We start from the raw sequence: 57,671 nt of genomic DNA, 5'->3' as shown, positions 1-57,671 counted from the left end.
AAAATGCTCCCATGAATCATTTGCATAAGTGGTATTTGGTTGAAGCAGAAAAGCATCGAGTTTTGGGTAATAAAGCTGAGGCGATTGAACACTATGACCGGGCTATCTCCCTTGCTAAAAAAAATCAATTCCTCAACGAAGAAGCCCTCGCCAACGAACTAGCAGCGAAATTCTACTTGGATTGGGGCAAAGAAAAAGTAGCTCAAGCCTACATGGTTGAAGCGTATTATTGTTATGCCCGATGGGGAGCTAAAGCCAAAATAGACGATTTGGAAAAACGTTATCCTCGCCTACTCGGTATTATCCTTCAGCAACCTCAATCCTTTACTTCCTTTAAAGAAACGATCGCCCGGGGAACAATTACTTATAATACCAACTCTTCTAGCAGCAACTCTGAATTTCTCGATTTGCCTACTCTGATCCAAGCCTCTCAAGCCATTTCTGGGGAGATTGAACTAGATAAACTCCTGACTACTCTCCTAAAAATAGCGATCGCGAATGCTGGCGCCACTAAGTGTGTCTTATTGCTCAAACAAAAACAGTATTTACAGGTAGTGGCTCTTGTAGTAGAGGGACAGGAACCTCAGCTATTACCATCAATACCTCTAGAATCAAGTCAGGATGTAGCAATTAGTTTGGTTAACACTGTCAAGCGTAGTTTAAAACCTTTGGTAATAGTGGATGCTAGGGTAAGTTCCCAGGTTGCGAGCGATCGCTATATTGAACAGCACCAGCCGATCAGTATTCTTTGTATTCCAATTCTTAATCAAGGGCAGTTGATAGGAGTTTTCTACCTAGAAAATAACCTGACGGTTGGCGCATTTACTAGCGATCGCATTGAAGTGCTAAATTTGCTGGCTTCTCAAGCTGCTATTTCCTTAGAAAATGCTCGTTTGTATCAAGAATCTCAACAAGCATTTACCGCTCTTAAACAGGCACAAATAACGATTGTTCAAAGCGAAAAAATGTCAGCTTTGGGAAACTTAGTGGCTGGGGTTGCTCACGAAATTAATAATCCAGTTGGTTTTCTAGTTGGCAATATTCAACCTGCCTTAGATTATATCAAAGATTTGTTTGGATTGCTCGATTTGTATGAACAAAAATATCCGCAACTCGATCCAGAGATTCAAGAGGAAATCGAGAACATCGATCTTGACTACATCCGGGAAGATTTACCGAAACTAATAGATTCGATGCGGGAAGGCGTGAAGCGGATTCGGGATATTAGTACCAGTCTACGGACATTCTCCCGTGCCGATACTAACTATCCCGTAGCTTGCAATATCCATGATGGCATCGATAGCACCATAATGATCCTCAAACATCGCCTCAAGGCTAACGATACTCGTCCAGAAATCAAAGTGATTAGGGAATATGGGCATTTGCCACCAGTGGAGTGTTATGCCGGACAGTTGAATCAAGTATTTATGAATTTGTTAAGTAATGCGATCGATGCTTTGGAGGAATCAAATCAAGGACGAAGTTATGCAGAAATCGTCAATCAAATTACCATTAGAACTGAAATCAATCACGATAAAAAACAAGCGAGGATTCGCATCAAAGATAACGGTGTGGGCATGAGTGAAGCAGTGCAAGAGAAGATTTTTGATGAATTATTTACTACCAAGGAAGTAGGGAAAGGAACGGGGTTGGGATTGGCGATAGCAAGGCAGATTGTAGTTGAGAAACACCGCGGTTCACTGAACGTCAATTCTACTCCGGGTCAAGGAACAGAATTTATTATCACCTTACCAATTAAGCCAGAACAAACAAGTTAACTTTTCCCTAACATTCAGCCTCATTTAGCCAACCACTCACTCAGCTATTTTCCAACAACCCACAATGGCTATAAATCATTCCGCTCAAAACCACAACCTTCCTACAAACGTTCTAATTCTCAACTATCAAATTATCGAAACAGTTTACTCAGGAAGTCGCACCTTAGTTTATCGGGCTATTCGTACCAGTGACCAATTACCTGTGGTCATCAAACTGTTGAAAAACGACTATCCCACCTTTAGCGAACTCGTGCAGTTTCGCAATCAATATACCATTGCTAAAAATCTTAACTCACCTCTGATTGTCCAAACTTATAGCCTGGAACCCTATCAGAATGGTTATGCGCTGGTAATGGAAGACTTTGGGGGAATTTCTCTTAAGGACTGGGCGCAGAAAGGGAACTATACACTCTCATTGAGAGAATTTTTGGAAATCGCGCTCTCACTGTGCAATACCTTAGATATATTGTATCGTCATCGCATTATTCATAAAGACATTAAACCCAGCAATATCTTAATTAATCCCGACACCAAACAAGTCAAATTAATCGACTTTAGTATTGCATCTTTGCTACCACGAGAAACCCAAACACTAATCAATCCCAATGTCTTAGAAGGAACACTAGCTTACATTTCCCCAGAACAAACTGGCCGAATGAATCGGGGGATTGACTATAGGACTGACTTTTATTCTCTAGGTGTTACCTTCTACGAATTACTGACAGGAGAGTTACCTTTTAAATCCAAAGATCCGATGGAGTTGGTGCATTGTCATATTGCTAAAGTAGCACCCTTAGTACATGAAATTAACCAACAAGTCCCGTCTGTACTATCAGAAATAGTTAGTAAGTTGATGGTAAAAAATCTCGATAATCGCTATCAGAGTGCATTAGGAGTAAAGTGGGATTTAGAGAAATGTTTAACTCAAATTCAAGAAAGGGGGCAAATTGAATACTTGGAAATTGCTCAAAAAGATGTAAGCGATCGCTTCATCATTCCCGATAAACTTTATGGAAGAGAAACCGAGGTATCAACTCTACTACAAGCATTCGAGCGAATCGCTAACCCCTCTGAATTTCCCCTTGCTAAGGAAGGAAATAGGGGGGTAGAAATGATGCTAGTAGCTGGGTTTTCGGGAATTGGAAAAACAGCAGTCATCAAGGAAGTTCATAAACCGATTGTGCGGCAACGCGGTTATTTTATTAAAGGTAAATTCGATCAATTTCAACGCAATATTCCCTTGACTGCATTTGTGCAAGCATTCCAAGATTTAATTGGGCAATTGTTAACCGAAAGTGATGCACAGATTCAGGACTGGAAAAACCAAATATTATCAGCAGTTGGAGAAAATGGGCAGATAATTATTGAAGTCATCCCCGAACTAGAAATAATTATCGGTCAACAACCACCTGTGATAGAATTATCAGGAACTGCGGCACAAAATAGATTTAATTTATTATTTCAAAAATTCACCCAAATTTTTACCACCTTAGAACATCCATTAGTGATATTTTTAGATGATTTACAGTGGGCAGATTCGGCATCGCTGAAATTAATGCAGCTTTTAATGGCTGATACAGGTCATCTGTTATTAATAGGTGCATACCGCGATAACGAAGTCAATGCAGCACATCCATTAATGTTGACCTTGAGTGAACTCCAAAAAAGCCAAGCAACGATTAATACGATTAATTTAGCACCACTAAGCCCAAAAAAAGTAAATCAGTTAGTAGCTGACACCCTGAAATCGACCGAAAGTTTGACATGGCCTCTTTCTCAACTGATATTTCAGAAAACCAAAGGAAATCCATTTTTTGCTACGCAATTTCTCAAAGCCTTACATCAAGAGCGACTAATTCAATTTAACTACCCCTCTCTATCCCCCACCCCCCTTTCATCCTCCCTTACCAAGGGGGGACAGAGGGAGGTACAAGGGGGCTGGGAATGTGACATTGCACAACTAAATCAGCTTGCGGTTACAGATGATGTCGTTGTCTTTATGGCATTACAATTAGGAAAGCTACCGCTCTCAACTCAACAGATTTTGCAGTTAGCTGCTTGTATTGGCAATCAGTTTGATTTAGCAACATTGGCAATTGTTTCGCAACAATCTCAAATTGAGACGGCTGCTGCTTTGTGGAAAGCATTACAAGAAGGGTTGATTTTACCAGTTGGTGAGGTTTATAAGTTTTATGTAGGGCAAGAAAATCCAGCATTTCCTCAACAAAATTCTCAGAAGGTTATCTACAATTTTTTACATGACAGAGTACAGCAAGCTGCTTATTCGCTGATTCCCGACGATCAAAAACAACTGACGCACTTAAAAATTGGGCAATTGCTTTTAAGTGTAATGAGCAAGACAGAAAAAGAGGAAAAAATCTTTGATATTATCAATCAATTAAACAAAGGAGCCGATTTAATTGTCTCAGAAACAGAACGTGCGGAATTAGCAAAGCTAAATTTAGCTGCTGCACAAAAAGCCAAATCTGCAACCGCTTACATCGCAGCAATTGAATACGCCACTAAAGGCATACAACTTCTCACAGTAAATTGTTGGCAACAATACTATGATATAACCTTGGCTCTACATGATTTAGCAGCAGAAGTAGCTTGTCTAAGCGGTGAGTTTAGACGAATGGAACAGATAGTCGAGCTGGTAGTACAAAATGCTCGTCAATTACTAGACAAAGTTAAGGTCTATGAAGTGACAATTTTAGCTGACGTAGCCCAGAGCCAACAGCCCAAAGCTATTAAAACCGCTCTTTATATTTTGAAATTATTTGGAATATCGTTTCCAGAGCAGCCCACTGACACAGAGATTAATCAAAGTTTGCAACAGGCTCAAGATGTATTAAAAGGAAAAGATTTAGAAGATTTGTTGGCACTACCTGAGATGATAGACCTTCAAGCTCGGGCAGTGATGCGAATTTTAGGAACCGTGACAGCAGCAGTCTATCAAGCGATTCCAAAACTACTGCCGTTAATCGTCTGCAAGCAAGTTAGGTTATCAGTTGAATATGGTAATGCTGCTGTCTCAGCGCAGGCTTATGCTTGGTATGGAGTAATTTTGTGCGATTTGGGGCAAATAGATTTAGGTAATCGCGTTGGTCAACTGGCAATGGAACTACTATCACGTTTCCAGAATAGAGAATTTAAAGCCAGCACCATTAACATGGTTTATCCGTTTGTAAAGCCTTGGAAATATCATATTCAAGATTCACTTGCTCCTTTACTGGACGGATACCACAGTGGTCTAGAGATGGGTACTTTAGAATATGCTGCTTACTGTGCATACAATTACTGCTCGCTGTCCTTTTTTCTAGGAAAAGATTTGTCAATCCTAGAACCAGAGATGAAGGTTTACAATCAGGCATTAACTCAACTCAAACAGGAAGTCGCTCATAATTATCTTAGAGTCTTTTATCAATCCGTCTTAAATTTGCTCGATCAGAGCAAGTGTCCTTGGGAAATTCAAGGTGTAATCTATGACGAAAACATCATGTTTCCCTTGCATCAGAATGCTAACGATCTTTACGCAATGGGAACACTATCAATCAATAAATTAATTCTTTGTTACTTGTTTAATGAGTGGGAGCAAGCAATTAAAGTGGCAGTTGATGCCAAACAATATTTGAGCGGAATATCCGGCAGTTTTATGGTTCCGGTGTTTCACTTTTACGATTCTTTGGCTTATCTTGCTATATTACCCAACGCTCAAAGTAGAGAATGCGATGCCTTCGGCGGCCTTCGCCAATCCCTTCCCCAGGAAGTTATTAGCAACCAGAAAAAACTCAAACAATGGGCAGATCATGCACCCACAAACCATTTACACAAATTTTATTTGGTGGAAGCAGAACAGTATCGGGTGTTGGGGCAGATGTATGAAGCAATGGATTACTACGATCGCGCTATAGCCTCTGCCAAAGAAAACACATATATCCAAGAAGAAGCACTAGCGAATGAACTTGCCGCCAAATTTTACCTCAATGGGGGGAAAGAAAAACTTGCCCAAGCATATATGCAAGAAGCATATTACTGCTACGCGCGTTGGGGTGCGAAAGCCAAAGTTGCTGACCTCGAAAAACGCTATCCCCAACTTCTCGCCCCCATCCTCCAGCAAACCCGTTCTCCCCTGTCAGCTAAAGAAACTATCTTCACATTGGGGAGTGTCACTTCTACCAATTACCCCACTTGCCACAGTAGCAGTGCCTCTGGAACTCTAGATTTAGCTGCCATTCTTGAAGCTTCTCAAACTATCTCAGGCGAAATTGAACTGTCCAAACTGCTTTCATCATTGCTTTCTATTGTTATTGAAAATGCGGGGGCTGATAAATGCGTGTTAATGCTTTTGCGAGACAATCGCCTGCTGATTAAAGGGTCAATTTCTACAGGGACGCAGCCAGTTGTGTTGCAAAGCCTTCCTGTTGATGATAGCCAGGATATTCCGCTGAAGCTGATTTACAAAGTCTTGCACAACAGGCAGACTGTTGTGCTGTTTGATGCCACGATCGATCCGATTTTGGCCAATGACCCTTATATTATTCGTCAGCAGCCTCAGAGTATCTTGTGCAGCCCGATTTTGCATCAAGGGAAATTGCTGGGCATTTTATATCTAGAAAATAATTTAGCGCAGGGGGCATTTACAAGCGATCGCGTCGAGATCCTCAATCTACTTTGCGCTCAAGCTGCTATCTCCCTAGAAAATGCCAGACTTTATGAACGGTCACAAACCTATTCCCAACAACTAGAACAAGCCTTACATGACTTGCAGCAAACCCAATTGCAAATGATTCAAAGCGAAAAGATGTCGGCCTTGGGAAACTTAGTTGCTGGCGTTGCTCATGAAATTAATAACCCTATCGGCTTTATTGCGGGCAATTTGAATGAAGCTAAGTCCACAGTTAAAGACTTAGTGGAGCATCTCAACCTCTATCGCGATCGCGCCCTAGAAACAGAGATTGCCGACCATGCCGAAGATATCGATTTAGACTATATTATCGAAGACCTGCCCAAAATCATCGACTCGATGCAACTGGGATGCGATCGCATTAAAAGTATCAGCACTAGCCTCCGCACGTTTTCTAGAGCTGACAAAGACTACAAAGCGCCCTTCAACATCCACGACGGCATAGACAGCACGATCTTAATTCTCAAATATCGATTGAAAGCCAACGATCGGCGACCCGCAATCGTTGTAGTGAAAGACTACGGCAATATTCCCGATATCGAATGTTTCCCCGGACAGCTTAACCAGGTGTTTATGAACATTCTAGCCAATGCAATCGATGCGTTGGATGAGTCCAACATTGGGCAAGATTTTGCGGGAATAAAGGCTAACCCTAATCGAATTAAAATTATCACTTCTGCGGAAAATCAACAGGTAAAAATTACCATTACTGATAATGGTAAGGGAATTAATGAAGAAGTTAAACCACAAATATTTGACCATTTATTTACTACCAAGGAAGTAGGGAAAGGAACGGGGTTGGGATTGGCGATCGCACGGCAGATAGTGGTTGAGAAACATGGAGGGGCGATCGAGGTAAATTCTCTATTGGGAGAAGGGACGGAGTTTACAATTTTATTGCCGATGAAAGGATAAGACTATCTGGATAGCTCGCCATATTTCTCTTCAAAAGTGAAAAGAAATAAAAGCGTTAGAGTCTTTCGCTTGGGGATTTCGCAGTTCTATTTTCCTCAGACTAAACCAATAAAAGTGTATAATTAGTTACAATAGTCAATGTCTGAGATGGGGTAATCCAGATGAGTGCAGCAGTGGATTTGACGAAGCGAGTTTCAGGATATCATCTGGTTGAGCAATTATACTGCGGTTCCAGAACCCTAGTTTATCGAGCTATCCGAGAAACAGACCAGATTCCGGTTGTCATTAAACTATTAAATCGAGACTATCCCAGCTTCAGCGAACTGCTGCAATTCCGCAACCAGTATACCATCGCCAAAAATCTATGCCTGCCTGGAGTCGTAGAACCCTACAATTTAGAGTCCTATCGCCACAGCTATGCCCTAGTGATGGAGGATTTTGGCGGTATTTCTCTACGAGACTACGCCCAAAAGCAAGCGCTGACTCTGGCAGAAATCTTGGAAATTGCCATTCAAATAACTGACATTCTCCATGGACTCTATCGGCATCGAGTCATTCACAAAGATATTAAGCCAGCTAACGTCCTGATTCATCCCGACACTAAACAAGTAAAACTGATTGACTTTAGCATCGCCTCGCTACTGCCGAGAGAAACTCAAGAGATTCAAAATCCCAACGTTTTAGAAGGAACCCTCGCTTATATTTCTCCCGAACAAACCGGACGAATGAACCGAGGCATCGACTACCGCACCGACTTTTATTCTCTGGGAGCCACCTTTTACGAACTGCTGACAGGAAAACTGCCATTTGAATGTGACGACCCCATGGAGTTGGTTCACTGCCATATTGCGAAAAAACCTCCTGCAATAAACAGCCAAGAAATCCCGCAGGTGGTTTCGGATATGGTGATGAAGCTGATGGCAAAGAATGCCGAAAAACGCTATCAAAGTGCCTTGGGATTGAAGTATGACTTAGAACGGTGTTTGCAGCAGTACCAAGAAACTGGAAAGATTGAAACATTTGAGTTAGGAACGCGGGATATATGCGATCGCTTCCTGATTCCCGAAAAACTCTACGGTCGAGAACGAGAAATACAGCAACTTTTAGAAGCTTTTGAACGAGTAGCACAAGGAAACAGCGAAATGATGCTCGTTGCAGGCTTTTCCGGCATAGGAAAAACCGTTGTCGTCAATGAAGTTCACAAACCCATTGTCCGACAGCATGGCTATTTCAGTAAAGGTAAATTTGACCAGTTCAATCGCAATATTCCCTTTTCGGCATTTGTGCAAGCATTCCGCGATTTAATGACACAATTGCTCAGTGAAAGCGAGCTCCAGATCCAAGCATGGAAAACCAAAATTTTAGCAGCCATTGGTGACAACGGACAAGTCATTATTGAAGTCATTCCCGAACTAGAACGGATTATCGGACAACAACCCGCAGCCCCTGAATTGTCGGGGATTGCCGCTCAAAATCTGTTCAATTTGCTATTCCAAAAATTTATTTCTGTCTTCACCACCAAAGAGCATCCCTTAGTGATGTTTCTGGATGACTTACAATGGGCGGATTCGGCATCTTTAAAGTTGATGCAGTTGCTCATAGGTGAATCCCAGTCCAGTCACCTGCTACTAATTGGAGCCTATCGAGACAATGAAGTTACCGCTGCCCATCCCTTGATGTTGACTTTAGATGAAGTCACTAAAACAGGGGCAACTGTCAATACCATCACACTTGCACCTCTGGCTCGAACCAGTTTGAATCAATTAGTAGCAGATACGCTGACTTGTTCTCCTAACTTAGCAGAACCGCTGACGGAGTTGGTGTATCAGAAGACCAAAGGAAACCCATTTTTTGCGACGCAGTTTCTCAAGGCATTGCATCAAGATGAATTGATTATTTTTGATATTAAAGCCGGATATTGGCAGTGCGATATTAGCAAAATTACCGAAGCAGCACTGACGGATGATGTAGTTGAATTCATGGCGCAGCAGTTACAGAAATTGCCAGTGGAAACTCAGGAAGTTTTAAAATTAGCAGCTTGCATTGGCAATCAGTTCGATCTGACAACATTAGCAATTGTTTCGGAAATCTCGGAGACGGGAACGGCAACGGCTTTGTGGAAAACTTTACAGGAAGGTTTTGTTTTACCTCAGAGTGAGATTTATAAATTTTATGTATGGGAAGAAGAAAAGATCGATCGAGCTACTTCTCAAACGGTTGCCTATCGCTTCTTGCACGATCGCGTCCAGCAAGCCGCTTATTCTTTGATTCCGGAAAAAGAACGCGCGATCGCCCATTATCAAATCGGGCAACTGCTGCTGCAACAGATTTCACCAGAAGCTAGAGAAGAACGCATTTTTGAATTAGTCAATCAATTAAATTACGGCACGACGCTGGTTGTCGAAAAAACAGAACGATACGATTTAGCACAACTCAACCTCATTGCTTGCCGCAAAGCGAGATCGGCAACTGCCTATCAAGCAGCCCGCGAATATGCCACAGTGGGGCTGCAACTGCTGGGAACAGACGCTTGGGAACGGCATTACGAAATGACCCTATCCCTGCACGACTTAGCTGCCGAGGTGGCTTTTTTGGCCGGCGATTTTGAGCAGATGCACCAGTGGATTGAAGCGGTGATTCATCATGCGAAAACACCTTTAGAACAGGTGCAAGTTTACCAAGTCAAAATCCAAGCATTGGTCGCCCACAATAAATTTGTCGAGGCGATCGCGATCGGTCAATCGGTCTTCCAAATGTTAGGCGTAAACCTACCAAATGAACCAACCCTAGACGATATTCGGCAGGTGAAGCAAGAAATTGATGCCCTAATTGAAGGTCGCTCCATTGAATCATTCTTTCATCTGCCAAAAATGACCGACCCTCAGCAATTAGCCATTATGCAAAATGCGGCTCGGCTGACACCCGTCTGTTATATGTCAGGAACAAAGCTTTATTTCCTGGTTGTAGCGCTCCAGGCTAAGTTGTCCATCCAATTTGGCAATAGTCCGGTTTCCGCTTTTTGCTATGTGGGTTACGCCTTCCAACTGAGGATGCTGTGGGGCGATATGACAATGGTGCCTCAGTTTGGGCAATTAGGATACCAACTCGCCTTAGAACCCGATGCCAAAAACATTCGAGCCGCAACCGCCATGTTAATGGGGGCATATGTGGGTTCTTGGACGATCCACCTGCAAGAAACGCTGCCGATTCTTCTCGATGGCTATCAAGCTGGATTAGAAACAGGCAATCTAGAATTTATGGGCTACGACGCCCAGTTGTACTGTTTCAATGCTTATTGGTACGGTCAACCCCTCCCTGAACTCGAACCGCAAATTCGCGCCTATTACCAACAGTTGTGCGACCTCCACCAAGTCACAGCAGCAAACTGTGTGTTGGCATACTTGCAGGCGGCTCAAATTCTCTTGGGTCAGTCAGAGGAAGAAATTCCCTTACGCCAGGATGCCTATGAAGAAGAAGTCCTGGCTCAGGCAAAAGTCGATTTTTACCGACTATCCTTCTTCTACTTGTATCGATTCACATTAAATTACTGGTTGGAAGACTTTGCTAAAGCCGAACACGATGCCGCTCAAACGCGACACTATTTGGCTGGAGGGATGGGAAGTATTGTTGAACCGATCTTCTACTTCTATGATTCTCTGAACCTGCTGGCTACTGCGCCCGAATCGATGTCTCAGTCAGAGCCGCGATGGCAGCGAATCGAAGAAAATCAAGCCAAGCTCAAAGACTGGGCAGATTATGGCCCCATGAATTACTTGCACAAATATCATTTAGTTGAAGCCCAAAAAAATTGCGTTCTTGCTCGCAAAACAGAAGCTTTAGAATTTTACGATCTAGCAATTAAAGGAGCTAAGGAAAACGGTTATATCCAAGAGGAAGGATTAGCCAACGAACTCGCGGCCAAATTCTACTGGGAGTGGGGCAAAGAAAAAGTCGCCGCCAGCTATATGCAGGAGGCGTATTACTGTTATGCCCGTTGGGGTGCACTAGCTAAGGTTGAAGACTTAGAAAAAAGGTATCCCCAATTACTTCATCCCATCCTGAATCAGCCCAAACTCCGCTTTAATCCTCTAGAGACGCTGGCAACGATTAGCCACTCTTCGCAGACTTCCAGTAATAGCAGCACCAGTATTTCCGAGGCCCTAGATTTCGCATCTATTGTGCAAGCTGCTCAAGCTTTATCCAGTAAAATTCAGCTTGATGAATTGCTCGACACCCTCAACCAAATTATTTTAAAAACTTCGGGCGCAGAAACTTGTGCTTTGCTACTCCCCCATCAGGATGAATGGCAAATCCGGGCAATAACTCACATCAATCCAGATAACCAGACACCCACTACCCTGGTGCAAATTCAGCCTATACATGGCTCGGCGGTGATTCCGCTCAAGCTGGTTTATTATGTCAAACACACCCTGGAAACTGTGGTTATTGAAGGTGGCAAGACCGATATTCCGGGTTTAATGAATGACTGTACGCTCCAGTATCACTCTCAAAGTATGCTATGTACTCCGATTCTTGATCGCGGGAACTTAGTTGCGATACTTTATCTGGAACATAGCTCGACAAAAGGAGTGTTTACTCGCGATCGTCTCCTCGTCCTCAACTTCCTCTGCACTCAGGCTGCCATTTCCCTAGAAAATGCGCGATTGTATCAGCAAGCCCAGGACTACGCCCACCAGGTGGAACAATCTCAACTGCAATTAGTACAGAGCGAAAAAATGTCGGCGTTGGGGAATTTAGTGGCCGGGGTTGCCCATGAAATTAATAATCCAGTCGGATTTATTTCTGGTAATATTCATGAAGCGATCGCCGCCGTCAAAGATCTGACTACATACCTGCAAGTCTACCAAGAAAAATTTCCCCATCCTGGGGATGACATCGAGGATATAGCAGAAGAACTTGACATCGAATATCTCTTAGAAGATTTACCAAAAATGTTGAATTCGATGCAAATGGGGTGCGATCGCATCCAAGGCATCAGCACCAGTCTTCGTACCTTCTCCCGAGCCGACAAAGATTACAAAGTGCCTTTCAATATTCATGACGGAATTAACAGTACGATTTTGATTCTCAAACACAGATTGAAAGCGAACGAACAGCGTCCAGCTATTGAAGTTGTGAAAGAGTACGGGAACTTGCCCTCAGTGGATTGCTTCCCCGGACAATTAAATCAGGTGTTTATGAATATATTGGCAAATGCCATTGATGCACTGGAAGAATCAAATCGGGAACCGAGTTTAGAGAAGACTAAAGCCCCAGCCAATTGCATCACAATTCGGACAGAAATGAAGTCTAAGGAGTGGGTGACGATTCGCATTTATGACAACGGGCCAGGGATATCAGATGAGATAAAAGCTCAGATTTTTGACCACTTATTTACAACTAAAGGTGTGGGTAAAGGCACGGGATTGGGTTTGGCGATCGCACGGCAGATTGTGGTTGAGAAACACGGCGGTACAATCGAGGTAAATTCTGTATTAGGAGAAGGGACGGAGTTTACTGTATCATTGCCGATGAAATGATAAGACTAGGTAGGCTCTCATATTGGTAAAAACACTTCTTCTGGCTCCTTCCTTCTTCTTCTTTCCTCCTCTCTCCTGCCTCAAAATTTCAATTTAGGGCTGGGTTGCTTTCATTGAGATGCTCCCTAAGACTATCTTGATAGAGCGCCATCTTTCTGTTTAAAAGTGAAAAATCATAAAAGCGGTAGAGTCTGTCTGTTGGGGCTCTCGTAGTTCTATTTTCCTCAGACTCGACCAATAAAAGTGTATACTTACAATAGTTCGGACAGTTTTTATATAGCCCAATGGCTTATGCTCGCTTGACTTTGAGCCACGGTGGATAATTAAATCAATGTCAGCTCCACCCCTGAGGCGACATTTAATTCGACTTTTTTATGCTCCTTGCCCCGCGTAAGCTTGTAGAATCGTTCCCAAAACTGTGCGGAGTATTGATACTTAGTTACAAGAGTCAATGTCTGAGATGGAGTAATCCAGAGGAGTACCGCAGTGGATTTGACGAAGCGAATTTCTGGATATCATCTGGTTGAACAATTATACTGCGGTTCGAGAACCCTAGTTTATCGAGCTATCCGAGAAACAGACGAGATTCCGGTTGTCATTAAACTATTAAATCGAGACTATCCCAGCTTCAGCGAACTGCTGCAATTCCGCAACCAGTACACCATCGCCAAAAACCTACGTCTGCCGGGAGTCGTTGAACCCTACAATTTGGAATCCTATCGCCACAGCTATGCCCTAGTAATGGAGGATTGTGGCGGTATTTCTCTGCGAGACTATGCCCAAGAACGCAAGCTGACTCTAGCAGAAATATTGGAAATTGCCATTCAAATAACTGACATCCTTGACGGACTTTACCGAAACCGAGTCATCCACAAAGATATTAAGCCAGCTAACGTCCTCATACATCCCGAAACCAAACAAATTAAACTCATAGACTTTAGCATCGCCTCGCTACTGCCGAGAGAAACTCAAGAGATTCAAAATCCCAACGTTTTAGAAGGAACCCTCGCTTATATTTCTCCCGAACAAACTGGACGAATGAACCGAGGCATCGACTACCGCACTGACTTTTATTCTCTGGGAGCCACATTTTACGAACTGCTGACAGGAAAACTGCCATTTGAATGTGACGACCCGATGGAGTTGGTTCACTGCCATATTGCGAAAAAACCTCCTGCAATAAACAGCCAAGAAATCCCGCAGGTGGTTTCGGATATGGTGATGAAGCTGATGGCAAAAAATGCCGAAAAACGCTATCAAAGTGCCTTGGGATTGAAACATGACTTAGAAAAGTGTTGGCAGCAGTGCCAAAAAACTGGAAAAATTGAAAGCTTTGAATTAGGAAAGCGGGATATATGCGATCGCTTCCTGATTCCCGACAAACTCTATGGTCGAGAAAAAGAAGTTAATCACCTATTAGCTGCCTTTGAGCGAATCAGCACAGGTAGCACCGAAATGATGCTAGTAGCAGGTTTTTCGGGAATTGGGAAAACCGCCGTTGTCAATGAAGTTCATAAACCCATTGTCCGTCAGCGCGGTTATTTTATCAAAGGCAAATACGATCAATTTCAACGCAACATTCCCTTCAGTGCCTTTGTGCAAGCATTCCGCGACTTAATGGGTCAATTGCTATCAGAATCGGATACCCAATTGCAAAGATGGAAAACCCAGGTTTTAGCAGCAGTGGGAGACAACGGACAAGTCTTAATTGATGTGATTCCTGAGTTAGAAGGCATAATTGGCGCTCAACCTCCTGCAACAGAATTGTCAGGAAGTGCCGCCCAAAATCGCTTTAATCTGCTCATGCAGAATTTTGTGCAAGTTTTTACAAGCAAAGAACATCCTTTAGTGATGTTTTTGGATGACTTGCAATGGGCGGATTCAGCCTCCCTAAATTTGCTACAACTATTGATGAGGGATACAGGATATTTATTAGTATTGGGGGCCTATCGAGATAATGAAGTTTCGCTTGTGCATCCATTTATCTTAACAGTGGATGAGATAGTTAAAACTGGGGCAACAGTGAATAGGATTACTTTGCCAGCGTTAAGCGAACCAGATATGAATTTGTTGGTGGCAGATACGCTAAATTGCAACTCATCCCTGGCCCAACCTTTGACAAAATTAGTGTATCAAAAAACTCAGGGAAATCCTTTCTTTGCTATTCAGTTTCTCAAGGCATTACATGACGATAAGCTAATTAGCTTTAATTGGGAGATTCGGCATTGGCAGTGTGATATTGCCCAAGTCAAAGCCTTAGTGTTCACTGATGATGTCGTTGAATTCATGGCATTGCAATTGCAGAAGTTGCCGCCAGAAACTCAGGAGGTTCTAACATTAGCTGCTTGTATTGGAGCGCAGTTTGATTTGAATACGTTAGTAATTGTCAGTGAGCAATCTGCGGGAATGACGGCTACTGCTTTATGGAAAGCATTGCAGGAAGGTTTGGTGATTCCCACGACAAAAATCTATAAGTTCTTTACCCAATCGGATAGTGATGAAGTTTTCAAGGCTTCAGCTAATCCCACTTATCGATTTTTACACGATCGAGTCCAACAAGCTGCCTATTCTCTGATTCCCGATGAGCTAAAAACCGCAACTCACCTCAAAATAGGACGGTTACTGCTCGAAAATTTATCGAAGATTGAGCTTGAGGAAAAACTGTTCGATCTTGTAGGGCATTTGAATTTAGGAATTGAGTTAATTGCTCAATCAAGGGAACGGCAAGAATTAGCTCAACTGAATTTGCAAGCTGGAGTGAAGGCGAGAAATTCGACAGCTTACGCCGCAGCAAGAGTTTATTTACAAACTGGAATTGAGTTACTGACAGCTAACTGCTGGCAACATCAGTATGAATTAACTTTGAATCTGTATGTGGCATCGGCTGAAGTGGCCTATTTGAATGGTGACTTTGAGGAAATGGAACAGCAAGCCGGAGTGGTGTTGCGATCCGCTCAAACCATACTAGACCGAGTGAAAATTTATGAGATCCAAATCAGCGCACTCACAGCGCAGAGTCAGATGTTGGAAGCAATATCTGTTGGCAAAAATGCGCTGGTAGAATTAGGGGTTGAGTTCTCATCTGAACCTGATGAAGCCTTGACAGGCAAAGCACTACAAACCCTTGGCGCTCGCCTTCAGGGTAAACAGATTTCAGAACTGATTAACCTCCCTGCGATGAGCGACTCAGAGACAATTGCAGCGATGCAACTATTAGCCATGTTGTTTTCAGCGATTTTTTCAGCCTCTCCTGCCTTGCTACCTCTGTATTGCTCCACAATGGTGAGTCTATCTCTCCAATTTGGAAATGCGCCCGCATCAACAATCGGATATGTAGGTTATGGCATGGTGTTATCTGCTTTTTTAGGAGAAGTAAAAACAGGTTATGATTTCGGGCGATTGGCACTGAACTTAGTCACTCAGTTGAATGTACGGGAATTTAAGTCCTCCGCTTTACTGTTTTTTGGCGCTTTCCTCCAGCATCGTCAAGAACCACTGAGGGCAGTAATACCAACTCTCAAAGATAGCTATTTAGCGGGGATGGAAACAGGTGATTTCCTCAATGCTGGCTACAGTATAGCTATTTGTTTTTACGATCATCTATTCGGTGGAGTGGCTCTGGACGATTGGGTACTAGAAATAAAAAATTACTGTGTTGTCTTAGCGACTCTGAAGCAAGATTCTCCTCTGGCTTACCTAAAGGCAACACAACAAACGGCGCAGAACTTGACGGAAATTGTCAAGCAACCGGATTTATTAATCGGTACTGCCTACGATGAAACTGTGATGTTTCCTAAGCAGTATCAAAATAACGAACTCACTGTCCTTGCTGTTGTTTATATCTATAAACTGATGCTTGCCTATATTTTTGGCAACTACACCAATGCCCTAGACTACCTTACACAAGCTAACCGCTATTTGATGGGAGCGACAGGAATGATTCAAATTCCTGTTTTTCATTTCTATGCTGGCTTAACCTACCTGGCACTATGCTATATGGAGTCAGAAAGTGAGCAAGCAAACACTCTTGGCAGGATGGAAATTCATCAAACGAATATTACTCAATGGGCGGATCATGCCCCCATGAATCACCAACATAAAGTTGACTTAATCAAGGCAGAAAAATGTCGAGTGTTAGGACACAAAGCAGAAGCAAGTGAGCTATACGACAAGGCAATTTCTGGAGCCAAAGCCAACGAATACATCCAAGAAGAAGCACTGGCCAATGAACTAGCCGCCAACTTTTACCTCGACTGGGGTAAACAGCGCATTGCCCAGGAATACATGACAAACGCCTACTATGGCTATGCTCGTTGGGGCGCTAAAGCCAAAGTCGCCGACTTAGAAAAACGCTATCCTCAACTACTGGCTCCCATCTTCCAGCAAACCCGTTCTCCCCTCTCCCCTCACGAAACTATCTTCACATTGGGAAGTGTCACTTCCACCAGTTCTCCCAGTTCCAGCAGTAGCAGCGTCTCTGTAGCTTTAGATTTAGCTGCGATTCTCAAAGCTTCCCAAACTCTTTCTGCCGAAATCGAATTGGAAAAACTGCTGGCATCGTTGCTGAGAATTGTCATCGAAAATGCGGGGGCTGATAAATGCGTGTTAATGCTCTTGCAAGACTCGCGCCTGCTAATCAAAGGGTCAATTAGCGTGGGGATGGAGCCAGTCGTGTTGCAGCGCCTTCTGGTTGAAGACAGTCAAGAAATTCCTCTGAAGCTAGTTTACAAAGTCAAGCACGATAGGCGAACTGTTGTACTGATTGATGCGACGACCGATCCTACTTTAGCCAATGACCCATACATCATGCGTCAGCAGCCTAGGAGTATCTTGTGCAGCCCGATTTTGCATCAAGGTAAATTGATAGGCATTTTATATCTGGAAAATAATTTAGCGGCGGGGGCGTTCACGAGCGATCGGGTTGAAGTGCTGAATCTAATTTGCTCTCAAGCTGCCATATCTTTGGAAAATGCCCGTCTTTATCAAGAATCCCAACAAGCCCTTACAGACCTCAAACAGGCACAACTAAAAATAGTCCAAAGTGAAAAAATGTCGGCATTGGGCAATTTAGTAGCTGGGGTCGCTCACGAAATCAACAACCCTGTAGGCTTCCTTGCTGGCAACATTACCCCTGCTTTAGATTACATTAATGATTTGTTTGGATTGCTCGATCTATTTGAGCAAGAATATCCTAATTACACTGCGGCAATTCAAGAGGAAATTGAAGCGATAGACCTCGATTATATCCGGGAAGACTTACCAAAGTTAGTGGGTTCCATGAGGGAAGGAGTGAAGCGAATCAAAGGCATCAGCACCAGTCTTCGCATCTTTTCCCGTGGCGATAGCGATCGCCCCGTTGCCTGCAATATCCACGACGGGATTGATAGCACAATTATGATCCTCAAACATCGCCTCAAGGCAAACGACACTCGCCCTGAGATTCGGGTAATTAAAGAGTATGGTGATTTACCGGAAGTAGAATGTTATGCAGGACTGATCAATCAGGTATTTATGAATTTGTTGGCTAATGCGATAGATGCTTTAGAAGAATCAAATGCGGGACGTAGTTATGCTGAAATCAAAATTAATCATAATCAAATTATTATCAACACTGAATTATCGGAAGCTCAGCAGAAAGCAATAATTCGTATCAAAGATAACGGTATTGGCATGAGTGAGACGGTGAGGCAGAAGGTTTTTGATGATTTATTTACTACCAAGGGAGTAGGGAAAGGCACGGGATTGGGATTGGCGATCGCACGGCAGATTGTGGTTGAGAAGCACGGCGGTACAATTGAGGTAAATTCTGTATTAGGAGAAGGGACGGAGTTTACGATATCATTGCCTACAAACGGATGAAGTTAATTATACGAGCGCCGCATTTAACCCTTACACATAGAGGCGCACATTAATTTTTAGCAGTCAATATTTGAGATGAGGATAGCCAAAATGAATGCAGGTATAGATTTAACCAGTCCAATTGCCGGATACCGTCTAATCGAGCAACTGTACAGTGGTTCTAAAACCCTGGTTTATCGAGCCATTAGAGAAATTGCTCAGCTTCCAGTTGTCATTAAACTATTAAATAAAGACTATCCCAGTTTCAGCGAACTGCTGCAATTCCGCAACCAGTATACCATCGCCAAAAACCTACGTCTGCCGGGAGTCGTTGAACCCTACAATTTGGAATCCTATCGTCACAGCTATGCCCTAGTAATGGAGGATTTTGGCGGTATTTCTCTGCGAGACTATGCCCAAGAACGCAAGCTGACTCTAGCAGAAATATTGGAAATTGCCATTCAAATAACTGACATCCTGGACGGACTTTACCGAAACCGAGTCATCCACAAAGATATTAAGCCAGCTAACGTCCTCATACATCCCGAAACCAAACAAGTCAAACTGATTGACTTTAGCATCGCCTCGCTACTGCCGAGAGAAACTCAAGAGATTCAAAATCCCAACGTTTTAGAAGGAACCCTCGCTTATATTTCTCCCGAACAAACTGGACGAATGAACCGAGGCATCGACTACCGCACCGACTTTTATTCTCTGGGAGCCACATTTTACGAATTGCTGACAGGAAAACTGCCATTTGAATGTGACGACCCGATGGAGTTGGTTCACTGCCATATTGCGAAAAAACCTCCTGCAATAAACAGCCAAAAAATCCCGCAGGTGGTTTCGGATATGGTGATGAAGCTGATGGCAAAAAATGCCGAAAAACGCTATCAAAGTGCCAAGGGATTGAAACATGACTTAGAAAAGTGTTTGCAGCAGTGCCAACAAACTGGAAAAATTGAAAGCTTTGAATTAGGAAAGCGGGATATATGCGATAGCTTCCTGATTCCCGACAAAATTTATGGACGAGAAACCGAAGTAAAAACGCTCATTCAAGCCTTTGAAAGAGTCAGCGAAGGTGCAACAGAAATCATGCTAGTTGCAGGTTTTTCAGGGATTGGAAAAACCGCAGTTATAAACGAAGTTCATAAGCCCATTGTCCGTCAGCGCGGTTATTTTATTAAAGGCAAATATGACCAATTTCATCGCAACATTCCCTTCAGCGCCTTTGTGCAAGCATTCCGCGATTTAATGGGGCAATTGCTATCCGAATCAGATTGGCAATTAGAAACATGGAAAAGCCAGATATTAACTGCATTGGGAGACAACGGACAAGTCTTAATTGACGTAATTCCTGAGTTGGAAAATATTATCGGTAAACAGCCAGCCGCCCTTGAATTATCGGGAACAGCCGCCCAAAATCGCTTTAATCTCTTATTGCCAAAATTTGTGCAAGTCTTTACCAGTAAAGAACATCCGTTAGTCATGTTTTTAGATGACTTGCAATGGGCAGATTCCGCATCACTTAACTTGCTGAAATTATTGATGCAAGATGCTGGGTATCTATTAATATTAGGTGCTTATCGAGATAATGAAGTCTCCCCCGTACATCCATTCATTTTAACAGTGGATGAAATTGTCAAAAGTGGGGCAACGGTGAATACAATTACTTTACCACCGTTAAGGGAACTTGATATGAATCAATTAGTGGCAGATACACTAAATTGTGAATCATCCCTAGCCAAGCCTTTAACAAAATTGGTCTATCAAAAAACTCAAGGTAATCCTTTTTTTGCGACCCAGTTTCTAAAAGCATTACATGATGACAAGTTAATTAGCTTTGATTGCGAAATTCAATATTGGCAATGCGATATTGCCCAAGTGAAGGCCTTAGCAATTACTGATGATGTCGTTGAATTCATGGCATTGCAATTACAGAAATTGCCCAGAGAAACTCAGGATAGTCTCAGACTAGCGGCTTGTATAGGGGCGCAGTTTGATTTGAATACCTTAGCAATTGTCAGTGAGAAATCACCAGACAGTAGCGCCACAGCTTTATGGAAAGCCTTGCAGGAATGTTTGGTAATTCCTACTACCGAAATCTATAAGTTCTTTACCCAATCTGATAGCGAGGAAGTTTTCAATGATTCCGCTAATCCGACTTATCGATTTTTACACGATCGCGTCCAACAAGCGGCTTATTCATTGATTCCTGACGAGCAAAAACAGCAGACCCATTACCATATTGGGCAACTACTCCAACAAAACTTATCAGAGATAGAAAAAGAGGAAAAGCTGTTTGATATTGTCGGGCATTTAAATTTAGGAATTGAGTTCATGACTCAAGCAGAGGAACGGGAAGCCTTAGCCAGATTGAACTTAGCAGCCGGACAGAAAGCCAGAAATTCTACAGCCTATGCAGGCGCCAGAAGTTTTGTGAAAACAGGGCGGGAGTTACTCACTGAAAATTGTTGGCAAACTCAGTATGAATTAACCCTGAATCTTTATGTAGCTGCGGCTGAAACGGCTTACTTAAATGCCGATTTTAATGGCATGGAAGAAATGGCAGCCCAGGTTTTGCGATCGGCGAAAACAATACTAGATAAAGTCAAGATATTTGAGATTCAAATCAACGCACTGACAACTCAGAGTCAGATGTTAGAAGCGATCGCTATCGGCACCAATGCCCTAGCACAATTGGGGATTGAACTCCCCTATGAAACTGACGAAGCATTGACACGCATTGCATTACAAAACCTTGCCAACCAACTGGAGGGCAAACAGATCGAGGAACTGGTTAACCTTCCCGTGATGAGCGATCCTCGGACAATCGCGGCGATGCAATTGTTAGGCATCTTGTTTCCGGCTATTTTTATGGGAAATCCTGCCTTGCAGCCTCTGCTTTGTGCCACAATGGTCAGTATATCACTTCAATTTGGCAATGCACCAGCATCAACAATCGGGTATGTGGGTTATGGCATTGTGCTGTCTGGTTTTTTCGGAGAAGTAGAAAAAGGTTATCGCTTTGGGCGAGTAGCACTGAGCTTACTCAATCAGTTGAATTGGCCAGAATTTAAATGTATCACTTTACTTTGGTTTGGCTGTTTTATTCAGCATCGTCAAGAACCACTGAGGGCAACCATCCCAACTGCGAAAGAAGGGTATTTAGTCGGAATGGAAACAGGTGATTTTCTCAATGCTGGCTACTGCGTCAGTAGTTATTTATATAATAACTTTTTTTCGGGGGTAGAGATTGATGATTGGCACGCAGAAATAGAAAATTATTGTGCTGTCTTAACGACTGTGAAGCAATATTCTCCTATGTTTTACGTGAAGATGACACAACAGACGGTGCAGAACTTGAGGGAAATTGTCAATCAACCGGATTTGTTAATCGGTCAGGCTTATGATGAAACCGTGATGTTTCCTCAGCATAATCAGAATAGAGAGCTTACTGCACTCGCTCTTGCCTATAACTACAAACTAATGCTTGCCTATCTCTTTGGCCACTACACCAACGCCCTAGACTACATTGCTCAAGCAAGCCTCTATTTGAGGGTGGCGGCCGCAATGATTCATACTCCGGTTTTCCATTTCTATGCCGGGTTAACCTACTTGGCAGTCTGCTCTACGCAGTCAGAAATTGAGCAAGCCAACAGTCTCGCTTTGGCAGAAACCCATCAAACCACTTTGGCTCAATGGGCACACCAGGCGCCGATGAATCACAAACATAAAATTGACTTGGTAGAAGCAGAAAAATGCCGGGTTTTAGGCAAGAATTATGAAGCTGGAGATTGGTACGATCGCGCAATTGCCGGAGCCAAGAAAAACGAATATATCCAAGAAGAAGCTTTAGCTAACGAACTAGCTGCGAAATTCTACTTAGATTGGGGGAAAGAAAAAGTTGCACAATCTTACATGATTGAGGCGTATTACTGTTATTCGCGTTGGGGTGCAAAGGCTAAAGTTGCTTATTTAGAACAACACTATCCACAACTACTGAAAGCTATTCTCCAACCTGCTAATTTTGTCGCCACATCTGGAACAACCCTCAACCCCACCTGGATGAGAAGCCTAACTAGCGTCAGTAGTAGCGAGAATTTATGGTTAGATTTTCCAGCCGTAATGATGGCAGCACAAGCCATTTCACAAGAAATTGAATTAGAGAAACTGTTAGCCACTTTGATGCAGATTACGCTGGCGAATGGGGGAGCACAAATCGGTTGTTTAGTGCTTCGCCAAGACCGACAATGGTTAGTCGTCGCTCAAACCGCACAAAAGCAGACAAAAATATTAGAAATTCCTCTGGAACAATATGAGGAAATTCCTCACAGTTTGATTTATGCCGTGGCACGAACTCAAGCGACTGCTGTTTTTGACAACTTAAGTACAGCCGACCAATTTGCAGGCGATCGCTATATTATCGCTCATCAACCTAAATCAGTTTTATGTACTCCAATTATTCGCCAAGGAAAACTCGTCGGTATTGTGTACTTAGAAAATAACTTAACACTGGGAGCATTTACTAATGAGCGAGTAGAAATTCTCCAGATACTCGCAGCTCAAGCGGCGATCTCTATTGATAATGCTCGTTTATATAAACAAATAGAGAAATATTCCCAAAGCTTAGAAGCAGAAGTAGCGCAAAAAACGGAAGATTTAAGCCAAAAAGCTTTTGATTTAGAGCAAGCATTTAAAAACTTACAACAAACCCAATCACAATTAATTCAGAGCGAAAAAATGTCATCTCTGGGTCAACTGGTAGCGGGGATTGCTCACGAAATCAACAATCCAGTAACATTTATTCGTAGTAATGTTGCACATATAGAGGATTATGTCAAAGATTTGCTTATTTTACTTGATATTTATCAACAAGAGTATCCTGAAGCGAGTGGAGTAATTCAAGCGAAAAGAGAAGAAATGGATTTAGAATTTATGTGGGAAGATTTAATTAAAATTCTGGTATCTATGAAAGCAGGGAGCGATCGCATTAGCCAAATTATCCTTAGTTTGCGTAACTTTTCCCGCTTAGATGAAGCAGAGATGAAAGCAGTAGATTTACATACCGGAATTGAAAGCACTTTGCTAATTTTACAAACTCGCTTAAGACTGAGCGATGGGAAATCAGAAATACAAGTTATTAAAGAGTATGGAAATCTGCCCAATGTCATTTGTTATGCTAGTGAGATAAATCAAGTATTTCTGAGTATTATCAGTAACGCTATTGATGCTCTTCAATCAATTAATAAAACAGAAAAAACTCCTGTAATCAAGATTCAGACTGAAGTCATAGAAACAGACAGGGTTAGAATTAAAATCACTGATAATGGTGCCGGTATCCCGGCGAATATTCAATCCCGAATATTCGATCCATTCTTTACAACTAAACCAGTGGGTAGCGGTACAGGTTTGGGTTTATCTGTTAGCTATGGTATTGTCAAAAAACATGGCGGTAAATTAACCTGTAATTCTAGAGTGGGAGATGGTACTGAGTTAGCGATCGAGATTCCTATCAGCTATATTAGAGCCTAAAGAAGTTTCTTACTGCTACGCCCGTTGAGAGGTAAAACAAAAGATATGCGCTCATTTATTTACAACTAAAGGTGTGGGTAAAGGCACTGGATTGGGTTTGGCGATCGCACGTCAAATCGTTTTTGAAAAACATAGCGGTTTTATTCACATCAACTCTCGACTGGGAGCCGGAACAGAATTTATCATCACCTTACCAACTAATGCCTAACAAAAAAGTTAATTTTTTTATCTTCTTCAGACCCATTTAACCGCTCGTTAACCCACCAATTATTAAATAACAACAACCATGAATAACTCTCACCAAAACCGCAACCCAAACACAAGCATTCAAATTCCTAACTATCAAATTCTCCAAACAGTTTATTCAGGAAGTCGCACCTTAGTTTATCGGGCAATCCGTATCAGTGACCGATTACCTGTCGTCATCAAACTGCTGAAAAACGAGTATCCCATTTTTAGCGAGCTGGTGCAATTTCGCAATCAATATACCATTTCTAAAAACCTTTGTCAACCCGGAATTATCCAAACGTATAGTCTCGAACCCTCTCGAAATGGCTATGCATTAGTCATGGAAGACTTTGGGGGAATTTCGCTTCAGGAATGGGCGATTAAAGGGAAAAACGCACTATCTTTGAGAGAGTTTTTGGAAATCGCGATCGCTCTTTGCAATACCTTAGATATTCTCTACCGAAAGCGCATCATTCACAAAGACATAAAGCCCAGCAATATCTTAATTAATCCCGAAACCAAACAAGTCAAATTAATTGACTTTAGTATTGCGTCTTTACTTCCAAGAGAAACACAAACTTTGATAAATCCCAATGTATTAGAAGGGACACTTGCTTATATTTCCCCAGAACAAACTGGTCGAATGAATCGGGGGATTGACTATCGAAGTGACTTTTATTCTTTGGGTGTGACTTTCTACGAATTACTCACAGGGAAATTACCATTTGAATCAAATGACCCAATGGAGTTGGTACATTGTCATATTGCCAAAGCAGCACTATTAGTACATGAAAATAACCCACAACTCCCCTCGGTAGTCTCAGAGATTGTCAGTAAATTGATGGCAAAAAACGCCGAAGATAGATATCAAAGTGCATTAGGACTGAAATATGATTTAAAAAAATGTTTACATCAACTACAAAAAACTGAGAAAATTCAGAGCTTTAAAATTGCACAACGGGATAGGAGCGATCGCTTCATCATCCCCGACAAACTCTACGGACGAGAAACCGACGCAGCAACCCTGCTCCAAGCCTTTAAAAGAGTCAGCTTAGGCGCAACAGAAATGATGCTAGTGGCAGGTTTTTCTGGAATTGGCAAAACCGTCGTCGTCAACGAAGTTCATAAACCCATTGTGCGGCAACGCGGCTACTTCATCAAAGGTAAATATGACCAGTTCAACCGCAACATCCCGTTGAGTGCCTTTGTGCAAACCTTCCAGAACTTGATGGGACAAATATTGAGTGAAAGTGATACTCAGGTGACGCAGTGGAAAGACAAAATCCTCTCAGCTTTGGGTGAGAACGGGCAAGTCCTAATTGAAGTCATTCCCGAACTCGAACAGATTATCGGCAAACAACCTGCTGCCCCTGAACTTTCAGGTAGTGCCGCCCAGAACCGCTTCAACTTGCTATTCCAGAAATTCATTGCCGTATTCGCTAAAGCAGAACATCCTTTAGTGATGTTCCTCGATGACTTGCAGTGGGCAGATTCAGCCTCATTGAGCTTGATGCAAGTGTTGCTGAGTCAAAGCGAGGTGGGCTATCTGCTAACGATCGGGGCATACCGAGATAATGAAGTCTTCCCCGCTCATCCACTAATGCTGACATTGGAAGAGATGAAGAAAGACTCAGCAACTATCAGCACCCTTACCCTCACCCCGTTAAGTCAATCTCACATCAATCGTTTGGTTGCCGACACCCTCAGTTGTTCCACAGTTCTAGCGCAACCGCTGACAGAGTTAATCTATCAAAAAACCAAAGGCAACCCTTTCTTTGCCACGCAGTTTCTCAAAACCCTGCATCAGGAGGGCTACATTGCCTACGATCTGCAAGTCGGACACTGGCAGTGCGATATGGTAGCAGTGCGATCGCTCTGGCTCACTTCGGATGTGGTGGAGTTCATGGCGCTGCAATTACAAAAGTTGCCAGAAGCCACTCAAGAGATACTGAAGCTAGCTGCTTGTGTGGGGGCACAGTTCGATCTGGAAACATTGGCGATCGTTTCACAACGATCGCCAACCGATGCCGCAACAGCATTGTGGAAAGCCTTGCAGGAAGGCTTGATTTTACCCACGAGTCAGATTTACAAGTTTTTTCAGGGTGCGGGACAGTCTGAGGCAGAGGATACTGTTAATCCGACCTATCGATTTTTGCATGATCGCGTCCAGCAAGCCGCCTATTCTTTAATTCCCGCTGACAACAAACAAGCAACCCACCTGCAAATTGGACAACTGCTCCAGCAAAAACTCTCAGAAATAGACCGAGAAGACAAGTTATTTGATATTGTCGGGCATTTGAATTTAGCCATTGAGTTAATCGCGCCACCGGAGGAACGGCAAGCTCTAGCACAACTGAACTTGAAAGCGGGAACTAAGGCCAGAAGTGCGACCGCTTATGCTGCGGCAAAGGTTTATTTGCAAAGCGGGTTGGAGTTACTTTCGCCAGACTGCTGGGAAACTCAGTACGAATTGACGCTCAATCTGTATGTAGCCGCCGCCGAAGCCAGTTACTTGAATAGTGACTTTGAGGGCATGGAGCAGCTTGCCACATTCGTCTTGCAGCAGGCACAGACGATTCTCCACACAGTGAAAATCTACGAAATTCAAATCGCAGCACACACGGCTCGCAACCAAACATTGCAGGCGATCGCAGTCGGTGCAAAGGCGTTGAAGCAATTGGGGGTAGAGTTTCCGACAGAAGCAGACTCAGCCAGGATTGGCAGTGCTTTACAGCAGCTTAAGGAGCAACTCCAGGGCAGAGAAATTGCCGAACTGGTTGATTTGCCCGCGATGAGCGACCCCAATGCTCAAGCCGCCATCCAACTGTTAGGAAGGTTATTTTCACCCGTGTACCAGGGGATGCCGGCATTGCTGCCTCTGTTGGGCGCGACGATGGTGCGGTTATCCCTAGAGTTTGGTAATGCCCCCGCTTCAACGATCGGCTATGTGGTTCACAGCATGGTACTGTGTGCCTTTTTCGGCGAAGTCGAAACTGGCTATAAGTTTGGTCGATTAGCACTCTCAATGCTGGAGCAGGTGACTACTCAAAGTATGAAGTGCATCACTTTGGGGATGTTTGGGTTTTTCATTCAACCTCACCAAGAAGCGTTGCGGGCAGCACTTGTGACGTTGAAAGAGAGTTACAAGGCAGGTATGGAAACAGGTAATCTGCTCAGTGCCGGCTACGACATAGGAAGCTACTCCCATCTGGCTTTTTTCGCAGGTGTAGAGCTAGACCTGTTGGAACCCGAATTAGCAGCTTACAGTGCTGCTATGGCTCAGATGAACAATGATTCGGCGGGTTTTCTTTTGGACATGACGTGGCAAACGGTAAAGAATTTGCGAGAAACGGTGAGCCAGCCCGATCGCCTAATGGGTACTGCCTATGATGAAACCGTGATGCTGCCCAAGCACCAGCAGGATAACGAACTCATGATGATTGTCGTTGTCTACATCTTCAAACTGCTGCTTGCCTACTCATGTGGCAATTATCCGGCTGCTCTCGATATCCTCACCAAACTCAAGCCCTGTTGGATGGTACTATCGGGAACGGTTTTTATTCCCATTTTCCATTTCTATGCGGCGCTGACGCATCTGGCACTCTTCCCCACCGGGTCAGAACCAGAGCAAACTGAACTTTTGACTGTGGTTGCTACCCATCAAGCGGCTCTGCACCAATCGGCGCACAATGCCCCGATGAATCACTTGCACAAATGGCATCTGGTGGAAGCAGAGCGATATCGGGTGTTGGGTGACAAAGCCGCTGCCATTGAGCATTACGATCGGGCGATCGCGCTGGCTCAAGAACACCAATTCATCCACGAAGCAGCTTTAGGCAATGAACTAAGTGCTAAGTTCTATCTGGAATGGAACAAAGAGCGCATCGCCCAGGAATACATGACCCAAGCCTACTACGGCTATGCTCGCTGGGGAGCCAAAGCCAAAGTTGCAGACCTAGAACGTCGCTACCCGCAACTGCTGGCTGCTATCCTTGGGCAAGCTCACTCTGCCCTCTCGGTCAACGAAACCGTCTTTGCAGTAGGAACCGTCACCTCCACCACTTCCTCCTTCAGTGTCTCCAATTCCCTCGACATCTGTGCCATCCTCAAAGCTTCTCATGCTATTTCCGGTGAAATCGAACTGGAAAAACTACTTTCATCGTTACTTTCGATCGTCATCGAAAATGCTGGAGCCGATAAATGCGTGTTAATGCTGTTGCGAGACGATCGCCTGCTGATCAAAGGGTCAATTACTGTAGGGAAAGAGCCAGTCGTGTTGCAGCGCCTTCTGGTTGAAGAGAGTCAAGAAATTCCCCTGAAGCTGATTTACAAAGTCAAGCGTGACAGGCAGACTGTTGTGCTACTTGATGCCAGTGCCGATCCTACTTTAGCCAATGACCCGTATATCATGCGTCAGCAGCCGAAGAGTATCTTGTGTAGCCCGATTTTGCATCAAGGTAAGTTGATGGGCATTTTATATCTAGAGAATAATTTAGCAACGGGGGCGTTCACGAGCGATCGCGTTGAACTACTTAACTTACTTTGCGCTCAAGCGGCGATTTCCTTAGAAAATGCTCGACTTTACGAGCGATCTCAGAACTATGCTCAACAGCTAGAACAGTCTCTGGAAGAGTTAAAGAATAGTGAAGCCCGCTTTCAGAAACTTGCCAATAACGTACCTGGCTTGATTTATCAGATTCGGATTCAAGCCGATGGTTCTGCTTCAGTGCCCTACGTCAGTTCTGGATGTCAAACACTCTATGAAGTGGCGGCAGAGGATGTGATGCTAGGAAAATACAGCCTACGCGATTTTGAACATCCCGACGATCGAGCAGAGGGGTTTCGGGCAGTTATCGAGTCCGCTCAAACGCTCACCCCATTTCAACATGAGTGGCGGATTATTACTCCCAGTGGGAAAGTGAAATGGGTGAAAGCCGCTGCTCAGCCAGAACGTAGAGAAGACGGAGAAACTGTTTGGGATGGAATGCTGATTGATATTACCGATCGCAAGCAAGCAGAAGCAGTGGTAATTCAAAAATCACAGGAACTCGAACAGACTCTGGCAGATTTGCAGAACACCCAACTGCAAATGGTGCAAAGCGAAAAAATGGCATCACTCGGAAATCTGGTAGCAGGTGTTGCTCATGAAATCAACAACCCCGTCGGCTTTATTTGGGGCAATTTGAATGAAACCCAGCAAACGGTGCAAGACTTAGTGGAGCATCTCAATCTCTATCGCGATCGCGCCTCAGAAACAGAGCTTGCAGACCATGCCGAAGATATCGATTTAGACTATATCATCGAAGACTGGCCTAAAATGGTTGACTCCATGAAACTGGGATGCGATCGCATTAAAAGTATCAGCACTTCGCTCCGCACCTTTTCTAGAGCTGACAAAGACTATAAAGCGCCCTTCAACATCCACGAGGGCATAGATAGTACGCTCTTAATTCTCAAATATCGATTGAAAGCGAACGATGAGCGACCCGCCATTGAAGTAGTGAAAGACTACGGCAATATTCCGGCGATCGAATGCTTCCCGGGACAGCTTAACCAGGTGTTTATGAACATTCTAGCCAATGCGATCGATGCGTTAGATGAATCAAATACTGGTCGAACTTTTGCGGAAATTCAGGCAAATCCCAACCGCATTACAATTACAACCTCACTAGAAGATAACCAGGTGAAAATTACCATTACTGATAATGGAAATGGTATGAGTGAATCAGTCAAAGAGAAAATCTTCGATCATTTGTTTACGACGAAAGCGGTAGGGAAAGGAACGGGATTAGGATTGGCGATCGCACGGTTGATTGTAGTTGAGCAACACTTTGGTATGCTCGAAGTCAACTCAACTTTAGGTCGCGGTACAGAATTTATAATTTCACTGCCATGTTGAGCATTAGCTGGGTAATTTATAGCCAATTTTGGGATTTTTATTAAAAATTGAAAGTTTTTTACACGCCACTTTACAATTTATAGTAAGCGATAACTTCTGCCAAATTTTTGATACTTCCGTCGCACTAATTCATAAAGGAATCTCGATCGCAAATTCCGTACCTTCTCCTACGGTGGAACGGCAGCTTAAGGCTCCGGCGTGTTTTTCCGCGACAATTCGGTAACTGATGGCTAACCCTAAACCAGTGCCTTTTCCCATCGGTTTTGTCGTGAAAAACGGGTCAAATAATCGGCTACGCACGTCTTCTGTCATCCCGATCGCATTATCGGCAATGCGGATGCAAATACTATTTTCGTTTAGGGCTTCTGTGCGAATGCTAATAGTTGGTTTCCAATCGTCGCCGACCGCCGCATATCGCCTTTTTTGGTTGCAAGCATCTTCCAATGCGTCAATACTGTTGCTAAGCAGATTCATAAATACCTGATTGAGCTGACCTGCATAACATTCTATTAAAGGAAGTTGACCGTAATCTTTGATTATTTTTATTTCTGGATAGTCGCCTCTGGCTCGGAGTTTGTTGTGCAATATTAAGAGGGTATTATCTATGCCTTCGTGAAGGTTAGTAGGCTTTTTTACCGAGTCGTCTAAACGCGAGAAATTTCGCAAGCTCAGAACTATTTCGCGAATGCGATCTGCTCCCATTTTCATCGAAGATAATATTTTTAGTAAATCTTCTCTCAGAAAGTCTAAATCGATCTTGTCAATACATTCTTGAACTTCTACCACGGGCTGAGGATAGTGTTTTTGGTAAAGTTCCACAAGCTGCAACAAGTCTCTGATATATTGGCTGGCGTAGGAAATATTGCCGTAGATAAAACTGACAGGGTTATTAATTTCGTGAGCTACTCCAGCTACCATTTGACCGAGACTTGACATTTTTTCGGTATGAATTAGGTGAGCTTGAGTTTCTCGAAGTTCTTTAAGAGCGATTTCTAGCTGCTGGGCTCTGTTGTTGGCGATCGCCTCGGAGAGCCGCAAAGCATCCTCCGCTGCTTTGCGTTCTGTTATGTCAAAAATGGCGCCGTTGAGGGATACAACTTCATCGGCTGCGTTGAAAAGGGCTTGACCTTTCTCTGCAACCCACCGCACATTTCCGTCGCAGTGCATCAGGCGATATTCGATGATGTAAGGTTGTTTTGTCTTAATAGCCCGATCGATAATTGTCTCGATCTGCTCAGCGTCATCGGGATGAACTATACTCGGAAAAGCCTGCACCGGTTTTTGCATAAAGTTAGCGGCTGGATAGCCGGAAATAGCTTCTATGCCGCTGCTGATAAAAGTTAGGCTCGATCGCCCAGCAGCACTGCACCGGTAAACCGCACCGGGAATGCTAGAAACTAATGACCTAAATTCTTCTTCTCTTTCTCGCAAAGCTGCCTCAATCCGCTTGCGTTCGCTAATGTCGCGAGCAAACGCGCACTGATATTCTTTGCCGTTAAATTCCAAATGGTTGATCGTAATTTCTACCGGAAAAATGCGACCGTACTTAGTGAGGTGGTGAACTTCAATATTAACCGAACCGCAGCGTTTTAAGACTTTCCAGTGCAAACTCCAAGCAGTTTGGGGAAAATCTGGATTGATGTCGTGCACGGTCATCGAGAGCAATTCTGCTGCAGAATATCCCAATGAAGTGCAAGCAGCGTCGTTGACGTACAAAAATTTACCGTCGGGCCCGATCCAGAATATCGCATCTGCCGATCGGTCGATCGCAAACTGAGTCAGTTGCAACTTTTCCTCAACTCGGTGGCGATCGGCAATTTCTTTTTCTAACTGTTCATTAAGCGAATTGAGAGCTAAAGCGCGATCGACAATAGTATCTGAAGCGTAAAAATTGAGCGCTTGTTTTGCGAATTCTCCTTTCTGGATATCATGGTGGTGCTGATGTTCCTCTACCTGTTTTAACGACTGTTTTTGAAGTTTTTCTTTTTGATTGAAACCAGACTCGGCAAGTGCTTTGGGCATGAGGGCAAGGGCGACTGCGACTAAAAACCACGCACTCAAAGCACTTGCAGCTTTGAGAGTTACTGACAGCCAATATATCGAGTGCCACAGCGTCCAAACTTCCGTCAATTTAGCCGCGCCCCAGGCAAAAAAAACCACGGCAAACACCCGGAAAATCTTGCGGTGAGAACCTTGGCGGGTAAAATAAACTAAAGATAGGGCGATCGAGCAATAAGCCAGTGCCGTCAGCGAGTCAAAAACAGCGTACAATCGCAACTCCGGCACCACGTTGCAGGCGAATGTAGAAGATACAGCAAGTGTGGAAAAAAAAATTGTTAATTGTTCTTGCATAAAGTTCAAGAAAAAATTTATCTGTACCAATGCAAATCAGATCAAATCTAATTATTTGATTTCGGCTAGGGAAATATTTACATAATTATATACTTTTTTCATTTTTTATGAAACAGCTATTTTTTCAGGAAATGTCAAAACTGTCGAGGTTGGGCCCTGGGAACGAAGCTTTTGCCAAGTATGAGCAATGGTGAGCGTCACGGCTAGCAACGCTTACGTTGCTCCCTGTAACGGAATAAATAGGTTCGCCTACCTCTTGATTCAGAAACATTTAAATTGTTAATGATCGCTATTAAATTTTCTTTTAGATTACTTAAGCAGTGAGCCAGGGGTTAAAAACCCCTGGCTCACAGATGGACTAACAGACTTTTAAGGCAGAGAAAATCTCAATTTTTGGGCTGGAAATCCACAATTAAGCGCCGCCCAGGGCCCACTGCACCAAAGTCCGAACTCCAAAACCGGTAGCCCCAGGGCCATTGTAACCATTTTCTTTGTCAGTCCAAACCGGGCCGGCAATATCTAAATGCGCCCATGCAGTATCCTTTACAAACTGCTTCAAAAATAGCGCCGCCGTAATCGAACCGCCGGGACGGGGGCCTGTGTTTTTCATGTCGGCGTGCAATGCTTTCAAGCCCTCAAAATACTTCTCTTCCATCGGCATTCGCCAAAATTTTTCGCCTGCCAATTCTGAGGCGGCGACTATTTCGGCAGCGACGCTATCTTGAGGACTCCACAAACCCGCGATATCGTCGCCTAAAGCAATTACGCAGGCCCCGGTTAGAGTTGCTAAATCGACAATCGCGTCAACTCCCAATTTATCAGCAAATACCAAAGCATCAGCCAGGGTTAAACGACCTTCAGCGTCGGTATTGTTGACTTCAATTGTTTTGCCGTTGGAAGCTGTAAGGATGTCTCCAGGGCGCATGGCACGGCCGCTGATCATGTTTTCAGTGACGGCGCTGATAAAGTGAACTTCCACATCGGGTTTGATGTGCCCGATCGCTTTTGCCGCTCCCAAAGTAGCCGCAGCGCCGCCCATATCTATTTTCATCATTTCAATGCCGCTGCCGGCACCTTTGATGTTCAAACCGCCGGAATCAAAGGTCAATCCTTTGCCGACAATTGCTATTTTGCGGCGCGGTGTGCCTTCGGGTTTGTAAGTTAAGTGGATGAATTTGGGTGGTAAATCCGATGCTAGTGCCACGCCTAGAAAGGCTCCCATGCCTAGTTTTTCGCAGTCTTCCCGCTCCAATATTTCTAATTCTAAACCGCATTCGGCAGCCAGACTTTGAGCGGTTTCGGCCATTGTAATCGGGGTGACAAAATTGGCCGGCGCTGCGACTAATTCCCGTGCTAAAATGACTCCGGCAGTGATTTGGCGGGCGCGGGCGATCGCACTTTCGGTACCGGCAAAACCGAGCAAATGAATTTGTTCGAGTTGCGGGCTTTTGTCTTCAGGTTCCGATTTGAAACGGTTGTCTTGATTCAAGGAGAGTTCTACACCTTCGGCGATCGCGCTTGCTGTAACATCCGGCGCGTTTTTCCACACCGGAAAGCTAATTCCGAGGGTTTTGCATTTCTCTTTTTTGGCTAGCTTGGCGCAAACGCCTGCTGCTTGCCGCACGGTGTCTAATTTTAAGTCCTCTGTTTTGCCCAAACCGACGATCGCAATTTTGCGAATGGGATTATTGCCGCCGACGCGGGTGATGGCGCTCGTACCCACTTTGCCCTTAAAATCTACTTCCAGTAGCAGCTCTTTCAAAGTGCCTGCAAGCTTTTCATCTAATTGTGCCAGATCGCCGGTGAGTTCCAGGGCGTCCTCAAATAGACCAATTGCCAAGGCGTCTCCGGTCCAAACAGAGCGGGGCGTATCGGTGACTAGAAATTCCATGTTTTGATTTACACTTTAGATTTTAGATTTTTGATTGTACTTTGTAGTGGGTGGTTTGGGGTTTTTCCTTTGTGCGGGTAAATAGATCGATCGCACAAATTTTCCGCTCCACATCAAAATAAATTCTGCTACTATATCAGCCAAGTCCGCCTGCGATCGGATCTTTCACCAATCTCAATCATCTGTTTGGGGGTCGGCTGTCCATTTTTGCCCCACTCTTAAAATTTATTTCTCGTTAAACAGGTCTCCTGCCTGTGATGGCGTGGAACACCCATCCTGCCTCTGATGGCTTTTGACAAACGATCGGTTATCTATTGTTATTCTCTTAAATTTTCCCATGCTAAAACGACGCCGGGCCCGATTTTCTGTTTTAATCAGCGTTTCAGTTTGCGTTATTGCGATCGGCTCTTTGGTTGCTGCGATGAAATGGATGGGTTTTGGCTCGGTCCAGAAGGCCGAGCAGCCGCTGAATGCAGCGAATTCCGAATCGGAAGTCAAGATGCTGGTGTCGCTGTCACCGAGCGAGCGATCTGCGAAATTAGTTGAACTCGCAGCCAGTGAGTCTGTAAATACGAACCCGCAGCAGCCAATCTCCCCTCAAAGCCGCGCCCGCTACCTGCTTGCCAGCGATTTAATCCAGCAAGGAAATGCGGCTAAAGCATTAAAATTATTGGACAAATTAGAGCAAGAATATCCGGTTTTAGCTGCTCACATTGCCCTAAAAAGGGCCCAAGCTTACCAATTGAGCGGCGACAAAGGCAAAACTCAAAAAGCTTGGGAGGAACTGCTCAAAAACTATTCGAGCGACCCGGTAGCAGCGGAAGCTTTATATGTTTTAGGCAAGTCAAAACCGGAATATTGGCAACAGGCAATTACTGAACTTCCTGGTCATCCCCGCAGCGTAGAAATTGCCCTCCGCAAGTTAAAAGAAAATCCGAATCAGCCGCAGTTGATGCTGCTCGTAGCAAAACACGGTCATTATGTCAAAGATTACGGGACAATTTTGGAACAACTGGTGCAGCGAAACGGCGCCGGTTTGAAACCGGAAGATTGGGAAGAAATTGCCTTTGGCTATTGGGAAAAACAAAATTACGGCAAAGGAGCTATTGCTTACGGGAAAGCTCCCCGCAATGCCAAAAATCTTTACCGCAAAGCTCGCGGTTTGTGGCTCGACGGAAAAATCCCGGAATCGAGAATTGCCTATCAAGAATTAGTACGCGAGTTTCCCGATGCCGAAGATAGTGGTTTGGGTTTAATTCGGCTGTCGCGGCTGAGCGAACCGAAAGAAGCGATCGTTTTACTCGATCGAGTTATTAACAAATTCCCCAATTATGCCCCCGAAGCTTTGTTAGATAAATCCCAACTTCTCGACAAAGCACGCAGTGGTCAATCCGCCTCAGATACCCGGAAGTTGCTATTGACAAAATACAATAATTCTGATAAAGCAGGCGAATTGCGGTGGACGATCGCCCAGCAGTTTGCCAAAGGCGGAGATTTAAAATCCGCTTGGCAGTGGGCGAGAGAATTAACCACCCACAATCCCGACAGCGAACAAGCTCCAGAAGCCGCATTTTGGGTCGGGAAATGGGCACAGCAACTCGGCAGGGAACAAGACGCCAAGACTGCCTTTGACTATACGATCTTACGCTATCCAGAATCATATTTTGCGTGGCGATCGGCTGTACTTCTTGGCTGGCCAGTCGGCGACTTTACCACAGTCCGAGATTTGTCTCCCAATGTAGTCCGGCCGCCTCAGCGCCCCGAACCAACTGCGGGTTCTCCTGCGTTGAAAGAACTCTATCAATTAGGTCAAGATAGAGATGCTTGGACGCTGTGGCAAATAGAATTTATCGACCGCGTAGAACCAAGTATTGCCGAACAGTTTACCGACGGTTTAATGCGAGTTGCAGTTGGAGACAATTTAGACGGTTTGTGGATGGTTGGGAGTTTGCGGCAGCGAGATAAACCAGATGATAGAACCCAATACCTGGATCTCAGACAGCAACCGATTTATTGGCAAGCACTTTATCCTTTTCCTTACTTAGAAACCATTGTCAAATGGTCGCAAGAGCGCAAAATAAATCCAGTATTAGTAACAGCATTAATCCGGCAAGAATCGCGGTTTATGCCCGCTATCAAATCATCAGTGGGCGCCACCGGTTTAATGCAAGTAATGCCAGAAACAGCAGCTTGGGTTGCTGGACAAATCAGCCTCAAAAAGTATTCATTGGAGAATGTGGACGACAACGTTAAACTTGGTACGTGGTATTTGGATCACACTCACGACGAGTACAAGAATAACTCGATGTTAGCTGTCGCGAGTTACAATGCCGGGCCAAATGCAGTATCAGATTGGTTGAAGAGGTTTAATTTTAGTGACCCAGATGCTTTTGCGGAAAAGATTCCGTTTCCTGAAACGAAAGGATACGTGAAATCGGTGTTTGAGAATTACTGGAATTATCTGCGGATTTACAATCCAGAAGTTAATCAGTTAATGAGTGAGCATTATGCGGCTGCTCAGAAAAAAGCAAAGCCTTAGTAAATTTGGTTTGTAGTAAGGACTTTAGTCCTAATCTCCAAGGTTTGTAGTAAGAACTAAAGTCCTCAGATTTGTAGTGAGCACTTTAGTCCTCACTACAAACATCTTGATTGCGGTAATTGACCGGACATAATATCAGCAAGCGCCAAGAGGGTTACGACATTCTCGATCGCTGAAACCTTGCTATTATTCCCTCTTCCTTTTTCCTTCTTCCTTCTTCCTTCTTCCTTCTGCTATATCAGCGGCATCCCAAGGAATCCCGAGTAGAAATCCCAGTTTGAGAATTAATCCCACTTGCCTTTGTGCACAATTCTTTAACTTGTGATCCGTCCATAATTGCGTCCGTAAAGTCAGCGCCGGTGATATCAACTCCGTCAAAAGTAGAACGCAGCAAAATTGTTTCTGCTAAAATTGCATCACTTAAATCGGCATTAGTAAATTTAACTTGATCTATCATTGCATTAGTTAAATTCGCTCCGTGCAAATTCGCCTGAGTCATCACCGAAGCGCTCATAATTGCTCCGCGCAAATCGGCATTAGAAAAATTAGTCAAGTCCATATTAGCGTTAGAAAACTCAGCCGCCCGCAGCATTTGACCAGAAAAATCGCGTCTTGTCAGTTCGGCGTTGCTAAAGGACAACGGCGGAGCGTAATATTTAGATTGAGCCTGGGCTGGCTGCTGCAGGATGAAGATAGTTAGTGCCAAGAGGAATGCTGCTAGTTGCCGGAGTTTCATAAGCCTGATATTCTTGCAAGGTGGGTATTTCGTAGTGTATCCCGAACTTTAGTCGATCGACTAAACAGGTACAATCTTAATTAATAGTGATGGAGATGAAAAAAAAGATATGCTAAGTTTTTTCTTAACTTGGATAGTAGCAGCGGTTTCGCTGATCATTACCGCTAACATTGTACCAGGTATTTCGGTGGTTAGCTTTCCGGCGGCGATGCTGGCTGCTGTTGTTATCGGATTGGTGAACGCGGTTGTCAGACCGATTCTGACATTGCTGACGCTGCCTTTGACCATTATTACTTTAGGTTTGTTTTTATTCGTTGTGAATGCAATTTCGCTTTCCCTGGCTTCGTGGTTGGCGGGTGCGTTCAATATCGGCTTTGTGGTTGGCGGTTTTTGGCCGGCTTTGGTGGGTTCCATTGTGTTGTCATTTGTTTCTGGGTTGATTGGTCGATTTGTGAATGCCAATACTTTGTCTCAGTAATACATTATCCCAGATACTCGATGGGGCAAACTGCAACCGCTACTGTTAGCGCAGAACCCGCCCTAACCCCTCCTTGTGAAAGGGGGGGATTTTTGGTGCGAAATATTTGTTTAGGAATTAAGAGGGGATTTGAACCGCAGATAAACGCAGATGGACGCTGATGATTGATGGATATCTGCATATATTCGCGTTCATCTGCGGTTAAATTTTCTTTTCTAACTGCACAAAGTGCCGCAGCTTCTGCTACGCTGGGCGTCCCGACTTGTTTGACTACAGTATTTGAAGGATTGGGGACTTCTACGGAACTTAAAATGTCAGCCGCAAAGGTTTGTAACGGCCAATTTCGCTCTTGACAAAGTTCTAACAAGCCGACTTCACCTGCTTTAGTGTCTATTGTAGCAATACCTGCGATCGCACTTTCCGCTAAATGATAAGCACGGCATACTTGTTTAATCGCAGTTTCGATTAATTCTCGCCCTGTTCCGCGTTGACAACCTATCCCTATCCACAACACTCTCGGATGCCACTGAACCTTTGGTAAAGCCGATTCCGGCGAAAATCTTCTCTGCGTAAAACTAATCCAAATTCGGGCTTTGATAGTTGATAGATTTTCCCCATCCCAATACAAAGAATGTTTTTCTGGCAGACTGTTTTGCCACAAAGTAGAACCAACTTCTTGAATTACTTCGACAGTTTCCCCTCCAGCAAGAGCTGCCGCTACCCCAGTCCAGTCCCCTTCGCCTCGACTCCAACCGCTGGGAATGTCTAGCATATCTAAAGTGAATTCATCGCTCATTATTCAGTTATCTATTCTGTAGTTTCAGTGCGACCGCAATCTTAAAAAAAAATTAAAATTCTGTTTAGTGAAAATTTTGGTATAATTGTAGCACAAACTACAAAAAATCAAACATTTAAGATGGTAGAACTAAATCAGTTAGTGTTAGAACTCGAAAGCAACCTCAAATCGGAAGGAGTGAAAAAAGAATGGAAAGAGCGTAGGCCAAGCTGGGTGAGCGATGTGGCAGCATCAGTTAACCTGACATATCTAGCAGAATTGCTAGTTGAATGGCAATCTAACTTGCAGGGTAAATCGGTGGATATTCAGTGGGAAGAACGTCGGAACCGTTGGGTAGAAGAATGTCTGGCAGCATCGATTGTTCAAGAAGTATCAAGTTTATTGCTGGAACTAGAAACCAATATAAATTCGGAAGCTATGGCTGATGAATGGCAGCAGAATCGCGATAATTGGGTACAGCAAATGCACAAGTTTAACGAGTAGTGTCGAGGAGTCAGAGCCTGTAGATATTGCGTTTTCAGGCTCTAAAATTTCCTAATGACTAATGACTAATTCTTCATCTTTCTGCCAAACCCATTCAGAAAAATATCAGCGAGTCCTTCAGCCATTTCCTGCATTTCCTGCCGAGAAGCATTCGGCTCCATAATCGTATTTTGACTGAAGCCCGCGACTGCAAACCTTCCCAAAAATACCTGAGCGACAATTTTCGGCTTCATCTTTGGATAAACTTGTTTTTTCTCGCCATCCCAAAAAAACCTCAGCAAAATTGCTCATTATAAAAAACCAACACTTTCAATCAATAAAATTTGTACAAAAATAGCACAAACTGCAAACAAGACAAAATTTAATATGGTAGAACTAAACCAATTACTGTTAGAGTTTCAAGCCCACCTAAACGGGGACGCAGTGACGGAAGAATGGAAAGAACGTCGCAACTGTTGGATGAGCGAGGTGTCAGCAGCAATTGACGAAAAACATTTAGCAAAATTGCTAGTTGAATTAGAATCAAATTTTCAGCGAGAAGCGGTACAAAGTCTCTGGAAAATGATCCGTGAAAGTTGGGTAGAAGAATGTCATATAGCATCGACGCTAGAAGAAGTATCAAGTCTATTGCTGGAACTGGAAAGCAATACAACTTGGGAAGTAGTGACGGATGAATGGCAGGATAATCGCGAGAAGTGGGTACAAAAAATGTACGATTTTATAGAGTAATAATTCACTTAATTAAAATCCACTTTCATGGTGAATGATGTCCCTCCTGTGCGGTTGATTGTCTCGCTTCCCTCAATTACTTTAAATCCCGATCGCTCGTACAAACTCAGGGCTCGATTCGAGCTTCTGACACTCAGGGATACCGATCGATAAGAGACTTTTGCTGCTGACAACAAACGATCCAGCAACTGCGTTCCTACACCCTGATTTGTATATTCTGGAAGAACGGCGATCGCCAATTCCGGGATAGTATCATCAACCCAGCCAAACCCCTTGTCATCCTCTGTAAACAAACGCAGCCAGGCGGCTCCTACTGGCTGGCTCCCGTTCAATTCGATTGCTGCGAAGCCCAAATCGTTTGCACGTCCCCAATTCTTGACATATTTCGCAATTAAAGGATGATTCACAACCTCTTGCACCCTTGATTCGCCTTCTTCTGCCATGTGCGCCGCTTCATACAGCATTTTCCAGAGAAAAGGCTCATCTTCCTGGGTTAGCGATCGAATAGAATAGTGCAAAATTTTGCCCATAACAACTTTTCCCTGTTGCCCTAATTATTCATCTTTCAGCAAAACCCCATTCAGAAAAATATCGGCTAATCCTTCAGCCATTTCCTGCATTTGCTGCGGCGAAGCATTCGGCTCCATAATCGTATTTTGGCTGAAACCCGCGACTGCAAACATTCCCAAAAATACCTGAGCGACAATCTTCGGATTCATCTTCCGATAAACTCCTTTTTCCATCGCTGTTTCAAAAAAAGCCTCAGCAACATCGCTCATTTTTCCGATGACTTCCAACTGAATTCTGTCGCGTAAATCCGGGTGAAATTGCGCCTCCAAAAAACACACCCGCATCATGTCGCTATTCTCGCGGATATTCAGCATCCGTCGCCGCATCACCTGAGCCACTGCTTTGTAACTGCCCATCTCGCTTAATTCAGTCAGCAAATCCGTCAGCAACTCCACCCATCCTTCCGTCGCCACCTCAATCAAAATCGCTTTTTTATTATCAAAATGCCGAAATAGCGTACCCTCGGCCACCCCCGCCGCCACTGCTAAATCGCGAGTTGTCGTGCCGTCGTATCCGCTGCGGGCAAACAACCGCTGAGCGGCTTGTAAAATCCGCTTCTTGGTTTCTGTTTCAGAAGGAGGAGACTGATTAAAAATTCGCATGGCTTTGCAATCGGTAATTTGCGACTTGGAACTACGGGTTCGGGACTGAAGCGCTAAATAATGTTAAGTTTTAAGTTGTGCGCGGCTTTTATCCCAAACTTAAAACTCCTCGCCGGGCCCCAGACCCTTTTTGAGATTTGCTGTATCAGCCTAACATCTGTGGCGCAACAGATCGCTTATGTCTCCAAAAATCTTTATCCTGAGAAAAGAATCTCTGGCCAGCGAGCACAAACATTTTTTTGTTTGACACTCCAAAATCTAAAATCTAAAATCTAAAATCGAATGACCCCGCAGTTCCAAAAACCCCGTGAAGCGAAGCTATCCCGTAGGGAATCGCCCGATCGCCAAACTCGATTCATCGCCTCCCTGCTGGCCGCTGTACTGCTGTGGTGGGGCATTTCTCCCGAAATCGCCCTCGCCCGCCCCAACCCCGCTAGCGGCTCCCAAACAGTCTCTGTTCAACCATCGCTCGATCGAGTAATCAGCCAAGTCAGCGAATTTAAGCTCGACAACGGCATGAAATTCATCGTACTCGAAAGGCCCAGAGCGCCCGTAGCATCGTTTCTGATTCACGCCGATGTGGGTGGCGCAAACGAACCCGACGGTCAAACAGGTGTCGCTCACTATCTCGAACATTTAGCCTTCAAAGGCACGCCAAAAATCGGCACTACCGACTACCAAGCCGAAAAGCCGCTGCTAGAAAAACAAGACCAACTCTTCGAGCAAATGCAAGCAGCCAAGGCCAGCGGCAAAACTGAAGAAGTCGCCCAATTAAAAGCAGAATTTGACAAAGTTGAAGCCGAAGCTTCGCAATTTGTCAAGCGCAATGAACTCGGCAAAATAGTGGAACAAGCAGGCGGAGTCGGACTAAATGCCGCTACTTCCACCGACGCCACAATGTATTTTTACAGCCTTCCAGCTAACAAGTTAGAAATGTGGATGTCGCTGGAATCCGAGCGATTTCTAGAACCAGTATTTCGGGAATTTTACAAAGAAAAACAGGTAATTTTAGAAGAGCGCAGGCTGCGAACCGAGAATTCTCCGATCGGGCAAATGGTTGAAGTTTTTGCCAACAAAGCTTTCTCTGCTCATCCCTACCGCCGCCCCGTAATTGGCTACACTGAAGACATTAAAAACCTCAGCCGCAGCGACGTGCAGAAGTTTTTCGAGACTCACTACGTCCCCAGCAAGCTGACTGTGGCGGTGGTAGGAGACGTGAAAGCTTCGGAGGTGAAGCGACTCGCTCAAATTTATTTCGGCCGTTACAAGGCGAAAACAGCGCCTCCAGAATTGCAGATTGTCGAACCTCCCCAAACTCAAACTCAGGAAGTCACGCTGAAATTAAAAACTCAACCTTGGTATTTGGAAGGATACCACAAACCGGCGATGAATCATCCCGACAATGCGATTTATGAAATGATTGGTTCTTTGCTCAGCGATGGTCGCACTTCTCGGCTTTACAGATCTTTGGTAGAACAACAGCAATTGGCGCTGGCGGCTCAAGGTTTCAGCGGTTATCCGGGTGAAAAGTATCCGAATTTGATGTTATTTTACGCTCAAACTGCTCCGGGCCGCACGGTTGATGAAGTAGCTGCAGCTTTGAGCAAGGAAATCGAGCGCCTGAAAACTGAGCCGGTTTCTGCTTTGGAATTGGATCGCGTGAAAACTCAGGCGAGAGCCGATTTGTTGCGATCGCTCGATTCTAATATGGGCATGGCATTTTCGCTGGTGGACTATCAAGTAAACACCGGTTCGTGGCGAAATTTGTTCAAGGAATTAGATGCGATCGCGGCTGTTACTCCCGCTGACATTCAACGTGTCGCTCAGGCAACTTTCCGCCCGGAAAATCGCACGATTGGTAAGCTTTTGCCACTGTAAGAAGAAGGAAGAAGGAAGAAGGAAGAAGGAAGAAGGAAGAAGGAAGAGGGAAGAAGGAAGAAGGAAGAAAAAAGAGGGAAAACTCGTTTCCCGACTCGGCCCATTCCTGACAACTTAAGACTAAAACCCATAATAAATGTCGCTTTTATTCGACTCTAGATCCCCCTAAATCCCCCTTAAGAAGGGGGACTTTGAGAAGAATCTTGTCCCCCCCTTAATAAGGGGGGTTAGGGGGGATCTCGCAGTTCGCGACAAAGAAGAGAGACGGTTGGTTTAACGTTAAGTTGTCACCCCTTGGGTAGAGCCTGGGAACGCAGATGCAGAGGCTATGCCTCGCTGTAGAATTGTCACACTAAAAAACTTAGGAGAAAGAATGAAAAGGACTAAATTGAGACTGAAAAAAGTAAAGTTATTTCTGCTATCGCTTTGCTTTTTTACTGTTTCACTTGGCACGTTTAATTTGTTACCTTCCTTTGCGGCGGCACCCAAACACTACGACGAATTAACATTTCCCCCGCTGGCTGAAATTAAACTGCCTAAATACACTCGCTTCGAGCTGAAAAATGGCATTCGGGTGTATCTGATGGAAGACCGGGAACTCCCGCTAATTGAGGGAACGGCGCTATTTCGCACGGGCGAGCGCTTTGAACCTGCCGATAAAATCGGATTGGGAGGATTGACGGGAGAAGTGATGCGAACTGGCGGCACGAGCCGGCATACGGCTGATGAATTAAATCAGTTGCTAGAACAGCGAGCAGCTTCGGTAGAAACGGGGATTGATGTTGCTTCTGGTACGGCTAATTTTAGTGCTTTAGCTGAAGATGTGGAACCCGTGTTTGACTTATTTGCGGAAGTGATTCGGGAGCCAATATTTGCTCAGGAAAAGTTAGATTTAGCGAAGAATCAAACTCAAGGTGCGATCGCCCGCCGCAATGACGATCCTGACGATATTACCGGCCGCGAGTTTCAAAAGTTAATTTATGGATCTCGCAGTCCTTACGCGCGCACGGTAGAATACAAAACCCTCGCCAATATTTCCCGCGACGATTTGGTGAGTTTCTACCAGAAATATTTCCATCCCAAGAATATGATTTTGGGTATTTCTGGCGACTTTGACACTTCTAAAATGCGATCGCTAGTCGAGCAAAAATTCGGCAACTGGCAACCGAGTCAAAGTGCAGAAGTGCCTGCACTACCAACCGTATCGCCAGCAAATGGGGGCGGCATATTTTTGGTAAATCAGCCACAATTAAGTCAAAGTTACGTGCAAATGGGACATTTGGGCGGAATGCTCAGCAGTCCAGATTACGGTGCTTTGGACGTGATGAATGGGGTTCTCAACGGTTTCGGCGGCCGTTTGTTTAATAATGTGCGATCGCGCCAAGGCTTAGCTTATTCAGTATACGCGGCTTGGAGTCCGAGATATGACTATCCGGGGGTGTTTTTCGCTGGAGGCCAAACGCGATCGGACGCAACAGTACCGTTTATCCAGGCAATTCGCGCCGAGATCGATCGTATCCGCACCGAACCAATTACCCCGGCAGAATTAGCTTTTGCTAAAGATTCCACCCTGAATTCTTTCATTTTCAAATTTGAAAATCCCAGTCAAACTTTGTCGCGATTAATGCGCTACGAATACTACGGTTATCCCGAAGATTTCATTTTTCGCTACCGCCGTAGCATCGAAGCAGCAACAATTGCCGACGTGCAGCGCGTAGCTAAGACTTACTTGAAACCGGAGAATTTGGTAACATTAGTAGTGGGAAATAGTGCGGCAATTGAACCGCCGTTATCGACTTTGGGAACTTCGGTAAAAGTGCAATCTGTTGATATCACAATTCCCCCAGCGACTTAATTTATTTGTGATTAGGAGTCGCAGATCCGAGTAAGGACACGGCAATGCCGTGTCCCTCCTCTTTGCCTCACAATTTTCAACTAAAAATCAATACTCAAAGGCGCTCTCGGAAACGGAATCACATCCCGAATATTCCCCATTCCCGTCATAAACTGCACTAACCGTTCAAATCCCAAACCAAACCCAGCGTGAGGCACAGTACCGTAGCGCCGCAAATCCAAATACCACCACAATTCCTCCTTATTCATACCCTGCGCTTCCATGCGCCTCTCCAACACATCCAGCCTTTCTTCCCGCTGCGAACCGCCGATAATTTCCCCAATATTAGGAGCCAAAACATCCATGGCTCGCACGGTTTTCTCGTCATCATTTAAACGCATATAAAATGCTTTAATCCCGACGGGATAATCGCTGACAATTGTCGGCTTTTTAAACAAGTCCTCAGCCAAATAACGCTCGTGTTCCGACTGCAAGTCTAAACCCCAACTTACCGGAAAATCAAACTTTTTGTCGGCTTTTTCCAAAAGTGCGATCGCCTCTGTATAAGTAATCCGCTCGAACTGATTATTAATGATATTTTCAGCAGTAGCCAAAACCGTTTTGTCAATTCGCTCGTTGAAAAACTCCATATCTTCGGGGCAATGATCCACAACGTATTTAAAAATGTACTTTAAAAACGCCTCAGCCAAATCCATATCTCCCTGCAAATCGCAGAAAGCCATTTCCGGTTCAATCATCCAAAACTCAGCTAAATGTCGCGAAGTATTAGAATTTTCAGCTCGAAAAGTCGGGCCAAAAGTGTAAACATTGCCGAAAGCCATCGCCATAACTTCCGCTTCCAACTGGCCGCTAACTGTTAAATAGGCGCGCTTTCCAAAAAAGTCTTTAGCATAATCAACATCTTGCGAATCAGTGCGCGGCACATTCTTTAAATCAAAGTTAGTAACAGCGAACATTTCCCCCGCACCTTCGCAGTCGCTAGCAGCAATAATCGGAGTATGAACCCACAAAAAGCCGCGTTCTTGAAAAAATTGGTGTACCGCCGCCGAACAAGCATTGCGGACTCGAAAGACAGCACCGTGGGTGTTTGTGCGCGGCCGCAAATGCGCGATTGTCCGCAAAAATTCAAAGGAATGCCGCTTTTTTTGCAACGGATAAGTTTGCGGGTCTGCATCGCCGTAAACTTGCACTTGTGAGGCTTTCAACTCAATTCGCTGTCCCTTCGCCGGAGATGCTACCAGCACCCCCGACACTTCTAGAGATGCACCTGTATTCAGTTGTTTCAGTACATTTTCAAAGTCGGGCAAATCGGAATTTATGACTACTTGCAAGTTAGCCATCGCTGAACCATCGTTGACTTCGACAAAGGCAAATTCTTTCAATTCGCGCTTAGTGCGAACCCAGCCTTGAACAGTTACAGTTTCGTCGGGTTCACCTGCTCGCAAAATTGCTGCTATACGTTGATTTGCCATAATATCCACTCCTGTTTATTTAATATTTATTTTGCACCATATTTCTCTCTTTTCTCTTCCTCTGCGCCCTCCGCGCCCTCTGCGGTAAATAAAAAAATCAAAAATCCCAACATTGTTCAACCTGCATAGGATTTCAAAATCCAACCGATCAAAATACCGAGTCCCCCAAAGCGAACTGCTTGCCAAAAAGGTTGTTTTATGCTTCCCCAAGAAAACAGGCTGCTTTCTAAATTCAACTCGATAGTTTCCAATTCTTGCTCAATTTCCTGCAATTCTTTTTTGAGTTGCGGCAATGGATTTCGGCGTCCCGACTGGCGGATTTCTTCGCGCCGATGGCCGAGTTCGACTTGGCGCTGTCGATCGACCTGAATTTGAGTGTACCGTTCTTTGACTGCCGCGAGCGATCGCTCAACTGCTGCGAGCGCTTGAACAAACTCACTTTCTTGCTCTTCCGGATTTAACTCTGACGGCTGTTGAGGCATTTCGATCTGCAAACCTGACAATAATAATAAAAAAAACCGATTTCCAATTAAGTTGTTATTATATGCAGTATATTTTTTAAATTCAGAAACGGCAGCCAAATCTCTATAATTGCCACCTATGCTTGAAACTACACAAACAACCCAAACTGTCAACCTCAACGAGCTCAGCACGGTAGAACTAGCCCAAGCTCTAGCCGCGCGCCTCGCCATCCACGAAAAAGATTGGCACCGCCTCAAAGGCAACCGTTCCGCGCGGGCCTGCGAACAAGCTGCGGCCGCTTTGGTCTTTTTGCTCAAAAAACAGCCCGAAGAAGCTCTCCCGCGCTTAAACCAAGCGGCAGGATGGCTGGATCGATCGATATCTGCTCCTCCCTGTCCCACCCACGGCAAATAATTAGATTGTTTCGTTCTTCGTAACGCTTGGCGGTTTTGACTTTTGGCTTGAGTAGTCGCTCAAAACTTAGACAATCGCGCCGCTCGATCGAGCAGCGCGATTGTGAGTTCAAAAGATTTATACTTTTTTAACTCAAAAGTCACATTTTGCATTATGATCAGCTATCAATAGCCAGAGCGTTCAAATTCTCACTGCAAAGTTCAGCCCGAGAACGAAAAATTTTCCAGGTCTAGCTGAGGTGAAAACTGCTGCTTTCATAGCGGTGCTAGCGCAAGCGAGGCAGTCGGTAGCGACTGGGAAGTTCTTTGCACAGCCGTAACTCTGTACCTTGAGAATTCCACTCTACCCGATCGAATATTTGGTAAAGAATAAACAACCCCCTACCACATTCCTGTTCCACATGAGGTAGTCCAGAGTTATCTGCAACGTCCTCTGCTAGGAGATTGTCGCAATCATCGGTATAAAGGTTACAACTGCAAGGGGCTTTAAAGCCAGAACCTTCATCCGATATCACCCACCAATATTGGTTTTGGACGATCGAAAAACGGACTCCAACAGTTTTACCGGGGTCTAATTTGTTTCCATGCTTAGCAGCATTTACCAAAGCTTCTTGAAGCCCTAACCGCAATTCCGCTTGCCAGTAATCTGGCACCTCTGCTAGGAGCAGATCCAAAATAGGACAAAGGTATAGAGTAGAAGCGAAGCTAATCGTAATCCAATTGCGTCCGACGGGACGAGGTGAAATAGCAATCACTCAGAAAACTCCCTAACTTTCAGGTGGATAAAGTTCACACCCTGCATAGTTGGCTCCCTAATATTCAAAATGCTAATTAATTGAGCGGCGCAGCTCTACTTCTATATTAGAGTATCAAAGCAATTAAGAACAGCAAACAACGTCACAAAATATTCAGCGATTCTGAGAAACTTCTGCAGAGAACCATCAGTAATTTTACTTATAACTTTTCCCAGCCCTGAAATTTTTGAGCTCAGCTTTTGCCAACTCGCAACCAAACGGTTCGCTGCATCCCCCAAGCGGTCAACACCTCTTTTACAAACGATCCCCACCTTTAAAACCTCGGAAATAACTATAAAAAAGTCGATCCCTTGACGCTCGCCAATCAGGTTCGACCCTCACCGCCAAGCTTTGCACCCATCGCCCCAGAGCTATCTCTTACCGCCACACAGCACAATCATCATACCTAGGTGTGTTGCAGCCAAAACCCGATTTATTTTCCCAAATGCGATCGGGCAAAACATCTCCTCTGGCTGCGACCCTCACAAAATCAATATTCGTTACAAAACTTATTAATCCTGAGTGCGGAAGATCGCCAGCTCTCAACTCGCTCACATTGACGAATCCTTTGCTAGCGCAACCCCGGCGCGGATGCCAAACTTTATAAATCTGAGCGTCGCGATACAATAGTTAAAGTAAATAATTATTTCTTTACATCATGCAAACAACCCCAGCCATCACCACAGCCCCCATAGCCGGCACTTACTGGCAGTGGCGGGGGCATTCAGTATACTACGTTCGATCCAGCGATCGGCATCCAGAACGCCCTCCCCTGCTGTTAATTCACGGTTTTGGAGCCTCCACAGACCACTGGCGCAAAAATATCAGCGGCCTGAGCAAAGATTTTGAAGTCTGGGCGATCGACTTGATTGGATTCGGGCGATCGGCAAAACCCGAATTACAGTACAGCGGCGACCTCTGGCGCGACCAACTCCACGACTTTATCACCAACATCATCGGCCGACCCGCCGTACTAGCCGGGAACTCCCTCGGAGGCTACGCAGCCTTGTGTGTAGCAGCCCAGCGCCCCGAATCAGCAGCCGGACTCATATTAATCAACAGCGCCGGCCCCTTCAGCGAACCGCAGCCCGTACCCGAAGCCCCGCCCTTGCAAAAAGCCATATCTGCAGTAGCTAAAACCTTATTTCAGCAAGATTGGGCAAGTTTTCTGCTGTTCCAGTACGTGCGCCAGCGATCGACAATTCGGAAAACCCTAGAAAAAGTTTATCTCGACCAAAGCGCCGTCACAGACCAATTAGTAGAAGAAATTTACCTTCCCTCCTGCGATCCCGGTGCCCCCAAAGTATTCGCTTCCGTATTCCGAACACCCCAAGGCGAAAAAATTGACGTATTACTTAGTCAATTAACCTGCCCGTTGCTAATGCTGTGGGGAGAAGGCGATCCGTGGATGAATTCCACAGAAAGAAGCGCTAAATTTCGCAAACACTATCCGCAGTTAACAGAACACTTTATCAAAGCTGGTCACTGTCCCCACGACGAAGTACCAGAACAGATAAACGAACTGATTCGCGCATGGATAATTGACCAATAGTCGATCGGCACATAGATAATTTTTCCCCTGCCATCTCCTCCCTCGGAGAGGGGGAAATTTATCCGATTTGCAGTAAAAATCTATTTATTGTGCCAACACAAACGCGGTTAAATTCTACTCACATATTCTGAGGAGACGGAAACAATGACCCGCAAAAAGACTCGCCGCAATTTTATATTGAGCAGTATAGCTGTTGCCAGCGGCATTGCAGGTGCTAAGGCGATCGAACAGCAGGATCGCGAAATCGCAGCCGCACCCAATAACAAGGCCGCAGCCACAGTAAAAATGCCAGAACGAGTGTTAGGCAAAACCGGGGTGAAAGTGCCGATTTTCGGTTTGGGTGGGGCCGGACAAACACCGCTTTCGCAGCCGGGAAGAGAAGCAGAAGCAGCGGCGCAAATTGAACGCGCGATCGAACTAGGCATTCGCTATTTTGACACGGCGGCCGAGTACGGGCCCAGCGAAGAAAACTTAGGCAAAGTTTTGCCACCATATCGATCGCGCCTATTCCTAGCCACAAAAACCTCCGCCAGAGACAGAGATGGCGCGTGGAGAGACTTAGAGCGATCGCTCAAAAGATTGAAAACTGATCGGATCGACTTGTGGCAACTCCACCACGTCTCATTCCAAGCCGAATTAGACCAAATTTTCAGTGCCAAAGGAGCAATAAAGGCGATCGAAGAAGCCAAACAGCAAAAAATAATTCGTTTTTCCGGCATCACCGGACACCACGAACCAGCAATTATTGCCACAGGCTTGCAGCGTTATCCTTTTGACACAACATTAATCTCCCTCAACGCCGCCGAAAAACATCACCCGCGCTCCTTTGTTACCAGCGCTTTACCAGTAGCCAAAGCAAAAAATATCGGCGTCATAGCCATGAAAATACCAGCTTACGGCAAATTATTTCAGAACGGTGTTTTAGATGGAATGCACCAAGCAATGGGCTACACGCTTTCACTTCCCGGCGTGCACTGCTGCGTCATCGCCGCCGACTCAGTAAAGCAATTAGAAGAAAACTTCAAAGTCGCCCAAGCATTCAAACCCCTGAACCAAACAGAAATGGCAGCACTTGAAAAACGCACCGCCGCCGCTTGGCAAGAAAATACATTTTTCCGACAGTGGACTTAAAATACTAACTCTAAAATCCCCTTTTTCCTCTGTCTTTATTGTGGTGTGTTTATGGTGGCGCGGGCGTCTCGCCCGTGAATCATCTTATGTGCGATCCTCTTCGAGGGCTTCGCTAACGAACGAATGCAATCAAATTGTTTTCTAGTCTGGACTTGCTCCATCATAAAACTACTAGGACTCAAGTCCTGACTACAAACCTGCAACGTTTAGGTTAGGTAACTTTCTTTTATCTGCGGTGAAAATATAGCAACCGCCAAGCCGATTAGGAGATTTTAAATTGCTCAAACCATTGCGATTATTGCTTCTTCCTTTTTCCTTTTTCCTTCTTCCTTCTGCTATACCTCAAATCAAAAAACAAGGCGACCTGGTGTGAGCACCTTGTTTTTTATCATAAAAAATGCAATTTGTCAACAGCAAAAAGCTACTTTTTTTTCCGTTTAGCCTTATCTAACCGCCTACGATCGCGCCACTCAACAGAAGTCAAATAAGCCACCCCGCCAGTCACCGTCACCAGCAGTACAAAGGCCACTAAAACGAGAAAATTAGCAATCGAAAATTCCACAACCCCTCTTCCTCTGATTTTACATTTTCTACTTTCGATTTTAGATTAAAAATGTTAACAATTAACAGTTAAATGTTGACAGGTAACTGTTAACTGTTAACAATCCCTTCAAATTGCTGGCAACTCTTCCAAAATGGTAAACCTCACATGATTAATTGCCAGACTACCCACGGAAACATCCTCCTTGTTTAAAGGAAGACCCCCGCTCGTAAGACCTTGAAATCGGATTCCCTTGCCAATTTCTACGTGATACCAAGCCAAACCCATAAAAAATCGCAACGGATAAGGGCCTCTGTCTTGAATATCATCAGGATTAGATTCCATCGGCACCCAGCCAAAACCCGGAATGTAAAATTCCAGCCAAACGTGATTGAAATCCGGCTCCAACGAGACACCTTTTCTGTCAGCAAAAGCCGGACACTTGTAGCGGCCGATCGTGCGGCAAGCAATCCCGTTTAACCTAGCCAAAGCTAACAAAAGTCCCACGTATTCGCCACAGGAACCGATACCGCGACGCAGCACAATATCGGGAGTGTCAATGTGAGGCCTAATCCCGTAAGAAAGTTGATCGTAAACAAAATTACGAATGCTCAGCAATTGCCTGAGAATGTTAGTTTCCGAGCCAATAGCCGCCGCAGCAGCCGATCGCACAATCTCCGTATCCATCGCCAAATTGTCATTGTCCACCAAATACTTAGCTGCAAACTCCGGCGACAGCTTCGGACTCTTTTCGACATCCCGAGGCGACAACTGATACTTAATCGATCGAACTTCTAACAAAGCCTTCCAGCCAAAAATTCGGCGTTCCCCAGGGTGTAGCCGATCGAACTTAAACACCGCCACCCGTTCTCCTTCCTGAATTTCCTCAGTAAAAGGCATTCCAATCGGCGTAATTTTCCTGACTTTTTGCCGGTGAGTTTCCGAAGGCAAAGCAATCCGCCACTCCAAATTTTCGATTTCTACCTCATCGAGGGGAGACAGTTCCTCCACATAGGACATTTCCATCAAAAAACCGTTTGACAGAGCGTAGCGCTCGGCTTCATTGTAGTGAAAAGACAAAGGCTGAATAAAAGTGCGATCGCGCTTCGTCAACTGAAAAGGATCTTCCGAATTCGGGTCATCCCGGATGTAAAGTTCATCCCCGGCATAAGCCACGTACAGAACCTCCTCCCCGGTTTCGGAATCCTTGTGAAAAGCCAAACCAGAAGGCGACTCAAAGGGAGTCAAAACGCTAAATTTAATCTCCCCAGTTGCCCGTTCCAAACAGTAAACAGTTTGCTCAGTCTTGTCGCAAACCCAAATTTCCTCATCCCGGACGGTGATATTTTCCACCCCTATACCGGGAGCGTAAAACCGAGTAATTTCCCGACCAGTTTTCAGGTCAAAAACCAGAATCGAGTTTAATCTCTGGCAAGTCGCATAAAGCGTAGATTTCCACACAGCAATCCCGTCAGCAGGATAAGAAAGTGAAACAAAATGTTCTGGTTTAAGTTCAGCGATCGCCCCGTCCCGAACTGCGCCCCGACAGCAACAAATATCCTCATCCCGCGCAAACCAGAGAGTATCTTCCGAAATAGCCAGCCCGGTTGCGCCCGCAAACTTAGCCGTTTGATAAGGATTCAAAACAGTAGTGTTGTCACTTTCTCGATCGATCTCCAATAGCAGCCCTTCGGCGCGATCGACAGCGAACAACCTATTTCCTAAAAAAGCAATGCCGTGCAGTGCCAAGACTCCGATGGGTCTGACCATCCGCAGCCCCGAAGGCTGTTTGTCCGAGAGAACAGGTGAATCGAGATTCATGCTAAATTTCTTGCCGGTATTGTACAGAAAACCTGATTTGTAACTTGTAGCCGATCGCTTGAGGTTCACCAGCAAAATTGCCGAGTTTCCTGATATCCAGGATTGACGCATCAACCGGGTGTTTTTACGAAAAGACGCGTTGTATCCTCTTGCTAGAGTTAAAAGAACCCGAATATGAGTCTTTGTCAAAGTTGGGTTTAACAAGCTCAACCCAACCTGCTGCCGTGAATGGAAGTAAGTATAACTACTAAGCTACCACTGACAAACGCGACACAGAATTCTATGTTGAGCACAGCGACCAAAATAATCGTATCTGCCTGAAGATATAAATTAAGTACAACAGATTACTATATCCATCAAAACCTTGGATAGAATAAAACCGTGCGATAAAGTTCCTAGGTTCATCAAAAGGCAGGTTCGTCATGGCTTTGAAGTCTGCTCTAAATATCGGTGCTCTTTCCTTAATTCTGTCTTTAGAGGCAGTTGCCGCCGGTAGTTTTTTAATACCAGCAGAGGCTCTCAACAGCCCCGCAAACATTGTCAAGCGCCCATCACGAGCGCAGCTACCCTTCAACTGGCAAACAGTTCAACCCCCTGAACCCAGCGGAAGCAGACCGAACATTCAGCCAACGGGAGCCACGTGGAATAGCTTTCAACCGCCGGAGGACGGAGTACCCGGAAGGCGGGAAGGGGGAGGAACCCGCGGCTTAGAATGCCCCACGGCCACAACTGCCTTGATTCCCCAATCAACTATGGGGCAAACCATATCAGCAAAACCAACATTTTTCTACTACCTTCCCGTAGCCCTCGACAAAACAGTTCAGTTTGAGTTAGCAGACCAAAGGGACAAAACACTATACAAAAAAAGTTTTCGCATGGTAACTAGCCGTGCAGGTGTAGTTAGCGTCAGCCTCGCCTCCGACGACAACTCGCCAGCCTTGGAAGTTGGCAAAAACTATCAATGGTACTTTACTATCAAATGCAACCCAAAAAATACAACAGATGATGTTCTCGTTTCCGGGTGGATCAACCGCACTGCTGTCGCCCCAAGCGTGAAAACAGAGTTGGATCGATCGTCCGAGCTCACCAAGCTCAGCATCTTCGCCCAACAAAGTCTCTGGTACGAGTACCTGGCAACTCTAGCCCAATTGCGTATCGAGTCTCCCAGCGATGCCAGTTTAGCGATCAAGTGGTCAGCAGTGCTCAACTCAGTCGAACTCGGCAAAATAGCCCAAGAACCCTTAGTCGCAAGTGAAATTACGCCTATCACAAGAAAATAATTCAATACCAGTTTCAAAAAAAGAATGCAACGGTACGCACGCCCCAAAGGGTGATATCCATCAGTCATTGGCCAATCTAAAATCTTAAATCTCAAACCTAAAATAGTATGAGGGGTGCAGCAAGTACGAAAAACTCAGTTTCGATCGCGGTATTTGGCAGTGCCCCAGATGATTTTTGGCTGTTGCGGGTTGTTTGGTCGATCGTCCTAAATAAATTAAAATTTTTGTACTGATCAGCAGTTCGGACTTCTGGCATCTTGAAAGCCGGACTGTGAAAATTTTGATGGTCAAATTTCGTCTAATACTAAATGATAAACTGGCATAGTCAAGCAGCCGACAAACTTATTTTAGAGAAATTATTAATTATGCGCCCGAATGCAAATATTGCACTATTTCGGTTGGGGATTTCACTTCTAACTTCGCTCCCGATGGTTTGCTTTTACGCCAATAAAGCTATATCCCAAACAAAGGATATTTCTCTGTTGCCCGTCGCCGCTGACAACTCAGCAGATACGGGCAATCAAGTATTAGCACTGCAAAAACTGGAAATCCAGCAGGATGAAACAGCAACAAACTTAAATCAGCTTCCCGATGCGATCGAGACCAACCCTGAACCAGAAACACAATCGAACCCCGCCGAGAACAGCCAAGATGCCTGTTCCACAATCGATGGAACGGCTTGTGGTGCGGGCATCTTGCCCGAACAAACAAATCTGGTTGACAACGATCCCCAATGTCAGAACCAGCTACATTGCAATCCAGTTTTAGCCCAGAACCAACCCTCGCTGCCTCCAAACCTGCCACCGCCACCGACGGAGCCCGATCCAAATCGCGATCGATTTCTGCAACCGGCCCCGCAGCCTTCCCCAGAACCTCCCCAAGTACCGCCCACAGTAGCGCCGCCGTCCCCGTCGCCAGTTCCCCCAACCCTCCCGAATACACCAATTGAGGTGCAGAAAATTCAAGTAGTTGGCAGCACAATTTTAAGCCAAGATGAAATTAATGCCTTAGTCAACCCCTTAGAAGGCCGTTCTACCACCCTAGAACAGCTCAAACAAATCGCCGACAAAATTACCGAAATTTACCTCAATCGTGGCTACATCACTTCGAGAGCAGTCTTGCCGCCCCAAACTATCACCGCAGGGGTAGTCCAAATTCAAGTGATTGAAGGCAAGCTAGCCCGAATTGAGGTAGAAGGAACTAAAAGATTGAATCCGAGTTACATCCGCAGCCGGATTCGACTCGGTGCCGGAATGCCTTTAAGCACAGCTTCATTAGAAGACCAACTCAGGCTGCTGCGAGTCGATCCTTTATTTGAGAATGTAGAAGCCAGTCTGCGGGCTGGGGATAATGAAGGCGAGAGCATTCTGATCGTCCGAGTCTTGGAAGCTAATCCATTTCAACCTAGTTTCAGCATTGACAATTACTCGCCTCCCAGTGTCGGTTCCGAAAGATTGGGAGTTAGTTTGCGGCACCGCAATATAACAGGAAATGGCGACGAACTGGCAGGGGCTTATTATCGATCGATCGGGGATTCAGACGTGTTTGATTTCAGCTATCGCGTCCCGTTAAATGCGATGAACGGCACTTTGCAATTGAGGGCAGCGCCGAATCGCAACAGTATCGTACAAGAACCTTTTAAGAGTTTGGACATTTCGGGAAAATCGCATTTATTTGAAGTTAGTTACCGCCAGCCACTACGGAGAACGCCGATCGAAGAATTTGCCTTGTCTATCGGTTTTACTTATCAGACAGGCAGAACTTTTCTCGCTGGCGAACCGTATTCTTTTATCGACCCGGACTACAGTAGTGTCACCACTACGAGCGCAATTAAGCTGGGACAGGACTACATTCGGCGCGACCCGCAGGGTGCTTGGGCCGTGCGATCGCAATTTACGATCGGCACTAGCTTGTTTGATGCTACTCAATACGAAGGTTCTGATCCCGACGGACAATTTTTTAGCTGGCTTGGTCAAGTGCAGCGAGTACAACGATTGAATGACAAACATTTATTAATTTTGCAGGCAGACTTGCAGTTGTCAGCTAATAGTTTGTTGCCTTCGCAGCAATTTGTAATTGGCGGCGGGCAATCTTTGCGCGGCTACCGCCAAAATGTCCGTTCTGGGGATAACGGCTTCAGAGTTTCGATCGAGGATCGGATTACTTTGCAGCGCGATGCTTCGGGAAATCCCAAACTTCAATTAGCTCCCTTTTTGGATGCGGGTACGGTATGGAACGTTGCGAACAATCCTAATAAATTAACCAATCAGACATTTTTAGCAGGTGTGGGTTTGGGGGTAATCTGGGAACCGATACAGCGGGTGAACCTGCGGGTAGATTACGCTTTCCCTTTGGTGAGAATTAGCGATAAAGGCGACAATTTGCAAGATAACGGCATTTACTTCAACATAATTTATACACCCTAAAGGGACTTACTGATATCTGGCAGCATTGTCAGCAACAGGCAAGATGGCTGTTCCACAAAATATAAATTTTCTTGTGGAACGGGCATCTTGCCTGTTCCTAAAAGGCTAATTGAGAATGGTGCAGCATATGAGGACTTAGGCACTCGCGGTGTCCTGACTGGGGGTAATATTAATTCCCACGCTACCGGAGTTGGTATTAGACCCAGGTAGCAGTTTCTTGAGAAAAATTAGCTCGCTTTACAAACCACATTCAGCCCGTCACAAAATAATAACATCGACGAGCCAACGCCCCGCCGCCGATTCAAGTTACTTCCCTTAACGTCCTTGCCTCACCCTTGACGCAGCTAATGACAGACAAAGATTATAAAAAATGATATAGCAATCCTAAATGATTTTCTATATTTATAAACAATCCTAAATAATTTTCTGTGTGTAAGTATATTGACGTAT

At 44.8% G+C, this 57,671-nt stretch carries 30 protein-coding genes and 1 pseudogene (1 of these 31 running past the window's edge); 19 read left to right on the top strand and 12 right to left on the bottom strand.

The features are described from left to right. From QUA42_RS18830 to QUA42_RS18800, 7 genes are all read left to right on the top strand, one after another. Nucleotides 1-1,778, top strand: partial view of an AAA family ATPase gene (locus QUA42_RS18830; protein ID WP_333139052.1) — the 3' portion only. It extends 3,616 nt beyond the left edge of the window; 1,778 of the gene's 5,394 nt are visible here — the last part of the coding sequence; its start codon lies beyond the left edge, outside the window; the stop codon is at nt 1,776-1,778. A 64-nt stretch (nt 1,779-1,842) separates the two neighbouring features. After that, nucleotides 1,843-7,380, top strand: a complete 5,538-nt coding sequence (locus tag QUA42_RS18825) for a protein kinase domain-containing protein (protein ID WP_333139050.1) — start codon at nt 1,843-1,845, stop codon at nt 7,378-7,380. Between the two features lie 161 nt (nt 7,381-7,541). Continuing rightward, nucleotides 7,542-12,920 (top strand): AAA family ATPase, encoded by a 5,379-nt coding sequence (locus QUA42_RS18820; protein ID WP_333139048.1) that lies wholly within the window; start codon nt 7,542-7,544, stop codon nt 12,918-12,920. A 486-nt stretch (nt 12,921-13,406) separates the two neighbouring features. Beyond that, on the top strand, nt 13,407-18,779 hold the full coding sequence (locus tag QUA42_RS18815) for an AAA family ATPase (RefSeq protein WP_333139046.1): 5,373 nt from the start codon (nt 13,407-13,409) through the stop codon (nt 18,777-18,779). Nucleotides 18,780-18,869: 90 nt separating this feature from the next. Further along, entirely contained in the window at nt 18,870-24,293 is a 5,424-nt protein-coding gene (locus tag QUA42_RS18810; protein ID WP_333139045.1) for an AAA family ATPase, read from the top strand. Between the two features lie 73 nt (nt 24,294-24,366). After that, nucleotides 24,367-24,501, top strand: a complete 135-nt coding sequence (locus QUA42_RS18805; protein ID WP_445301339.1) for an ATP-binding protein — start codon at nt 24,367-24,369, stop codon at nt 24,499-24,501. Nucleotides 24,502-24,579: 78 nt separating this feature from the next. Then, nucleotides 24,580-30,420 (top strand): AAA family ATPase, encoded by a 5,841-nt coding sequence (locus QUA42_RS18800; protein ID WP_333139043.1) that lies wholly within the window; start codon nt 24,580-24,582, stop codon nt 30,418-30,420. 129 nt (nt 30,421-30,549) lie between these two features. Here QUA42_RS18800 and QUA42_RS18795 read toward each other — a convergent pair whose 3' ends face one another. Beyond that, complete coding sequence (locus tag QUA42_RS18795) at nt 30,550-32,772, bottom strand: PAS domain S-box protein (RefSeq protein ID WP_333139041.1); 2,223 nt, start codon at nt 32,770-32,772, stop codon at nt 30,550-30,552. 412 nt (nt 32,773-33,184) lie between these two features. Beyond that, entirely contained in the window at nt 33,185-34,663 is a 1,479-nt protein-coding gene (locus QUA42_RS18790; RefSeq protein WP_333139039.1) for a leucyl aminopeptidase, read from the bottom strand. 337 nt (nt 34,664-35,000) lie between these two features. On the opposite strand from QUA42_RS18790, the gene QUA42_RS18785 reads away from it, so the two are divergent. Further along, a complete protein-coding gene (locus QUA42_RS18785; RefSeq protein WP_333139037.1) occupies nt 35,001-37,202 on the top strand; it encodes a transglycosylase SLT domain-containing protein in 2,202 nt (733 codons plus the stop codon). A 238-nt stretch (nt 37,203-37,440) separates the two neighbouring features. Here the strand turns inward: QUA42_RS18785 and QUA42_RS18780 are convergent, their stop codons facing one another. Further along, nucleotides 37,441-37,938 carry a pentapeptide repeat-containing protein gene (locus QUA42_RS18780; RefSeq protein ID WP_333139035.1) on the bottom strand — a complete coding sequence of 166 codons (498 nt, stop codon included), beginning with the start codon at nt 37,936-37,938 and terminating at the stop codon, nt 37,441-37,443. A gap of 109 nt (nt 37,939-38,047) precedes the next feature. On the opposite strand from QUA42_RS18780, the gene QUA42_RS18775 reads away from it, so the two are divergent. After that, complete coding sequence (locus QUA42_RS18775; protein ID WP_333036939.1) at nt 38,048-38,416, top strand: phage holin family protein; 369 nt, start codon at nt 38,048-38,050, stop codon at nt 38,414-38,416. A 4-nt stretch (nt 38,417-38,420) separates the two neighbouring features. On the opposite strand, the gene QUA42_RS18770 is transcribed toward QUA42_RS18775, so the two are convergent. Continuing rightward, entirely contained in the window at nt 38,421-39,212 is a 792-nt protein-coding gene (locus QUA42_RS18770) for a cobalamin biosynthesis protein (protein ID WP_333139033.1), read from the bottom strand. A gap of 120 nt (nt 39,213-39,332) precedes the next feature. Here QUA42_RS18770 and QUA42_RS18765 point away from each other — a divergent pair, with 120 nt between their 5' ends. Next, complete coding sequence (locus QUA42_RS18765) at nt 39,333-39,695, top strand: hypothetical protein (RefSeq protein ID WP_333139031.1); 363 nt, start codon at nt 39,333-39,335, stop codon at nt 39,693-39,695. A 65-nt stretch (nt 39,696-39,760) separates the two neighbouring features. Here QUA42_RS18765 and QUA42_RS18760 read toward each other — a convergent pair. Beyond that, nucleotides 39,761-39,946 (bottom strand): annotated as a pseudogene (locus QUA42_RS18760) (TetR/AcrR family transcriptional regulator); the annotation flags it as partial. A 115-nt stretch (nt 39,947-40,061) separates the two neighbouring features. Here QUA42_RS18760 and QUA42_RS18755 point away from each other — a divergent pair. Next, complete coding sequence (locus tag QUA42_RS18755; protein ID WP_333036936.1) at nt 40,062-40,424, top strand: hypothetical protein; 363 nt, start codon at nt 40,062-40,064, stop codon at nt 40,422-40,424. 8 nt (nt 40,425-40,432) lie between these two features. Here QUA42_RS18755 and QUA42_RS18750 read toward each other — a convergent pair whose 3' ends face one another. Both QUA42_RS18750 and QUA42_RS18745 read right to left on the bottom strand, forming a co-directional pair. Then, complete coding sequence (locus QUA42_RS18750; RefSeq protein WP_333139029.1) at nt 40,433-40,954, bottom strand: GNAT family N-acetyltransferase; 522 nt, start codon at nt 40,952-40,954, stop codon at nt 40,433-40,435. Nucleotides 40,955-40,978: 24 nt separating this feature from the next. Then, nucleotides 40,979-41,596: a helix-turn-helix domain-containing protein gene (locus QUA42_RS18745; RefSeq protein ID WP_333059831.1), complete on the bottom strand. Its 618-nt coding sequence runs from the start codon at nt 41,594-41,596 to the stop codon at nt 40,979-40,981. 282 nt (nt 41,597-41,878) lie between these two features. Here QUA42_RS18745 and QUA42_RS18740 point away from each other — a divergent pair, with 282 nt between their 5' ends. Both QUA42_RS18740 and QUA42_RS18735 read left to right on the top strand, forming a co-directional pair. Beyond that, nucleotides 41,879-43,474, top strand: a complete 1,596-nt coding sequence (locus QUA42_RS18740; RefSeq protein WP_333139027.1) for a pitrilysin family protein — start codon at nt 41,879-41,881, stop codon at nt 43,472-43,474. A gap of 373 nt (nt 43,475-43,847) precedes the next feature. Further along, nucleotides 43,848-45,329, top strand: a complete 1,482-nt coding sequence (locus tag QUA42_RS18735; RefSeq protein ID WP_333139025.1) for a pitrilysin family protein — start codon at nt 43,848-43,850, stop codon at nt 45,327-45,329. 80 nt (nt 45,330-45,409) lie between these two features. Here QUA42_RS18735 and asnS read toward each other — a convergent pair whose 3' ends face one another. Next, the gene (asnS, locus tag QUA42_RS18730) at nt 45,410-46,801 is read right to left on the bottom strand and encodes an asparagine--tRNA ligase (protein ID WP_333139023.1); all 1,392 of its coding nucleotides are present in this window, start codon (nt 46,799-46,801) and stop codon (nt 45,410-45,412) included. Nucleotides 46,802-46,917: 116 nt separating this feature from the next. Beyond that, on the bottom strand, nt 46,918-47,283 hold the full coding sequence (locus QUA42_RS18725) for a DUF2203 domain-containing protein (RefSeq protein WP_333069090.1): 366 nt from the start codon (nt 47,281-47,283) through the stop codon (nt 46,918-46,920). Nucleotides 47,284-47,401: 118 nt separating this feature from the next. Between QUA42_RS18725 and QUA42_RS18720 the strand changes: the two genes are divergently transcribed. Beyond that, nucleotides 47,402-47,677, top strand: a complete 276-nt coding sequence (locus QUA42_RS18720; RefSeq protein WP_333139021.1) for a DUF6439 family protein — start codon at nt 47,402-47,404, stop codon at nt 47,675-47,677. 265 nt (nt 47,678-47,942) lie between these two features. Here the strand turns inward: QUA42_RS18720 and QUA42_RS18715 are convergent, their stop codons facing one another. Beyond that, nucleotides 47,943-48,431: an anti-sigma regulatory factor gene (locus QUA42_RS18715; RefSeq protein WP_333139020.1), complete on the bottom strand. Its 489-nt coding sequence runs from the start codon at nt 48,429-48,431 to the stop codon at nt 47,943-47,945. Nucleotides 48,432-49,128: 697 nt separating this feature from the next. Between QUA42_RS18715 and QUA42_RS18710 the strand changes: the two genes are divergently transcribed. Then, on the top strand, nt 49,129-50,022 hold the full coding sequence (locus QUA42_RS18710) for an alpha/beta fold hydrolase (protein WP_333139019.1): 894 nt from the start codon (nt 49,129-49,131) through the stop codon (nt 50,020-50,022). A gap of 144 nt (nt 50,023-50,166) precedes the next feature. Further along, on the top strand, nt 50,167-51,153 hold the full coding sequence (locus QUA42_RS18705; RefSeq protein WP_333139017.1) for an aldo/keto reductase: 987 nt from the start codon (nt 50,167-50,169) through the stop codon (nt 51,151-51,153). A 421-nt stretch (nt 51,154-51,574) separates the two neighbouring features. Here the strand turns inward: QUA42_RS18705 and QUA42_RS18700 are convergent, their stop codons facing one another. Together QUA42_RS18700 and QUA42_RS18695 are read right to left on the bottom strand one after the other, a co-directional pair. Next, nucleotides 51,575-51,715: a hypothetical protein gene (locus tag QUA42_RS18700; RefSeq protein WP_190736053.1), complete on the bottom strand. Its 141-nt coding sequence runs from the start codon at nt 51,713-51,715 to the stop codon at nt 51,575-51,577. Between the two features lie 108 nt (nt 51,716-51,823). Beyond that, nucleotides 51,824-53,515 carry a transglutaminase domain-containing protein gene (locus QUA42_RS18695; protein WP_333139067.1) on the bottom strand — a complete coding sequence of 564 codons (1,692 nt, stop codon included), beginning with the start codon at nt 53,513-53,515 and terminating at the stop codon, nt 51,824-51,826. Between the two features lie 422 nt (nt 53,516-53,937). Here QUA42_RS18695 and QUA42_RS18690 point away from each other — a divergent pair, with 422 nt between their 5' ends. From QUA42_RS18690 to QUA42_RS18680, 3 genes are all read left to right on the top strand, one after another. Next, the gene (locus tag QUA42_RS18690; RefSeq protein WP_333139015.1) at nt 53,938-54,795 is read left to right on the top strand and encodes a DUF928 domain-containing protein; all 858 of its coding nucleotides are present in this window, start codon (nt 53,938-53,940) and stop codon (nt 54,793-54,795) included. 107 nt (nt 54,796-54,902) lie between these two features. Next, nucleotides 54,903-55,028, top strand: a complete 126-nt coding sequence (locus tag QUA42_RS18685) for a hypothetical protein (RefSeq protein WP_333139013.1) — start codon at nt 54,903-54,905, stop codon at nt 55,026-55,028. Between the two features lie 75 nt (nt 55,029-55,103). Further along, nucleotides 55,104-57,221, top strand: coding sequence for a ShlB/FhaC/HecB family hemolysin secretion/activation protein (locus QUA42_RS18680; RefSeq protein ID WP_333139011.1), 2,118 nt, complete (start codon nt 55,104-55,106; stop codon nt 57,219-57,221). Nucleotides 57,222-57,671 lie beyond the last annotated feature (450 nt).

Origin of the sequence: Microcoleus sp. Pol11C2 (genome assembly GCF_036701505.1) — a bacterium.
Taxonomy (GTDB): domain Bacteria; phylum Cyanobacteriota; class Cyanobacteriia; order Cyanobacteriales; family Microcoleaceae; genus Microcoleus.
The sequence above is the reverse complement of the archived record's forward strand: the minus strand, read 5'-3'. Positions and strand labels throughout refer to the sequence as shown.

Excerpts from the sequence above, each read along its gene's own strand:
- QUA42_RS18680 (WP_333139011.1), top strand. The coding sequence starts at position 55,104 with ATGATAAACTGGCATAGTCAAGCAGCCGACAAACTTATTTTAGAGAAA.
- QUA42_RS18800 (WP_333139043.1), top strand. The coding sequence starts at position 24,580 with ATGAATAACTCTCACCAAAACCGCAACCCAAACACAAGCATTCAAATT.
- QUA42_RS18770 (WP_333139033.1), bottom strand. The coding sequence starts at position 39,212 with ATGAGCGATGAATTCACTTTAGATATGCTAGACATTCCCAGCGGTTGG.
- QUA42_RS18745 (WP_333059831.1), bottom strand. The coding sequence starts at position 41,596 with ATGCGAATTTTTAATCAGTCTCCTCCTTCTGAAACAGAAACCAAGAAG.
- QUA42_RS18735 (WP_333139025.1), top strand. The coding sequence starts at position 43,848 with ATGAAAAGGACTAAATTGAGACTGAAAAAAGTAAAGTTATTTCTGCTA.
- QUA42_RS18695 (WP_333139067.1), bottom strand. The coding sequence starts at position 53,515 with ATGAATCTCGATTCACCTGTTCTCTCGGACAAACAGCCTTCGGGGCTG.
- QUA42_RS18820 (WP_333139048.1), top strand. The coding sequence starts at position 7,542 with ATGAGTGCAGCAGTGGATTTGACGAAGCGAGTTTCAGGATATCATCTG.
- QUA42_RS18795 (WP_333139041.1), bottom strand. The coding sequence starts at position 32,772 with ATGCAAGAACAATTAACAATTTTTTTTTCCACACTTGCTGTATCTTCT.
- QUA42_RS18790 (WP_333139039.1), bottom strand. The coding sequence starts at position 34,663 with ATGGAATTTCTAGTCACCGATACGCCCCGCTCTGTTTGGACCGGAGAC.
- QUA42_RS18755 (WP_333036936.1), top strand. The coding sequence starts at position 40,062 with ATGGTAGAACTAAACCAATTACTGTTAGAGTTTCAAGCCCACCTAAAC.
- QUA42_RS18810 (WP_333139045.1), top strand. The coding sequence starts at position 18,870 with ATGAATGCAGGTATAGATTTAACCAGTCCAATTGCCGGATACCGTCTA.
- QUA42_RS18725 (WP_333069090.1), bottom strand. The coding sequence starts at position 47,283 with ATGCCTCAACAGCCGTCAGAGTTAAATCCGGAAGAGCAAGAAAGTGAG.
- QUA42_RS18685 (WP_333139013.1), top strand. The coding sequence starts at position 54,903 with ATGAGGGGTGCAGCAAGTACGAAAAACTCAGTTTCGATCGCGGTATTT.
- QUA42_RS18825 (WP_333139050.1), top strand. The coding sequence starts at position 1,843 with ATGGCTATAAATCATTCCGCTCAAAACCACAACCTTCCTACAAACGTT.
- QUA42_RS18740 (WP_333139027.1), top strand. The coding sequence starts at position 41,879 with ATGACCCCGCAGTTCCAAAAACCCCGTGAAGCGAAGCTATCCCGTAGG.
- QUA42_RS18750 (WP_333139029.1), bottom strand. The coding sequence starts at position 40,954 with ATGGGCAAAATTTTGCACTATTCTATTCGATCGCTAACCCAGGAAGAT.
- QUA42_RS18720 (WP_333139021.1), top strand. The coding sequence starts at position 47,402 with ATGCTTGAAACTACACAAACAACCCAAACTGTCAACCTCAACGAGCTC.
- QUA42_RS18765 (WP_333139031.1), top strand. The coding sequence starts at position 39,333 with ATGGTAGAACTAAATCAGTTAGTGTTAGAACTCGAAAGCAACCTCAAA.
- QUA42_RS18780 (WP_333139035.1), bottom strand. The coding sequence starts at position 37,938 with ATGAAACTCCGGCAACTAGCAGCATTCCTCTTGGCACTAACTATCTTC.
- QUA42_RS18775 (WP_333036939.1), top strand. The coding sequence starts at position 38,048 with ATGCTAAGTTTTTTCTTAACTTGGATAGTAGCAGCGGTTTCGCTGATC.
- QUA42_RS18710 (WP_333139019.1), top strand. The coding sequence starts at position 49,129 with ATGCAAACAACCCCAGCCATCACCACAGCCCCCATAGCCGGCACTTAC.
- QUA42_RS18785 (WP_333139037.1), top strand. The coding sequence starts at position 35,001 with ATGCTAAAACGACGCCGGGCCCGATTTTCTGTTTTAATCAGCGTTTCA.
- asnS (WP_333139023.1), bottom strand. The coding sequence starts at position 46,801 with ATGGCAAATCAACGTATAGCAGCAATTTTGCGAGCAGGTGAACCCGAC.
- QUA42_RS18690 (WP_333139015.1), top strand. The coding sequence starts at position 53,938 with ATGGCTTTGAAGTCTGCTCTAAATATCGGTGCTCTTTCCTTAATTCTG.
- QUA42_RS18705 (WP_333139017.1), top strand. The coding sequence starts at position 50,167 with ATGACCCGCAAAAAGACTCGCCGCAATTTTATATTGAGCAGTATAGCT.